Source organism: Donghicola mangrovi, assembly GCF_013377535.1.
GTDB classification, from domain to species: domain Bacteria; phylum Pseudomonadota; class Alphaproteobacteria; order Rhodobacterales; family Rhodobacteraceae; genus Donghicola; species Donghicola mangrovi.
In genome coordinates this window covers 1-56960 of the sequence record NZ_JABCJE010000008.1, presented here as the reverse complement: position 1 = coordinate 56960, position 56960 = coordinate 1, and the positions used below count along the sequence as shown (strand labels likewise).

At 62.5% G+C, this 56960-nt stretch carries 54 protein-coding genes (1 of these 54 running past the window's edge); 29 read left to right on the top strand and 25 right to left on the bottom strand.

All coding sequences use genetic code 11. The features are described 5' to 3' along the window. Both HJ536_RS15055 and HJ536_RS15050 read right to left on the bottom strand, forming a co-directional pair. Nucleotides 1–747, bottom strand: partial view of a calcium-binding protein gene (locus HJ536_RS15055; protein WP_177158331.1) — the 5' end (the start) only. It extends 1239 nt beyond the left edge of the window; the window shows 747 of its 1986 coding nt (coding positions 1–747); its start codon is at nt 745–747; its stop codon lies off the left edge, out of view. A 168-nt stretch (nt 748–915) separates the two neighbouring features. Then, nucleotides 916–1203: an SH3 domain-containing protein gene (locus HJ536_RS15050; protein WP_177158330.1), complete on the bottom strand. Its 288-nt coding sequence runs from the start codon at nt 1201–1203 to the stop codon at nt 916–918. Between the two features lie 190 nt (nt 1204–1393). On the opposite strand from HJ536_RS15050, the gene HJ536_RS15045 reads away from it, so the two are divergent. Continuing rightward, nucleotides 1394–2311, top strand: a complete 918-nt coding sequence (locus HJ536_RS15045; RefSeq protein ID WP_177158329.1) for a DUF6635 family protein — start codon at nt 1394–1396, stop codon at nt 2309–2311. Here the strand turns inward: HJ536_RS15045 and HJ536_RS15040 are convergent. After that, entirely contained in the window at nt 2308–3588 is a 1281-nt protein-coding gene (locus HJ536_RS15040) for a phosphatidylinositol-specific phospholipase C domain-containing protein (protein ID WP_177158328.1), read from the bottom strand. The two genes, HJ536_RS15045 and HJ536_RS15040, sit on opposite strands and share 4 nt — an antisense overlap. Nucleotides 3589–3794: 206 nt before the next feature. Then, nucleotides 3795–5327, bottom strand: a complete 1533-nt coding sequence (locus tag HJ536_RS15035) for an MDR family MFS transporter (protein ID WP_177158327.1) — start codon at nt 5325–5327, stop codon at nt 3795–3797. 305 nt (nt 5328–5632) lie between these two features. On the opposite strand from HJ536_RS15035, the gene HJ536_RS15030 reads away from it, so the two are divergent. Beyond that, nucleotides 5633–7228: a methyl-accepting chemotaxis protein gene (locus tag HJ536_RS15030; protein ID WP_177158326.1), complete on the top strand. Its 1596-nt coding sequence runs from the start codon at nt 5633–5635 to the stop codon at nt 7226–7228. Here HJ536_RS15030 and HJ536_RS15025 read toward each other — a convergent pair. From HJ536_RS15025 to HJ536_RS15010, 4 genes are all read right to left on the bottom strand, one after another. Continuing rightward, on the bottom strand, nt 7225–7473 hold the full coding sequence (locus tag HJ536_RS15025) for a WGR domain-containing protein (protein ID WP_177158325.1): 249 nt from the start codon (nt 7471–7473) through the stop codon (nt 7225–7227). The two genes, HJ536_RS15030 and HJ536_RS15025, sit on opposite strands and share 4 nt — an antisense overlap. Nucleotides 7474–7581: 108 nt before the next feature. After that, a complete protein-coding gene (locus tag HJ536_RS15020; protein WP_177158324.1) occupies nt 7582–8811 on the bottom strand; it encodes an MFS transporter in 1230 nt (409 codons plus the stop codon). Next, the gene (locus HJ536_RS21260; protein ID WP_177158323.1) at nt 8808–9209 is read right to left on the bottom strand and encodes a thiol-disulfide oxidoreductase DCC family protein; all 402 of its coding nucleotides are present in this window, start codon (nt 9207–9209) and stop codon (nt 8808–8810) included. The genes HJ536_RS15020 and HJ536_RS21260 overlap by 4 nt, the downstream gene beginning before the upstream one ends. Before the next feature lie 67 nt (nt 9210–9276). Next, entirely contained in the window at nt 9277–10305 is a 1029-nt protein-coding gene (locus HJ536_RS15010; protein ID WP_177158322.1) for a hypothetical protein, read from the bottom strand. Between the two features lie 231 nt (nt 10306–10536). On the opposite strand from HJ536_RS15010, the gene HJ536_RS15005 reads away from it, so the two are divergent. Both HJ536_RS15005 and eutC read left to right on the top strand, forming a co-directional pair. Continuing rightward, nucleotides 10537–11919, top strand: a complete 1383-nt coding sequence (locus tag HJ536_RS15005; protein WP_177158321.1) for an ethanolamine ammonia-lyase subunit EutB — start codon at nt 10537–10539, stop codon at nt 11917–11919. Continuing rightward, on the top strand, nt 11916–12662 hold the full coding sequence (eutC, locus tag HJ536_RS15000) for an ethanolamine ammonia-lyase subunit EutC (RefSeq protein ID WP_228028737.1): 747 nt from the start codon (nt 11916–11918) through the stop codon (nt 12660–12662). Before HJ536_RS15005 ends, eutC begins: the two co-directional genes overlap by 4 nt. 2 nt (nt 12663–12664) lie before the next feature. Here the strand turns inward: eutC and HJ536_RS14995 are convergent, their stop codons facing one another. Then, complete coding sequence (locus HJ536_RS14995; protein WP_177158320.1) at nt 12665–15037, bottom strand: trimethylamine N-oxide demethylase; 2373 nt, start codon at nt 15035–15037, stop codon at nt 12665–12667. A 44-nt stretch (nt 15038–15081) separates the two neighbouring features. Beyond that, entirely contained in the window at nt 15082–16425 is a 1344-nt protein-coding gene (locus HJ536_RS14990; RefSeq protein ID WP_177158319.1) for an NAD(P)-binding domain-containing protein, read from the bottom strand. A gap of 175 nt (nt 16426–16600) precedes the next feature. Here HJ536_RS14990 and HJ536_RS14985 point away from each other — a divergent pair, with 175 nt between their 5' ends. From HJ536_RS14985 to HJ536_RS14900, 18 genes are all read left to right on the top strand, one after another. Continuing rightward, entirely contained in the window at nt 16601–17893 is a 1293-nt protein-coding gene (locus HJ536_RS14985; RefSeq protein WP_177158318.1) for an ABC transporter substrate-binding protein, read from the top strand. A gap of 25 nt (nt 17894–17918) precedes the next feature. Beyond that, complete coding sequence (locus tag HJ536_RS14980; RefSeq protein ID WP_176855622.1) at nt 17919–18557, top strand: helix-turn-helix domain-containing protein; 639 nt, start codon at nt 17919–17921, stop codon at nt 18555–18557. Between the two features lie 200 nt (nt 18558–18757). Beyond that, nucleotides 18758–19648, top strand: a complete 891-nt coding sequence (locus HJ536_RS14975; protein ID WP_177158317.1) for a class II glutamine amidotransferase — start codon at nt 18758–18760, stop codon at nt 19646–19648. Between the two features lie 4 nt (nt 19649–19652). Then, entirely contained in the window at nt 19653–20336 is a 684-nt protein-coding gene (locus tag HJ536_RS14970; protein ID WP_177158316.1) for a GltB/FmdC/FwdC-like GXGXG domain-containing protein, read from the top strand. Nucleotides 20337–20346: 10 nt separating this feature from the next. Further along, nucleotides 20347–21672 (top strand): FMN-binding glutamate synthase family protein, encoded by a 1326-nt coding sequence (locus HJ536_RS14965; RefSeq protein ID WP_176855619.1) that lies wholly within the window; start codon nt 20347–20349, stop codon nt 21670–21672. A gap of 57 nt (nt 21673–21729) precedes the next feature. Then, entirely contained in the window at nt 21730–23046 is a 1317-nt protein-coding gene (glnT, locus tag HJ536_RS14960; RefSeq protein ID WP_177158315.1) for a type III glutamate--ammonia ligase, read from the top strand. Between the two features lie 103 nt (nt 23047–23149). Further along, complete coding sequence (locus tag HJ536_RS14955; RefSeq protein WP_177158314.1) at nt 23150–24400, top strand: sarcosine oxidase subunit beta family protein; 1251 nt, start codon at nt 23150–23152, stop codon at nt 24398–24400. A gap of 13 nt (nt 24401–24413) precedes the next feature. After that, nucleotides 24414–24695, top strand: coding sequence for a sarcosine oxidase subunit delta (locus tag HJ536_RS14950; protein ID WP_177158313.1), 282 nt, complete (start codon nt 24414–24416; stop codon nt 24693–24695). Beyond that, nucleotides 24692–27637 carry a sarcosine oxidase subunit alpha family protein gene (locus tag HJ536_RS14945; RefSeq protein WP_177158312.1) on the top strand — a complete coding sequence of 982 codons (2946 nt, stop codon included), beginning with the start codon at nt 24692–24694 and terminating at the stop codon, nt 27635–27637. The genes HJ536_RS14950 and HJ536_RS14945 overlap by 4 nt, the downstream gene beginning before the upstream one ends. Further along, on the top strand, nt 27630–28196 hold the full coding sequence (locus tag HJ536_RS14940; protein WP_177158311.1) for a sarcosine oxidase subunit gamma: 567 nt from the start codon (nt 27630–27632) through the stop codon (nt 28194–28196). Before HJ536_RS14945 ends, HJ536_RS14940 begins: the two co-directional genes overlap by 8 nt. 33 nt (nt 28197–28229) lie before the next feature. Beyond that, on the top strand, nt 28230–29114 hold the full coding sequence (gene purU / locus HJ536_RS14935; protein ID WP_177158310.1) for a formyltetrahydrofolate deformylase: 885 nt from the start codon (nt 28230–28232) through the stop codon (nt 29112–29114). A 113-nt stretch (nt 29115–29227) separates the two neighbouring features. Next, on the top strand, nt 29228–29941 hold the full coding sequence (locus HJ536_RS14930; protein WP_177158309.1) for an FCD domain-containing protein: 714 nt from the start codon (nt 29228–29230) through the stop codon (nt 29939–29941). 346 nt (nt 29942–30287) lie between these two features. After that, the gene (locus HJ536_RS14925; protein WP_176855611.1) at nt 30288–31667 is read left to right on the top strand and encodes an ammonium transporter; all 1380 of its coding nucleotides are present in this window, start codon (nt 30288–30290) and stop codon (nt 31665–31667) included. Between the two features lie 26 nt (nt 31668–31693). Then, complete coding sequence (locus HJ536_RS14920) at nt 31694–31867, top strand: hypothetical protein (protein ID WP_176855610.1); 174 nt, start codon at nt 31694–31696, stop codon at nt 31865–31867. A gap of 73 nt (nt 31868–31940) precedes the next feature. Continuing rightward, nucleotides 31941–33074: an aminomethyl transferase family protein gene (locus HJ536_RS14915; protein WP_177158308.1), complete on the top strand. Its 1134-nt coding sequence runs from the start codon at nt 31941–31943 to the stop codon at nt 33072–33074. 70 nt (nt 33075–33144) lie between these two features. After that, nucleotides 33145–33747 carry a dimethylamine monooxygenase subunit DmmA family protein gene (locus tag HJ536_RS14910; RefSeq protein WP_177158307.1) on the top strand — a complete coding sequence of 201 codons (603 nt, stop codon included), beginning with the start codon at nt 33145–33147 and terminating at the stop codon, nt 33745–33747. After that, a complete protein-coding gene (locus HJ536_RS14905; RefSeq protein ID WP_177158306.1) occupies nt 33744–34691 on the top strand; it encodes a PDR/VanB family oxidoreductase in 948 nt (315 codons plus the stop codon). The genes HJ536_RS14910 and HJ536_RS14905 overlap by 4 nt, the downstream gene beginning before the upstream one ends. A gap of 9 nt (nt 34692–34700) precedes the next feature. Further along, nucleotides 34701–35711, top strand: a complete 1011-nt coding sequence (locus HJ536_RS14900) for a heme-dependent oxidative N-demethylase family protein (RefSeq protein ID WP_177158305.1) — start codon at nt 34701–34703, stop codon at nt 35709–35711. 45 nt (nt 35712–35756) lie between these two features. On the opposite strand, the gene HJ536_RS14895 is transcribed toward HJ536_RS14900, so the two are convergent. From HJ536_RS14895 to dctP, 14 genes are all read right to left on the bottom strand, one after another. Then, the gene (locus HJ536_RS14895; protein WP_177158304.1) at nt 35757–36632 is read right to left on the bottom strand and encodes a CheR family methyltransferase; all 876 of its coding nucleotides are present in this window, start codon (nt 36630–36632) and stop codon (nt 35757–35759) included. A 15-nt stretch (nt 36633–36647) separates the two neighbouring features. After that, nucleotides 36648–37109, bottom strand: a complete 462-nt coding sequence (locus HJ536_RS14890) for a chemotaxis protein CheW (protein WP_176855588.1) — start codon at nt 37107–37109, stop codon at nt 36648–36650. Nucleotides 37110–37117: 8 nt separating this feature from the next. Further along, the gene (locus tag HJ536_RS14885) at nt 37118–38860 is read right to left on the bottom strand and encodes a methyl-accepting chemotaxis protein (protein ID WP_177158303.1); all 1743 of its coding nucleotides are present in this window, start codon (nt 38858–38860) and stop codon (nt 37118–37120) included. Nucleotides 38861–38872: 12 nt separating this feature from the next. Beyond that, the gene (locus HJ536_RS14880; RefSeq protein ID WP_176855586.1) at nt 38873–39352 is read right to left on the bottom strand and encodes a chemotaxis protein CheW; all 480 of its coding nucleotides are present in this window, start codon (nt 39350–39352) and stop codon (nt 38873–38875) included. Beyond that, nucleotides 39349–41274, bottom strand: a complete 1926-nt coding sequence (locus HJ536_RS14875) for a chemotaxis protein CheA (RefSeq protein ID WP_177158302.1) — start codon at nt 41272–41274, stop codon at nt 39349–39351. The genes HJ536_RS14880 and HJ536_RS14875 overlap by 4 nt, the downstream gene beginning before the upstream one ends. Further along, a complete protein-coding gene (locus tag HJ536_RS14870; RefSeq protein ID WP_177158301.1) occupies nt 41264–41548 on the bottom strand; it encodes a hypothetical protein in 285 nt (94 codons plus the stop codon). Before HJ536_RS14870 ends, HJ536_RS14875 begins: the two co-directional genes overlap by 11 nt. A gap of 353 nt (nt 41549–41901) precedes the next feature. Further along, nucleotides 41902–42366 carry a response regulator transcription factor gene (locus HJ536_RS14865; protein WP_176855583.1) on the bottom strand — a complete coding sequence of 155 codons (465 nt, stop codon included), beginning with the start codon at nt 42364–42366 and terminating at the stop codon, nt 41902–41904. A 281-nt stretch (nt 42367–42647) separates the two neighbouring features. Further along, nucleotides 42648–44162 carry an aldehyde dehydrogenase (NADP(+)) gene (locus tag HJ536_RS14860; RefSeq protein WP_177158300.1) on the bottom strand — a complete coding sequence of 505 codons (1515 nt, stop codon included), beginning with the start codon at nt 44160–44162 and terminating at the stop codon, nt 42648–42650. 128 nt (nt 44163–44290) lie between these two features. Next, the gene (locus HJ536_RS14855) at nt 44291–45016 is read right to left on the bottom strand and encodes a ribonuclease activity regulator RraA (protein ID WP_177158299.1); all 726 of its coding nucleotides are present in this window, start codon (nt 45014–45016) and stop codon (nt 44291–44293) included. 9 nt (nt 45017–45025) lie between these two features. Continuing rightward, nucleotides 45026–46759, bottom strand: a complete 1734-nt coding sequence (araD, locus tag HJ536_RS14850) for an L-arabinonate dehydratase (RefSeq protein ID WP_177158298.1) — start codon at nt 46757–46759, stop codon at nt 45026–45028. 4 nt (nt 46760–46763) lie between these two features. After that, a complete protein-coding gene (locus HJ536_RS14845) occupies nt 46764–46925 on the bottom strand; it encodes a hypothetical protein (protein WP_176855579.1) in 162 nt (53 codons plus the stop codon). 17 nt (nt 46926–46942) lie between these two features. Beyond that, the gene (locus tag HJ536_RS14840; protein WP_176855578.1) at nt 46943–48259 is read right to left on the bottom strand and encodes a TRAP transporter large permease subunit; all 1317 of its coding nucleotides are present in this window, start codon (nt 48257–48259) and stop codon (nt 46943–46945) included. Then, complete coding sequence (locus HJ536_RS14835) at nt 48249–48770, bottom strand: TRAP transporter small permease subunit (RefSeq protein WP_176855577.1); 522 nt, start codon at nt 48768–48770, stop codon at nt 48249–48251. The genes HJ536_RS14840 and HJ536_RS14835 overlap by 11 nt, the downstream gene beginning before the upstream one ends. Before the next feature lie 81 nt (nt 48771–48851). Next, entirely contained in the window at nt 48852–49874 is a 1023-nt protein-coding gene (gene dctP / locus HJ536_RS14830) for a TRAP transporter substrate-binding protein DctP (protein WP_176855576.1), read from the bottom strand. A 122-nt stretch (nt 49875–49996) separates the two neighbouring features. Here dctP and HJ536_RS14825 point away from each other — a divergent pair, with 122 nt between their 5' ends. After that, entirely contained in the window at nt 49997–50716 is a 720-nt protein-coding gene (locus HJ536_RS14825) for a GntR family transcriptional regulator (protein ID WP_177158297.1), read from the top strand. On the opposite strand, the gene HJ536_RS14820 is transcribed toward HJ536_RS14825, so the two are convergent. Continuing rightward, nucleotides 50713–51567 carry a LysR family transcriptional regulator gene (locus HJ536_RS14820; RefSeq protein WP_177158296.1) on the bottom strand — a complete coding sequence of 285 codons (855 nt, stop codon included), beginning with the start codon at nt 51565–51567 and terminating at the stop codon, nt 50713–50715. The two genes, HJ536_RS14825 and HJ536_RS14820, sit on opposite strands and share 4 nt — an antisense overlap. Before the next feature lie 108 nt (nt 51568–51675). Between HJ536_RS14820 and HJ536_RS14815 the strand changes: the two genes are divergently transcribed. The 6 genes from HJ536_RS14815 to HJ536_RS14790 all read left to right on the top strand — a co-directional run bounded on the left by HJ536_RS14815 (nt 51676) and on the right by HJ536_RS14790 (nt 56865). Further along, entirely contained in the window at nt 51676–52275 is a 600-nt protein-coding gene (locus tag HJ536_RS14815) for an amino acid synthesis family protein (RefSeq protein WP_177158295.1), read from the top strand. Continuing rightward, entirely contained in the window at nt 52247–53026 is a 780-nt protein-coding gene (locus HJ536_RS14810; RefSeq protein ID WP_177158294.1) for an alpha/beta fold hydrolase, read from the top strand. The genes HJ536_RS14815 and HJ536_RS14810 overlap by 29 nt, the downstream gene beginning before the upstream one ends. Continuing rightward, nucleotides 53023–53946: a flavin reductase family protein gene (locus HJ536_RS14805; protein WP_177158293.1), complete on the top strand. Its 924-nt coding sequence runs from the start codon at nt 53023–53025 to the stop codon at nt 53944–53946. The genes HJ536_RS14810 and HJ536_RS14805 overlap by 4 nt, the downstream gene beginning before the upstream one ends. A 4-nt stretch (nt 53947–53950) precedes the next feature. Then, complete coding sequence (locus HJ536_RS14800) at nt 53951–54985, top strand: LLM class flavin-dependent oxidoreductase (RefSeq protein ID WP_177158292.1); 1035 nt, start codon at nt 53951–53953, stop codon at nt 54983–54985. 16 nt (nt 54986–55001) lie between these two features. After that, entirely contained in the window at nt 55002–56471 is a 1470-nt protein-coding gene (locus HJ536_RS14795) for an aldehyde dehydrogenase (protein WP_177158291.1), read from the top strand. Between the two features lie 73 nt (nt 56472–56544). Beyond that, nucleotides 56545–56865, top strand: coding sequence for a hypothetical protein (locus tag HJ536_RS14790; RefSeq protein ID WP_176855568.1), 321 nt, complete (start codon nt 56545–56547; stop codon nt 56863–56865). Nucleotides 56866–56960: the final 95 nt, after the last annotated feature.

The following is a 56960-nucleotide window of genomic DNA, read 5'->3' as shown; positions in this document are numbered from 1 at the left end:
AACTGTGTCATCGCCCGTGCTCAGAAAAGCCTGCTGAACCCCGCCAGCCCCCACATGCAAATCGGTTTCACCCCCGTCATAGACGTTGATCCCGCCAATGCCGCCTTCTCCCACGGTGATCGAGTGCAGCCCTTCGCTAAGCGTCACTTGGTCGATCCCGCCGGTGTCCACGGTGATCGTGTTGATCGAATAATCGTTGGACACCACCGACGACACATAGCCCGACCCCACGTTCACCACGTTCGTGCCGCCGCGCACCTTGATGATGCCAGCGCCACCGGACCCAACGGTCACCGTATCGTCACCCCCCAGATCAATGCTGCCCACATAGCCCGACCCCGTGGTGACGATATTCTCGGCCGCCGTAAGGGTCAGCGCCTGAGTGTTCGCCCGCCCCAGAGTGATGTCATGAAGATCGCCGGAATACCCTTCGATAAAGCGGATCTGGGTGGTGGTCAGGGAAATCTCGGAATTCTGGCCCAGCTTCAGGTAGTTGATCAGGCGGCCTGAGCCGTTGTCCTCGTCCGTGATGATGGCGGTGTTGTTTGTCGCGGCCCCGAAGCGCAGCGCGGCAATGGTCCAGTCATCGCCCGACAGCAATGCGGTCGTTTGCAGATGGTTGCCCTTGGTTTGATCGTAAATGCTCAGGTAGCCGCGCCAGCCATCCTCGTCCCAGCTGTCCGGCCCCCACAGGGTGTCAAAGTCGCTGTAGCCGTCCAGCTGAATTTCAAGCGTCTTGATCGCCATGTCCGCAGGACCCCTTGCTGATGCAGTTCAGCCTAGCGCGCAGGGGGACCACATCAATTCAAGGACTTAGGGGCATTCGTCGGCACCGCCCTATCTTCCGAAGAGGGCGCTGTCATGGGGAGGGGCGCGCGGCCAACCAACGGTGGCCGCCGCGCCGTTTCCCGTGCCTCAGGGCACGTAGATATAGTCCGCCGAGACGTAACCCGTGATCTGCGGTGCCTTGGCCAAGGACACTTTGCACCACAGTTGGCCGATCTCGCTGACGCAGTCGTGGCGGATCAACTCGGTGCCGTCGGGCAGGCCCATCACGATCCGGAACCCGAGGCCCGGACCCGCCCGCAGTTTCAACAGCTCGTCCGGGCCTGCGCCCTGCACGACGGTGCGCCCGTACATTGGGCTGCCGCAACAGGCCAACGCCATGAGCGACATAAGAATGAAAACGGCGTTTCGAAGCATGCTCTGACCTCGCTTTTGCCCTAGAGAATACGCCAATCGGGCCGGTGTTCCAAACCCTTAAGGCCTCGGGCGGCGCGATCTGGCTGACTTTTTGGTCAGCGCGGCCCGCATGTACCCCGCTGGCCAAGATCGCCATAGCCCTGCGGCGGGGCAGGGGGTATTCTGCACCCGCCCTGTAAAGAGTTCCGCCATGGATGCGCCCCTCAGCCCCGTTTCCCGCAGCCGCATCGACGCCTTTGTGCGGCGTCATTTCGGTGTGCTTGGCAGTGTGCGTTTGCACCGTTTGGCGGTGGGGCTGGATTTACTGCGGGCTCCGGCGAATGTGTTTCTGTCGCCGTTATTGGTGATATGTCGGCTACTGGCGTGGGTGTTGGGCAAGCTGGGTCTGCGCAAGGCCGCCCGCTGGCTAGGAACCCGCCGCTTGCTGCTGCGCACCACCGTCGCCGCACGGATCGAGGCGGATATCCTGCGCGATCTGCTCGACATCCCGCTGCCGGAACACGCCGGTGGCCCCAGCCGCGAGGCGCTGAAACAGGCCATTCTGTCTGCCCCGCATCTGCGCATCTCTATCGGACAACGCGCCACTCCCGCCGCGGCCGAGGCGATGGCCGACCGCATTCTGAGGGCATTGGCCGAATATTCCGGCACCCGATCTGCGATTGCCGAATTCACTACGGCGCTGGTCATGCTGGCGGTCGGCGCGCTGGTGTTCCACTCTCTGACCCCCGGAGCAATCTCTATGGCCCCCGGGTTGGCCGAGCAGGTGGCGCGGAACTCTGCAATCGCCGATTTCCCCTTGGGCGCATGGGCTGGCGGTATGTGGTACGGTCTGTTCCCCAGTGGGCCGTCGCGCCGCCTAGTGACCCTGACCGTGATCGCGCTCATGCTGGCGGGAACAGTTGTCACCACTTTTGCAGGGCTGATCGCCGACCCGATCCAGAGCGCGCTCGGGATGCACCAAAGGCGGCTGACGCGGCTGATCGACACCATCGAAGCCGAAATCGCCGAACTGCCAGAGCGCCCCTTCGTCGCCCGAGAGCATTTTCTGGCCCGCGTGTTCGACCTGTGGGATGCGGCGATGTCGCTGCTGAAAGTGTTCCGCGGTTAGCGAACGTAGGTGTCCATATCCGAGGACCACAGGATATTTTCGCCGGCATAGATCACCAGACAGCCATCGTCCTGCATGACCAAGCGGTCCGCATTCAGCCCATTGGTCCCCGTGGATGCCAGCGGCGTGTCCCCGCTGTAGATCACGAAATTCCCGTCACTCTGGAAGATCGCACGGGTCGCGCCCTGGTTATAGGTCTCGGATGCGTGCATCGCGAAATGATCCACATTCCGGTAAACCACGACGTTTCCGTCGGCCTGAAACTCTGCCCGCCACGAACCGTTGGGGGAAAACAGCGCCTTGCCCTGCGGGATCTCGTGGTCAATCGGCAAGGTGCCGGTGCCCCCAGAAAGACGCTCCCAATGCTTGTTCATCGCGATCGCACTGGCCACGGGCTCGTTGTTGCCCGCACCGAATTGGCCGACGTAATCCATCATGGTGATCCAGCCCGCGCCCTCTTTGTTCTGGCGCATCAGTTCGGGCAGAACGGGGTTGATCGCCTCGGCAAAGGTGCCGGGGGTGGTGCCCACAACCGCGCCAAGGTCATTGAGCGATTTCGGCATCGCTGGCGGGATGTTCGCCGATGCAAAGTTCAACCGCATATCGAACGCCCCACCACTAAAGCTGGCATAGGCGTCGAAAATATCAGCCTTCTTGATCGAAATCGCATCGGCGGGCGGCTGGTAATGGTCCTGCACGACCACGTCCAAGGACCGCGCGCCGTTCTGCTCGATCTCGGCGGTAAAGGTCTGGTTGTCGGCGAAGTTCAGGTAGATGCCGCACTTGTCCTCGGCCCCAGGGATCGAGGCCCCAAGGGTGATGCGGTTCACGAACACGATCCGGCCGCGCACCTCTCCTAGATCGGGGATGCGGCCTTGGGCGAACATCATCGGCTCGAACGGTTTGAGATAGGCCAAGAGATCCCGCAGCACGTCCAGCGCATCATCGGTATTCTCGCGTTTGAAACAGACCATCACCGTTTCCGACGGATTGTCCGCCAGAAAGCCCGCCACATCACTCAGGACTTCGGACAGTTCGGTGAACAGGGGCATCGGCCCGTGGTGCATCACAAAACCCGAGCTCGACCGGTTGATCCGCAGATCAAGGAAGCGGACGCCGAAATCCAGCTGCTCTCGGATATTCAGGGTTTGCGCCTGAAAAATCTTGCGCACGCGGGCAAAACCCAGCCCCGCCACGGGGGCCATCACCGTGCTGGCCGCCAACACCGCCAGAAACGCCGCCGCGTTCGCTGCAATCCACGCGGCATTTCCCAGCACGTGCGTTGCGGAATCGTGCGTACCCGGTATCGAAATATCCCTGAGCGAGGTGTCGCTTGAAATATCCCGCATCCAGTTATTTCTAGGCATGGTGACCCCTGCTACGCAAAAACACAGTCTCGTATTTGCGATATGCCTTAGTGCAAAGGGCGATCAACTCCAAGGAGAGTTTCGCTCATCAACGAATTGTCGCTGCGTTTGATCAATTATTCTGCCGGATTGCTATGCGCCGCGCTGTGGTGCCAGTCGGGGCCGCGCAAGACCAGCGCCACCAGAAAGGCCAGAGCCATCACACCGCCGCCGATCTCGAACGAGCCGGTGATCGCACTGCGAAAGGCCTCTTCGATTGCAGGGCGCAGGGTGGCCGGCAGGGCCTCGACCGCGTCCATGCCGCCATTCACGATGGCCGTAACGTCGATGCTGGTGTTCAGGTGCGACAGGCCGGATTTCAGGCCCATCGCCATGACGCCCCCCGAAACTGCGACACCCAATGCGCCCCCCAGTGACCGCAGAAACGACATGGAGGCCGTTGCCGTGCCAACGCTTTCCCGCGGGACCGAGCTTTGGACGATGGCGACGGCGTTCGGCATGGCGATCCCCATCCCGAAGCCCAAAATCAGCAGCGATCCCCAGAAATAGGGAATGCTCGCCTCGAATTTGGACAAGAGGGCAAGGCTGATCAGGCCCAACGCCTCGAACGCGATGCCGGTCGCCATAAAGACCTTGGGCCGCCCAACCTTCGACGACAGGCGCCCACCAAAGACCGAAGTCAGCACCATCGCGACCACCTGCGGCAGCATCATCGCCCCGGCTTCGGCGGGGTTCAGCCCCAGCACCAGCTGGAAATAAAGCGGCAGAAAGACCATCGCGCTCATCATCGCAAAGCTCATGCAGGACATGGTCAACACACCCGTGGTAAAGGGCGCGATGGTAAACAGGGGCAGGGACACGATCGGCTCGGCCGCCCGCCGTTCCACCTGAACGAACACCACAAAGGACAGCATGGCAAGCGCCGCCAGCCCGTAGCTGACCGGCGATCCCCAAGCGAACAGCGACCCGCCAAGGCTGAACAGCAGCATCAGCGAAGAGGCCGCAATGACTAGCAGCCCTGCGCCGGCATAGTCGATCTTGTGAGCCTGTTTTGTGGGCGCCGGGGGCAGAGCCTTCCACAGCAGCCCCAGCGCGATCAGCCCGACCGGCAGGTTGATATAGAATACCCAACGCCACGACAGCGCCGTGGTCAGCCCGCCCCCCAAAAGCGGCCCCGCGAGACTGGAAAACGCGAACGCCCCCGCGAACAGGCCCTGATACCGGACCCTTTCGCGCGGCGAGACGACATCGCTGATCACCGTCTGGGTCAGGGTCATGATCCCGCCCGCGCCAATCCCTTGCAGCAGGCGGAACGCGATCAGTTGCGGCATGGATTGCGCCAGACCGCACAGCATCGACATCACCAGAAACAGGATCACCGCCCCCATCAGGAACGGCCGCCGCCCGTACATATCCGACATCTTGCCCCAGATCGGCGTGGCCGAGGTGGACGCCAGCATAAACGCCGTGACGACCCAGCTCAGGTGCGCCAGCCCCCCTAAGTCGCTGGCCATCCGCGGCAGAGCGGTGTTGACGATGCTTTGATCCAGCGCGGCCAGGATCATCGACAGGATCAGACCTGCAAAGATGCGCCGCAGTTCAGGGGGAATGCCGCGTCCGGTGTCGGCAGGGGTTTGGGCGGAAGTCATAACAAGGGGCCTTCGAGGGGGAGGGTACTGGTTTTACGCTTGGGCAGTGTGCCTCCGTCGGTCGCATCGCCCTGATATATTTCGAAAATAGGGTCAACTGGCACGGTTTTACCCGCCGCAGAATGCACAACCGCCCTTTCGGAAATCGCGGGCCACCCTACCCGAACGGGCATTCCATCGGCCCATCCGGACGGGATGTCAGGGGAAACGCGCGCCCTAGCTAAGGTCGGTTATGCCTGCGCCGTTTACCCCCCAAAGGGCCATTTCGCGCGGCGCGACGCGGTCAAAGGCCCCAAGGAGGACACATGCGGTTTACGATCAAGGCGAAGCTCACCCTGAGCTTTCTTCTGGGCTTTTCATTGCTTTGCGGTGCGTTGCTGTTCCAGCTTCGGGAATTCAAAGGGGTCATCGTCCGCTTTGGTGATCTGGTCTCGGTCGAGGCGCAGGACCTGTCCAAGGTGAACGGCATCTACGAGGCCGAGTCCCAGATCCGCCTGCTGGTTGCCTCGGCGCTAATCGTACCGACCGACGATGCCCCCGCGCGCATCCCCGACCTGCGGGTTCAGATCGACAAGATGACCTCGGAATTCTACGCGGTGGTCGAGGGGCTGATGCCCCGCGCGGACGACGAAACCAAGAAGATGCTGAACAAGCTGACCCTGTATCACGACATGCTGTCGGCGGTGAACGGCCGCGTCATCAACATGAGCGTGTCGGGCCGCACCCAGCAGGCCAACGACCTGTTCCACAAAGAGGCCGTCAAAGCCACCGCCAAGGTTCTGGATCAGGCCGACCTGATCCGCGCCCGCATGAGCGAGGCAATGGTAACATCGGTCGCCAGCGCCAATGCCAAGTTCGAGGCGACCACCGTTCTGGTTCTGGCGGTGATGGCGGCGATCCTGCTGGTGTCCGGCACGTCCGCAGGGGTGGTGATCCGCTCGATCAACCGCGGAATGATCCGCGCCCGCGCCTTGGCCTTGTCCGTCTCGACGGGCGAGCTGCGCGAAACCCTGACCGTGCGCCGCAACGATGAGCTTGGCGATCTGCAAACGGCCCTGAACACCATGGTCCTGCACCTGCGCGAAACCGTCGGCAACGTCCTGAGCGCCACCGGAAACGTAGCCGCAGGGGCGGACCAGATGCAGGGCACCTCGGAAAATCTGGCGGCGGGGGCCAGCAACCAGTCCCAGCTGACCGAGCGCGCCTCGGTCGCGATTGACCGGATGCTGGGGAACATCCGCCAGACCTCTGAAAACGCCAGCCTGACCGAAGAGATCGCCGTGCAGTCCGCACGGGACGCCGCAACCTCGGGCAAGGCCGTGGCTGCAGCGGTCAGCGACATGAAGTCCATCGCCAGCCGCGTGATGGTGGTGCAAGAGATCGCCCGACAGACCGACCTGTTGGCCCTGAACGCCGCGGTCGAGGCTGCCCGCGCTGGCGAGCATGGCCGCGGGTTCGCCGTGGTCGCTCAAGAGGTCCGCAAACTGGCCGAAAACAGCCAGAAAGCGGCTGCCGAAATCTCGGTCCTGTCGTCGAACACCGTCCAGTCGGCCGAAGCGGCGGGCAAAATGCTCAAGGCTCTGGTGCCCAACATCGAACGCACCGCAGGGCTGGTGGCCGAGATCAGCCACAACGCCCGCGACCTACGCGAAGGGTCCGATGCGGTCAGCCACTCGATTCAGGTTCTGGACGGGATCACCCAGACCAACAGCGCGGCCTCGGATCAGATGTCGTCGGCCTCGACCCAGTTGGCGGCGCAGGCCAAGGCCTTGGCCGAGGCGATGACATTCTTCCGGATGAACGAGGAAGTCGAAGTGTTCGACATCGCCAGTCTGGTCGTGGATGACGCAGAGTTTGTTCAGCCCGAGGAACGCCCCGCCGCGATGCTGGAAGCCGTCTAACGGGGCGGCTTCGCGCCGCCCTCGTACCCTTTGCGGCGCTTGCGCTGCTCCAAATCGCGTAGGGCGCTAAGCGCCTCCTCCAGCGTCGCAAAGGTTTCGGTTCGCAGCCGTCCGCCCGTCCCGATGCGCCCCCAATTGCGGATCAGGGAAACCTCTCCGAACAGGGTAGGGCGCACCGAAACCTCGTAAAAACGCGCCATGTTTCGCTGCGGGTTGCAGCGCGTCAGGCGAAGGGGATCGGGCATAGGGTGTGTCATGACCCAAGCGTGCCACACCGCCCCGATTTGGGTCCAATTCATTTGTGGAATCAAACAGGGGCGTCCGATTCCGGTCCGTGATGGGTGGCGCCGATTTCAGCCGAAAACCCGCCGCGGCAGGCAAATCACCAGCCCGATCGCACATAGCTTCAGCGCGCAAGGCACCAGCGCGTAACTGATGTTCAGCGCCTGCAGCGCCGCGGGATCATTCGCCCCCGCAGGCGTGTAGCCCAAGTGCTGGAGCAGCGGCAACATCACCCCCGCCGCAATCGCAAGCGTCGCCTTGGCACTGAAATTCCAGATGCCAAAGGCCTGCCCCGCTTGCATCCCCGCCCGCGCCAGCGCCGCGCTAAAAAGGGCCGCCAAGATCACCATATCCGCCCCGAGCGCCGCACCAGAAGCGACGCAGATCACTCCGAACGCCAGCGCCGCCCCCGAGGGCAGGGCAAACGCCCCAACAAAACTGATGATCGACAGGCTCATGGACAGAACCAGCACAAGCCTCGGGCTGATCGCCTGAGCTAGGCGCGACCAGAGCGGGGCGCTTAACCCCGCCGCCAGAAAGAACAGGATCAGGAACGGCCCCGCCAGATCGGGCAGGGCCAGCCGATCCTCGACAAAGAACAGAAACAGCGTCGAGGTGACCGCAACAGGCAGGCTGTTCACAAACGCCAAAAGCAGCAGCCAGCCGCCGCCGACCCGGATCAAGCTGCGCCAATCCAAGAGCTCGGCCGGCGCGCGGGGCAAACGCCAGAGCGGCCGCGCTGCGACGCCGGCCACCAGCGCCAGAACCGCAATCAGCCAGCCAAAACCGGCATAGGGATCGCGCCCGTCGGTCAGAACGCCGAACGCCGTGGGCGCCATCGCTCCGATCAGGACGCCGACCAGAATACCGCTCTCTCGCCACACAGCGAGGCGGAGTTGCGCGTCCGTCTGCCCCGATCCGGCAAAGGCCGCGCTCTGGCCATAGAGCAGGATCATCCCGAGGCTATAGCCGGTGAACGCGATCACCAATCCGGCGGTTAGCAACAGCGCTGTGTGCCCATTCTCGGGCACCGAAAACACGATCACGCAACCCAACGACAGCAGCCCCAGCGCCAGCGCCCCGAATTTGCCCGTGTGACCAGCCCAACGGTCCGCCATCCACCCAAGGACAGGGTCCTGCACGAAATCAACAATTCGGATGAGCAGCAGAATCGCCCCGATCTGGGTCAGCGAAAGCCCAAGCTGGGTCGCTGCAAAGGTCGGCACATGCAGATAGATAGGGATGCTTGCCGCCGCGAGCGCAAGGGACAGCAGGCTCACCCGCCAGTTCTGGGGCCTCATGGCCTCGATCCCATGAACCAGACAAAGAGCCTGACAAGCACCGGTCGGAATTTCAGAAAAACGCCGTAGCCCCATTCCATCAGCGGCAAGACCAGAGGTATGCGCGCCACCCGCGCCAAATGGCGCCATCGGCCCAAGCGGGCCCAAACTTCGACAAAAGCCTTCGCGCCGGACACAACCTGTCCATCCGGAGTGGCTACGTGGAAACGGGCCATGGCCTCCGATCGCCCGAGCCCTACGGGCAGAGCGGAAGAATTGTCAGAAACATCCACGAAACGCAGCGCCTCGGCCCCCTGCGTTTGCCTGTATACGTTGCACTCCGCCCGGCAGAGCGGGCAAGAGCCATCGTAGAACACGGTTAACTTCTGGTCTTCCGCGGCAGAGGGGGACAGGGGCATGGGCGTATCCGGTTGCTTTTCCAGTGATACGCCCGAAGGGACCCGCTGGATGACCGCTTGGCCAGCCTCAGGCGAATTTCTTGCGGCCGATGATTTTGGCCCGCCGCATTTTCAGGTCCTCGATCGACATGATCTTCTCGATGAATTCGACCATGTTTTCCGTGGGTTCGACCGGCCCTTCGGTGATCTCGGGAGGGGCCACCTCGGGCAGATTGATCCGGATGGGAAAGCGGTCTTCGAAAAACTGTTTGTCGGTTTCCGCGGCCTGCCTGATCCGCGCGGCCAAACCCGCATCGATATCGAAAAGCGGCGATTTGAATTCCTGATCAATGATCATCCCGTTAATCAGGAACTTCCTTTTCGCTTTGACCTTGGCAAAGCCGAAACGCCGACGGGCATGAAGCAAGCAGAACAGCTGGTGTTGGGTCAGGCTCTCATTTCTGCGCGTTTCGGGCGCAGCAGAGGACACGCCGAACAGGTTGCAAACGCGCTCGATAACACTCCCGCCGCCGGGTTCGTTGATGTTCAGGACATTGAAGCGCGCCCCGTTCGCGACGGCCTCGAACCGCTGGAAGAATTCGTGGAAATCAAAGAAATCAAAACCGTTCTGCGCCCGAAAGCACTCCGCATAGGCGTTGATCGAGGGCTCGGGGTGCCGGAATAACAAGTTCTCGGATACGCGAAACAACCCCGCCTTGATAAACTGCGCAAAGCTGGACGCGACAAAGGACGTATGGTTTCGGATCAGGAACAGAACCTCGACATTCGAGGCGCCGAATTGCGCTTGCAGAGCCTTGACCAGATCCGCAGTTTCGCTGTTTTTGACGACCGCATTCCCCAGCTCCTCGGAGGAGAGCAGGATATTTTCGCAGTTCTTGGACCGCGCTTCGGCGGCGATTTGATCGATGATCACCGGAAATTCAGCGATGCTGGCGCGGTGCAAGGGGCGGTGACTGCGGTAGCCCGTCGTCTCGCGCCCCGCCGCCGGATAGAGAAGCCCCAAGCTGGCGTAGGCGTCGTAATGGTCCGCGAAATGCGCCTGGATAGAGCTTGATGCGCATTTGGGCATACCCACGTGCAAAATCACTTTGGTCATCGGGCCCTCTGCAAATACGGGTCTGGTTCGTGCAACGGTTTCTGCTGCTATATCGGTGTGCATTAGGACGCGCCAGAAAATCCGCGCGAAGGGCGCTCATCCCGTTGGCAAGCTGCGCAAACCTGTCAGTTCATGGGCAGACGAAGGTGGCAACGGCCTTGCCTTCGCGGTCAGCCCGCCTCAGGCTGCGGAGGAAAACCGCGATAAATTCGGATCGGACCCATAGCCCCAATGAGCTACAGTCACACCTTCGGCCAAACCCGCTGGCAGTTCGACAATTTACGGACGCTGCTGGCCCGCGCCACGCCGCACCGGTCGGGGGATGTCTTGGCGGGACTGGCCGCAACATCCGCCGAGGAAAGGATCGCCGCCCAGAATTGTTTGGCCGATCTGCCGCTCAGCACGTTCTTGGCCGAGGCTCTGTTTGACGCGCCCGACGATGTCACCGATCTGATTGCGGCGCAGCATGATCCGGCGGCCTTTGCCCCGATTGCCAGCCTGACCGTCGGGGAATTTCGCGAATGGCTTCTGGGGGCGACGGGCGCGCAGATCGGCGCCATCAAATGGGGGATCACGCCGGAAATGGCGGCGGCGGTCAGCAAAGTGATGCGCAACGCTGACCTGATTTCGGTCGCGCGCAAAATCCGCGTGGTCAGAGCGTTCCGCACCACCGTCGGCCTGCCTGGCACGATTGCGGGGCGCAACCAGCCCAACAGTCCGACGGACGATCCCTTGGGGATCGCGATCAGCGCCGTGGACGGGCTGGTTTACGGGTCAGGCGATGCGGTGATCGGGGTTAATCCCGCGACCGATGGGGTGTCGGAATACATCCGCACAGCGCGGCTGCTGGATGATCTGCGCATGTCCTTTGACCTTCCCGTCCAGTCCTGCGTGCTTGGCCATGTGACCACCGCGATCGAGGCGATGAACATGGGCGCCCCCGTCGATCTGGTCTTTCAATCCATCGCCGGATCGCAAGCCGCCAATGCGGGGTTCGGCGTGTCCCTGTCCATATTGACCGAGGCGCAAGAGGCCGCCAAAGCCCTGAACCGCGGGACGGTCGGGCAGGACGTGATGTATTTCGAAACGGGGCAGGGGGCGGCGCTGTCCTCGAACGGGCATCACGGGGTGGATCAGCAAACGATGGAGACGCGCGCCTATGCGGTGGCGCGGGCCTATGACTGTTTGCTCGTGAACACGGTTGTCGGCTTTATTGGCCCCGAGTACCTCTATGACGGCAAGCAGATCATCCGCGCGGGGCTAGAGGATCACTTCTGCGGCAAGCTCCTTGGCGTGCCGATGGGGGTCGATGTGTGCTACACCAACCACGCCGAGGCCGACCAGAACGACATGGATGTGCTGCTGCACGCTTTGGCGAATGCGGGGGTGAATTTCGTGATTACGGTGCCGGGGGCGGACGACATCATGCTGAATTACCAGAGCCTGTCGCACCATGATCTGGCGCAGTTGCGGGAAACCACCGGCCTGCGCCCTGCGCCGGAATTCGAGGCTTGGCTGAAGGGGCGGGGGATCACCTCGCCCGATGGCCTGCTGACCGGAGCCGCTGATTGGTTAACGGCCCAAGGGGTTTCCCTGCCGGAGATTGCCGGATGACCGATACACCCATGCTCCCCCGTCGCCATTTGTCGCCCGAGGCGCTGAGCCAACTGAAACGCTTTACCGATGCGCGGATCGCGCTGGGGCAGGCTGGTGCAGGTTTACCGACCGAGGCGGTTCTGGGCTTTGCACTGGACCACGCGCGGGCCCGCGATGCGATCGGGTCAGAGTTGAACGCTGACGCCTTGACCGAGGCCCTGCGCGATGGCGATTGGCCTCTGTTGGCCCACAGCGCGGTCACGTCCCGACAGGAATACCTGACCCGCCCCAATCTGGGGCGAAGGCTGTCGGACGACACCGCCGCGCACCTCAGCGCCACCAATCTGACCTGCGATCTGTGCATCGTGGTCGCCGATGGCCTGTCGGCGCTGGCGGTTAACGAAAACGCTGTCGGCGTTATTCAGGCGCTGTGTCCCTTGCTGCCCCCCGAGATGACCGTTGGCACAGTCTTGCTACGTAACGGGCGGGTGGCTGCGGGGGATCGGATCGCCTTGGCCTTGGGGGCCAAAGCTGTGCTGATCCTGATCGGTGAACGGCCTGGCCTCTCTGCTGCGGACTCGCTGGGTGCCTATCTGACTTGGGCCCCGCGGGAGGATACGCGGGATGCCGAACGGTTCTGTGTGTCGAACATCCGCAAAGGTGGCCTGACCTTGGATGCCGCCGCCCGGCAGATCGCTGCCCTCCTCGACCGCAGCCGGATTGCGGGACGCAGCGGAGTCGCGATCGCGGATGGGCGGTAATGTTACCCTCTGGGTCGGGTCTTCTGCGGATCGTAGTGCGGGAACCCTGTGACCCGCGCGAGGTATCGCTTTAGGTGGCCGTCCAGTTGGCCGATCTGAACCTCAGTCCCGACCGCGCTGTGCGCCACATCGATCCGCGCCAAGGCGATCCACTGACCCGTTCGGGGCGACCGCGTGGCCGAGCAGACCTCGCCGATCTGCGCCCGACCGATCCGGATGCAATCGCCGTGCGCGACCGGATTTTGGCCGTCAATCTCTAGCCCGACAAAGACCTTTTGCGGATGCTCCTTGCGACGCAGCAGCGCCTCGCGGCCCGAGAAATCCACGGATTTGGATTTCAGCGGCACGGTAAAGCCGATCCCCGCCTCGAACGGATCAGTCTGATCCGAGAAGTCATAGCCCGCGAACACCAACCCCGCCTCGATCCGCACCATGTCTAGCGCGGCCAGTCCCATGGGCTTGATCCCCAAGGGCTGGCCCGCGCTCCAGATCGCGTCAAACACTGCGGGGCCGTCTTTGGGGTGGCAGAACACCTCGTACCCCAGTTCGCCCGTGTAACCGGTGCGGGAGATCACCACCGGCGGGCCTTCGGGGCCACCAAGGCGTGCGGGCGTGAACCGGAACCAGCCCATCTGGTCCAGCGCGACCTGATGCGGCGCGGTCCAGAAAACCGAAGCGATCAGGTCGCGGGACAGGGGCCCTTGGACCGCCAAGTTGTGCATCTGATCGGTCGAGCTGCGGATCATCACATCTAGGCCCAGCCGCTGCGCCTCTTCCCGCATCCACGCGCCACCCGTATCCGAGCCCCCGATCCAGCGGAAGTTCTGCGGCCCCAGCCGGAACAGAGTCCCGTCATCCACCATCCCGCCGTGGGGGTAGCACATCGCGGAGTAAACCACTTGGCCCACCGCCAATTTCCCCACATCGCGGGTCAGCACCCAGTTCATCAGCGCCTCGGCGTCAGGGCCGGTGACCTCATATTTGCGCAGGGCGGACAGGTCCATGACAACGACGCCCTCGCGGCAGGCCCAATAGCTTTCGATGACATCGGTGGCCGGAAAGGTATTGGGCAGCCAGAACCCGTTATAGTCGGTGAAATCGGCGGTCAGGGCCGCGAATTGGTCGTGAAAGGCGGTCTGGCGGGTCAAGATCGGGTCCTCGTCAGGGGTGGGGCGCCACGCGGTGGCGCGGCTGAACCGCTGGGTGGCGTCATAGGTGCGCACGTGGATGTCGCTGGGGTGCCAGCCATTCGCCGCCGAGGTGTCATCGGGGCAGGCCGAGGACACGCAGACCAGATCAGTCAGCGCCCGCAGCAACACATAGTCCCCGGGGCGGGACCAAGGTTCATCCGCGACCATCACCCCGTGGGCATCAATCGCTGTGTTGAAAAAAAAGTTCGCTGCCATCCAGCCGGGCCGCGCCGGAATGCCGTGGGGCCCCAGCGCGCCGTTGAAATTGTCCGAGCAATTCACATGCCCCGGATAGCCGATGTCGTCGTAATATTTGGCGTTGCAGGCCAGTGCAAAGGCATCGTGGCGCCCGCAGGTGTCTTGGACAACCTCGACCAGCGGGGTCAGGTCTTGGTCAAAGTATTTCCCGTGCAGGCCGGGCATCGGATAGGCGCGGCCCTGGATCGTACGGGTGGTGGTGACATCGAGGGGATGGAAAATCCCCCGATCCACTTTGCGCGCGTCAAAGCACTGGAAGTCGGTACATTGGCGGCCGTCCACGTCCATGATCTGGATATATTCGCCTTTGGCCACGCGATATGCGCGGGCGGTGGCGGAGGTGACACGCAGGTCCTGTAGAGGGTCGGCCAAGGGGTCGGGCAGGGCATAGCTGCCCACCTTGCGCGGGGTCTGGCGGGTGATCAGGACCAGCAGCGGGGTCGCCGTGTTTTGTGCCTGAAAATCCGGCGCGGGGCATGGGGCAGTGATTAGAACCCACCCGTCTGCCTGCGCGGTGAAGGTTTCGCTGGTGCCCGCTGGGGTCTGACCATCGAACAACCGAATGCCCCGCGCGTGGCTCGAGTCGATCCCCCGCCGCGCCAGCCCGACATTCACCCGATCCATCCCGGAGGCACCGCTGGCCAAAACCCCGCGCAACTCGTCCAGCGCAGAATTGGCGGGCACCCCCAGCACGGCTGCATCCACCGCGCCGCCATCAAGGGCGGACAGGATTTCACATGGTTGCCCCCCTTCGAGGTTCCGGATGGTCAGCACATCGCCGGTCTTCACTTGGATCAGCGCAGCGCCGCCGCCCTGCACCGTATGCCTTTCCTCGGCCACGTCAACGGCATAGGCCGCCGCCCGCAAGGGGGCCGATCCCCGCGGCGGGCCGGGCCGAAAGGGGCGCCCGATCTGGTCTAGAACCATACTCGCTCTCCAATAGGGGACGCCCCGCCGAACGGGGCGTGCACTCAGTTCTGCAGGTAGACTTCCAGACTGTCGTCCAGCGCATCCTTCCACGGGGTGTGGTGCACGGGCGCCATCGTGCCCGTCATGACCGACACATAGGAATTGTTGCGGAAACCCATGATGTCTTGGGCCTTGTGCTTCTTCCATTCGAAGAAGGCTTTGGACGCGCCGTCCACGTCAAAGGACGGATAGTCGGTCTCGGCGATCAGTTCCTTGATGTAATCGGCCTGATAATTGATCGCGTATTTCGTGTCGTCCGAGGCTTCTTCGCGTGCCTCGCGCTCGGCCACATCGGCCATCAGAACCTGTTTGTCCTCGGGGATCGCAATCCGGCCCAAGATCACATCACGCACCCACCATGCCTGCGCGTCGAACATGTTGAAAGTGAACCACTGGTCCTGCATCCCCAGATAGAACAGCGCAGGGTTATGGACGTAGGCGACCCCCTTATACAGGTCCGCCGTGGCCAGCCGGTTCGCGGTTTTCAGGCGCAGATCGTCAGGCAAGAACGGGAAGTAGTGCCGGTAGCCGGTGCACAGGATGATCGCGTCGATGTCCTTGGTCGTGCCATCGCTGAAATAGGCGGTCTTGCCCTCGACCCGTTCGAACCCGCCTTTTTCCTCCCAATTATGGGGCCAATCGAACCCCATCGGGGCCGAGCGGTAGCAGGTGGTGATCGACTTGGCCCCGTATTTCCAGCACTGGGAGCCGATATCCTCGGCCGAATAGGACGAGCCCATCAGCAGCACATCCTTGCCCTGAAATTCGCGGGCATCGCGGAAATCGTGGGCATGAACGATGCGCCCGTTAAAGCGGTCAAAGCCGGGGTATTCCGGCACATTCGGCGATGAAAAATGCCCCGAGGCGACGATCACATTGTCGAAGCACTCGGTATAAACGCGGTCGGTGGCCATGTCGTGAACGGTGACCTCGAAATCGCCCGCCTCGGCGTCGTAATCCACCCAACGCACCACGGTCGAGAACCGGATCCAGTCGCGCACATTTGCCTTCAGCACGCGCCCCTCGATGTAATCGAACAGCACCGCGCGCGGCGGATAGGATGCGATCTGTTTGCCGAAATGCTCCTCAAAGGAATAGTCGGCGAACTCCAGCCCCTCTTTGGGGCCATTGGACCACAGATAGCGGTACATGGACCCGTGCACCGGTTCGCCGTTCTCGTCCACACCCGTGCGCCACGTGTAATTCCACAGCCCACCCCAGTTCGACTGCTTTTCAAAGCAGACCACTTCGGGGATATCGGCCCCCTTTTGGGCTGCCGACTGGAAGGCCCGCAGTTGCGCCAGCCCCGATGGCCCCGCTCCGATGACAGCAATTCTCTTGGTCATAACGTCTCTCCATGTTGGCTTGATTCTGGTGTGGACCAAATTTCAATATTGGTTCTTTTGGTTTTTTCTGGTTTGGTCCAAAAATTTTCTATTGGTCAATAAATTTTCTTTCAGGGATACTGGTCGGCAGCAAAACATGCGCGGCGACGCATCTTTTTCAGGCGAGAGGTGAGCAATGAGCGCGGTTTCCCTAGCGCAGCGGCTGGCAGTTTGGGGGTCTTTGCCCCGGCTGAGCGTGCAGATGCGCGCGCCGGTGCGGATTGGTGCCTTGGTCCCCCTCAGCGGGCCAGAGCAGTCGTGGGGCGCTCCCGGTCTGGACGGTTGCCGCATCTGGGTGGACTGGATCAACGAACGCGGCGGGATGATGATCGGCGGGCGGCGCCACAAGGTCGAACTGGTGATCCACGACAGCGCCTTGGGCGAAGAGGCCACGCTGGAGGCGGCGCGCCAGTTGGTCGAAACGCAGAACGTGCGGTTGGTGCTGACCCTTGGCGGGCCCAACATGGGGCTGGCCTTTGCCTATCTGATGGAGCGGCGCGTTCTGACGGCGACGCTGCTGCCCTCGGACCTGTCGCCGGACCATCCCACGCTGATCGCCCCCGCCGAGGTGCATCCCTTTTTCGTCGTAACCGGCGTGGACTGGCTGGCCCGCACCCACCCCGAGGCCAAGCGATACGCCCTGTGTTCCCAGAAAGACCCGCTGGGGTTGCCGTCGCTGGCCACCTATCGGGCCGCTTGCCGCGTGGCGGGACGCGAGGTGGTTGCCGAGGTCCAATACGACGACGCCACCGCTGATGTGGACGCCATCGTCGCGCAGATGATGGCCGAAAGCCCCGACGTGCTGTGCTGGTGCAGCTCGCCCCCGCCGACGATCGACGCGCTAACCCGCGCCGCCCATCGCGCGGGGTTCACGGGGCAGATCATCGCCTGCACCTGCGACACCTATCCCGAACTGATCCGAGCCACGTCGCCGGAATTCATGGAGCACTTCACCTTTCAGTTCCCCGATTTCGACGACCCCGCGCTGGTGGATGCCGAATTCTTTTTCCGCCGGCCAAAGGCGTTCTTTGACACCTATACCGCCCGCTTTCCGGGCCATTGGTCGGCGGTCAGCTGGGAATACGCGGCGATCCTTGATCTGTGGCACGAGGCGGTGGAAACTGCGGGGAGCCTGTCCACGACCTCGGTACTGGCGGCCCTGAAACGGGGGCGCCACATGCCGCACACCTTTGGCATGGCGAAATGGTGGGGTGACGAGGTGTACGGTATCGACAACGCGCTGGTCGGCGACTGGCCCGTGGTCTCGATCAAGGACGGCAAGGCCGTGATCCAAGAATTCGGGTCCGTGCTGAACTGGCTGGAAACCCACAAGGATATCCTGATCGAGGAACTGGGACACGCGGGCCAGCTCTGGCATCAACGGGTCAAACCCGATCTTCCGGCCGCGCTTGCGCAGACTAACGACTAACGACTAACGACGAAAAGGCACCGATTTGAGCAAGAAACCCACGACAGCGCCCCTGCGGCAGAACCCCCACGCGATCAAGGAACAGCGGGAAAAGAACCTGGAGGTCGCAATCGGCCGTCAGGTCCGTGACCTGCGCAAACGCCAGCGGATGACCGGCGCGGATCTGGCGGGCAAAACGGGCCTGTCCGTGGGGATGCTGTCCAAGATCGAAAACGGGGTGATCTCGCCTTCACTGAACACGATCTCGGCTTTGGCGGATGCGCTGTGTGTGCCCCTGATCCAGCTCTTTGCGGGTTACGAGGAAACACGCGGCTGTATGCACGTCAAGGCAGGCGAAGGAGCCGAGATCGAGCGCGAAGGCACCCGCGCAGGTCATCAGTACAATTTGCTGGGGCATATCGGGTCGAACAATTCCGGCGTCGTGGTCGAGCCCTATCTGATCACGCTGGACGAGCATTCCCATTTTCAGGTCTTCCAGCACGAGGGGATCGAGTTCCTCTATATCCTCGAGGGCAAGGTGAATTACCGCCACGGGGACCAGAAATACCTGCTGGAGGAGGGGGACTCGCTGTTCTTCGATTCGGACGCCCCCCACGGACCCGAGGAAATCGTCAGCCTGCCCCTGCGCTATCTGTCGATCATCACCTACCCGCAGACCCGCTGAACTACCGCAAATCTGGCCTATCGCACGGGCGTCCCATCCAGGGGGCGCCCGTTTTGCTTGGTAATTAGGCAAACTTCGCCGCAGGAAATAAATTTTCCAGTCAGGCGATAAACTTTCTTTTCAGGAAACCACCTTTCCCGCTAAGCAGAAGGGGAAGGACGCGCCCCGCGTTCAAACCTCGTCACGAAGGAGACCCCCCGATGTGCGGCATTGTTGGCCTATTCCTGAAAAAGGACGACCTGCGCCCAAAGCTGGGTGACATGCTGACCGATATGCTCATCACCATGACCGACCGCGGCCCCGACAGCGCGGGCATCGCGATTTACGGCGAAGAGGCGGTGGGCCAGATCAAGATCACCATCCAGTCCGACACGCCGGACACCGATTTCGCGGATCTAGAGCAGGCCCTGAGCGCCGCCATCGACGCCCCCGCCAGCGTCAAACCCGTGGACACCCACGCGGTGCTGGTCCTGCCCGTCGAGAAAGAAGCCGCAGCGGTCGAGTTTCTTGAGGGGAAAGGTCTGCGCATAATGGGCGTCGGAACCTCGATGGAGATTTACAAAGAGGTCGGCCTGCCGCGCGAGGTTGCGGCCCGTTTCGGCCTGCGCGCCATGGGCGGTAGCCACGGCATCGGCCACACCCGCATGGCCACGGAATCCGCGGTGACCACCATGGGTGCGCACCCGTTCTCGACCGCCGATGACCAGTGCTTGGTCCACAACGGCAGCCTGTCGAACCACAACCAGATGCGCCGCAAGCTGGCGAAAAAGGGCGTGTTCACCAAGTCAGAGAACGACACCGAAGTGGGCGCGGCCTATATCAGCTCGCGCATCGCGGACGGGGCGACCTTGGGTCAGGCGCTGGAAGGGACCATCGACGACCTGGATGGCTTCTTCACCTTTGTGACCGGCACCAAGAACGGCTTTGGCGTGGTCCGTGACCCCATCGCCTGCAAGCCCGCCGTTATGGCCGAGACCGACGATTACGTCGCCTTTGCCAGCGAATACCGCGCCTTTGCGGACCTGCCCGGCATCGACGCCGCCAAGGTCTGGGAACCCGAACCCGCCACCGTCTACTTCTGGGAGCGTTGATCCGATGCCCACTCTGGATATGTCCACCACACCCCTGCGCGAGGTCAACGTGACCCTGCAACAGGCCGCGAAATCGCAGGCGAACGCGGTGTACGAAATCACCAACCCCCGTGGCAGCCACGCCGTTGCGGTCGGTCTGGATGGCCCGCTGTCGGTCACCGTCAAAGGCTCCACCGGCTATTACTGCGCGGGCATGAACAAAACCGCGACCATCCGCGTCGAAGGCTCGGCCGGTCCGGGCGTTGCCGAAAACATGATGTCCGGCGAGGTCGTGATCGAGGGCGATGCATCGCAATACGCGGGTGCCACGGGCCGCGGGGGCCTGCTGAACATCAAGGGCAATGCATCGTCCCGCTGCGGGATCTCGATGAAGGGGATCGACATCGTGGTGCATGGCAACATCGGCCACATGTCCGCCTTTATGGCGCAAAAGGGCAATCTGGTTGTGCTGGGGGATGCGGGCGATGCGCTGGGGGACAGCCTCTATGAGGCGCGCCTGTTCGTGCGCGGCACCGTCAAATCCCTCGGTGCCGACTGCGTCGAGAAAGAGATGCGCCCCGAGCATATCGAAATCCTGCAAGACCTTCTGGACCGCGCCGGTGCCGACGCCAAACCCGAAGAGTTCAAGCGCTATGGGTCTGCCCGCCGTCTCTACAACTTCAACATCGACCACGCCGACGAATACTAAGGAACGCGCAATGGACAAGACCCCCCAAACAGATCCGCGCCAGAGCTGGACGTTCTCGAACTCGGTGAACTCGGAAATCCGTCGGGCTGCGGCGACCGGCATCTACGACATCCGTGGTGGCGGCGCGAAACGCCGTGTGCCGCACTTTGATGACCTACTGTTCCTTGGCGCGTCCATGTCCCGCTACCCGCTGGAAGGCTACCGCGAGAAATGCGAGACCTCGGTCACCCTTGGCACCCGTTTCGCCAAGAAACCCATTGAACTGAAAATCCCGATCACCATTGCGGGCATGTCCTTTGGCTCGCTTTCTGGCCCCGCGAAAGAGGCTTTGGGCCGCGGCGCGACGCTGGCGGGCACCTCGACCACCACCGGCGACGGCGGCATGACCGAAGAGGAACGCGGCCACTCGCAAAAGCTGGTCTACCAGTACCTACCCAGCCGCTACGGCATGAACCCTGACGACCTGCGCCGCGCCGATGCGATCGAGGTGGTCGTGGGGCAGGGCGCGAAACCGGGCGGCGGCGGGATGCTGCTGGGTCAGAAGATCACCGAACGGGTCGCCGGAATGCGCGATCTGCCAGTCGGGATCGACCAGCGCTCGGCCTGCCGTCACCCCGACTGGACCGGCCCCGACGATCTGGAGATCAAAATTCTGGAACTTCGGGAAATCACCAACTGGGAAAAGCCCATCTACATCAAGGTCGGCGGCGCGCGCCCCTACTATGACACCGCGCTGGCGGTAAAGGCAGGCGCCGACGTTGTGGTGCTGGACGGGATGCAGGGCGGCACCGCCGCCACACAGGACGTGTTTATCGAACACGTGGGTCAGCCCACTTTGGCCTGTATCCGCCCCGCCGTTCAGGCGCTGCAGGATCTGGGAATGCACCGCGAGGTGCAGCTGGTCGTCTCGGGTGGCATCCGCAACGGCGCGGATGTCGCCAAGGCGCTGGCCTTGGGCGCGGACGCTGTGTCCATCGGCACCGCCGCGCTGATCGCTCTGGGGGACAACGACCCCAAGTGGGAGGCCGAGTACAACGCTCTTGGGACCACCGCCGGTGCCTATGACGACTGGCACGAAGGGCGCGACCCCGCAGGCATCACCACCCAGGACCCCGAACTGATGAAGCGTCTGGACCCGATCGCCGCCGGTCGCCGTCTGCGCAACTATCTGAACGTGATGACCTTGGAATGCCAGACCATCGCGCGGGCTTGCGGGCACAACCACGTCCACAATCTGGAACCCGAGGACCTGTGCGCCCTGACCATGGAAGCCGCCGCCATGGCGCAAATCCCGCTGGCAGGCACCAACTGGTATCCGGGCAAACCCGGCTTCTGATGCCCCGTCATGGGGGCCTCGGCCCCTTTGGCTCCAACAGGGATAAAGGGAATAAGAATGAGCAAATTGTCCAAGTTCGCCGAAGATAACGGCGTCAAATATTTCATGATTTCGTACACTGACCTATTCGGTGGCCAGCGCGCCAAACTGGTTCCCGCCAGCGCCATCGCCGGAATGGAGGAGGACGGCGCAGGCTTTGCGGGCTTTGCCACATGGCTGGATTTGACCCCCGCCCACCCCGATATGCTGGCCGTGCCCGACCCGGACGCGGTGATCCAGCTGCCGTGGAAAAAAGACGTGGCATGGGTCCCCGCCGACTGCATCATGGAGGGTCAGCCCGTTGGCCAAGCCCCCCGTAACGTCCTGAAGAAACTGATTGCCGAAGCCGCCGAGGAGGGCCTGCGCGTCAAAACCGGCATCGAGGCCGAATTCTTTCTGCTGACGCCCGAGGGCGACAAAATCTCAGACCCGCTCGATACGGCGGACAAGCCTTGCTATGACCAGCAGTCCTTGATGCGCCGCTATGACGTGATCGCTGAAATCTGCGACTACATGCTGGAACTGGGGTGGGGCCCCTATCAGAACGACCACGAGGATGCGAACGGCCAGTTTGAAATGAACTGGGATTTCGACGACGCCCTGATCACCGCCGACCGCCATTCGTTCTTTAAGTTCATGGTGAAATCGGTCGCGGAAAAGCACGGGCTGCGCGCGACCTTTATGCCCAAACCGATCCCCGGTCTGACCGGCAATGGCTGCCACGCGCACATTTCGGTCTGGGATCTGGAGGGCAAGACCAACGCCTTTGCCGGCGATGCGGGCGGCCAGATCGGAGAGGTCGGCCTGTCAGAGCAGGGCGGGTATTTCCTTGGCGGGATCATGAAGCACGCCGAGGCTTTGGCCGCGATCACCAACCCCACTGTGAACAGCTACAAGCGGATCAACGCGCCGCGCACCATGTCGGGGGCCACTTGGGCACCCAATACCGTGACGTGGACCGGCAACAACCGCACCCACATGGTCCGCGTTCCGGGCCCCGGCCGGTTCGAACTGCGCCTACCTGACGGGGCGGTGAACCCCTATCTCTTGCAAGCCGTGATCATTGCGGCGGGCCTGTCGGGCATCCGCGCCAAGGCCGATCCGGGCAAACGCTGGGACATCGACATGTACGCCGAGGGGCACACCGTCACCGGCGCCCCCAAGCTGCCCTTGAACATGCTGGATGCGATCCGGTCATTTGACGCCGATGCGGGCCTAAAAACGATGCTGGGGGACGATTTCTCGGCCTCTTACATCAAGATGAAGCATCAGGAATGGAACAGCTTCGTCTCGCATTTCACTGCATGGGAAAAGGACAACACGCTGGACATCTGATCCGACGCTTTCACCGAGCGGGGCTTCTCCTTCCGGCCCCGGTCCCAACTGGCCCGGCATCCCAGCCGGGCCTTTTCAGACAACAGTCATCCCGAGACCCCCCATGAAATTCTCTGGCATCCGAGTGCTGAAAGAGGCCCTGACCGGCCACAAGGGCTGGAAGCCCCTTTGGCGCGATCCCGATCCGAAACCGGCCTATGACATCATCATCGTGGGCGGCGGCGGGCATGGTCTGGCCACGGCCTATCATCTGGCGGCGACCTACGGGATCACCAACGTGGCCGTGCTGGAAAAGGGGTGGCTGGGGTCCGGCAATATCGGGCGCAACACCACGATCATCCGGTCGAACTATCTTCTTCCCGGCAACCAGCCCTTCTACGAATTCTCGATGAAACTGTGGGAGTCGCAGGAACAGGACCTGAACTTTAACTCGATGGTCAGCCAGCGGTCGATCATCAACTTGGCCCACACGGATGCCCAGCGCGATGCCTACCGTCGGCGCGGGAATGCGATGCACTTGTCCGGGGCAGGGGGCGAGCTGCTGTCGCGCGATCAGCTGCGCGAGATGCTGCCTTTCCTGAATTTCGACAACGCCCGCTTCCCGATCAAGGCCGGCCTGATGCAGAAACGCGCCGGCACCGCGCGGCATGACGGCGTGGCCTGGGGCTATGCCCGTGCGGCCGATATGCGCGGCGTGGACCTGATCCAGAATTGCGAAGTAACCGGTTTCGACATCACCGATGGCCGCGTCACCGGCGTCCAGACCACTCGCGGCCCGATCAAGGCAGGCAAGGTCGGCGTGGCCGTTGCGGGCAGTTCCAGCCGCGTAATGGCGATGGCCGGAATGCGTCTGCCGATCGAAAGTCACGTTTTGCAGGCCTTTGTCTCCGAAGGGCTGAAGCCTGTGATTCTCGGTGTCATCACCTTTGGCGCGGGGCATTTCTATGTCAGCCAGTCGGACAAGGGCGGGCTGGTCTTTGGCGGCGACATCGACGGCTACAACTCCTATGCCCAACGCGGCAACCTGCCCGTGGTCGAGGATGTGGCCGAAGGCGGCATGGCCCTGATGCCCATGATTGGCCGCGCGCGCCTGCTGCGCAGTTGGGGCGGGATTATGGACATGTCGATGGACGGCTCTCCGATCATCGACCGCACGCCGCTGGATGGTCTCTATCTGAATGCGGGCTGGTGCTATGGCGGGTTCAAGGCGACGCCTGCGTCCGGCTACTGCTTTGCCCATCTGCTGGCCACGGACACCCCCCACACCACTGCCACCGCATACCGGCTGGACCGGTTCAACCGCGGCTATGTGATCGACGAAAAGGGCGTAGGCGCCCAACCCAACCTGCATTGAAAGGGGCCAAGCGATGCTGATCCCTCATCCCCTTCTTGGCCTGCGCGACAGCCAGGAATTCACCTATTTGGGCGACGCCAGCCTGATGAACCGCCCCGATCCCAGCGCCGTGACCGCCGAGGCGGACTTCTGCGATTACGTCTTTCTGCGGGACAACCCTGCGGGCGTTCACCGCGAATTGTGGTTTCACGAACAGGGCGACCGGTCGTGGCTGATCGTCACCCGCAACACCCTGACCCACGAGATTTTGGGCGCGGAACTGGCCCGTGACCTGCCCGCAAGAGGTGCGAAATGACCCGTCTGTCCGGTGGTCTGATCGACCGCAAAGCGCCGCTTGGCTTTACCTTCAACGGCAAGACCTATCAGGGGTTCCAAGGGGATACGCTAGCCTCGGCCCTGCTGGCCAATGGCGTGCAACTGGTGGGGCGCAGCTTCAAATACCACCGCCCGCGCGGGATTTTCACCGCCGGGTCCGAGGAACCCAACGCGCTGGTCACCCTGCGCAGCGGTGCCCGAGCCGAGCCCAACACCCGCGCCACTGTGGCCGAGTTGTTCGCGGGCCTCGAGGCCCGATCCCAGAACCACATCGGCCCGCTGGAACACGACCTGATGGCGGTGAACGATCTGCTGTCGCCATTCTTTGCGGCGGGATTTTACTACAAGACCTTCATGTGGCCCCGCGCGTTCTGGGAGCGTCTCTATGAGCCCGCCATCCGCCGCGCCGCGGGCCTTGGGGCGCTGTCCACGCTGCCCGACCCCGACACCTATGACAAAGGCTTCCTGCACTGCGATCTGCTGGTCATCGGCGGCGGCGCGACCGGTCTGAGTGCCGCCCTGACCGCCGCCCGCGCTGGGGCCGAGGTCATTCTGGCGGACGAAGATTTCCGTTTCGGGGGTCGCCTACTGGCCGAAAGCGATCTGCTGGACGGGGCCCCCGCAACCGACTGGGTGGACCGGACATGCGCGGAACTGGCCGCGATGCCCAACGTCCGCCTGATGCCCCGCACGACTGTTTTCGGCACCTACGATCACGGGATTTTCGGCGCGGTCCAGCGTGTGGCCGACCATTTGCCCGACCCAACCGGTCAGGTGCGCCAGACCCTGTGGCGCATCACCGCGAAACGCAGCGTCTTGGCGGCGGGCGCGATCGAACGGCACATCCCCTTTGCCGACAATGACCGCCCCGGCATCATGCTGGCCGGAGCCATGCGCGCCTATGCCAACCGTTGGGCCGCCGCGCCGGTCCGCAAATCCGGCGATCCGGTCGCGATTTTCACCAACGGCGATGATGGCCACCGCACCGCGCTGGACCTGCTGGCCAAGGGCGTTCCCGTCCTCGGGGTCATCGACACGCGCCCTGCTGTGGCCGCGTTCGGCGCCTATCAAGTCTTCTCGGGCGGCACCGTCACGGGCACCAAAGGCCGCCACGGCCTGACTGCCATCGAGATCACCCGAAATGGCCAGTCGAGCTGGCACAATGTCGGCGCCCTTGGCGTGGCGGGGGGCTGGAACCCCAACGTGCATCTGGCCTCTCATCATCGGGGGCGGCCGGTATGGGATAACGACCTGCTCGCCTTTGTCCCCGGCGCTGACGGGCCAAAGGGGATGTTCCCCGCAGGTGCGGCACGGGGCAAGGGCGGGACCCACGCAGCCCTAACCGACGGCATGGAAATGGCGATCGCCGCGCTGTCGGACATTGGGGTCAGCGCCAGCCCCATCGCACTGCCCGACACGCCCGACACCCCCGCCAAGCAGTCCGCCTACTGGTACGTTCCCGCGAAGAAACGCGCTTGGGTCGATTTCCAGAACGACGTCACGGTCAAGGACATCACCCTGTCCCACACCGAAAACATGCGCTCGGTCGAGCATCTGAAACGCTGGACCACGCTCGGGATGGCGACCGATCAGGGCAAGACCTCGAACATCTCGGCGCTGGCGGTGATGGCGGATTTGACCGGAGCGACGATCCCCGAAACCGGCACCACGATCTTTCGCCCGCCCTATACCGGCGTGTCCCTGTCGGTGCTGGGGGGGGGCGATACGGGCCATCATTTCCGGCCCCGCCGCCTGACCCCGACCCACCACTGGGCCACCGCCCAAGGGGCCGAGTTCACCGAGGTCGGCCAATGGATGCGCGCGTCCTACTTCCCTCGCGCGGGCGAAACCCATTGGCGGCAGTCGGTGGACCGAGAGGTTCTGACCGTCCGCCACGACGTGGGCCTGTGCGATGTCACGACCTTGGGCAAGATCGATGTCCAAGGGGCCGATGCCGCCGAATTCCTGAACCGCATCTACTCCAACATGATGGGCACGCTGAAGGTTGGCATGGTTCGCTATGGCCTGATGCTGCGCGAAGACGGGCATCTCTACGATGACGGCACCTGCGCGCGTTTGGGGGTGGATCACTTCGTCGTCACGACCACTACCGCCAACGCGGGCGCTGTCTATCGTAACATGGAATTCGCGCACCAATGTCTGTGGCCCGAACTGGATGTGCAGTTGATCTCGACCACCGATGCGTGGGCGCAGATCGCCGTGGCGGGCCCGAAATCCCGCGCTTTGCTTCAGCGGATCGTGGACGGGTTCGACCTCTCGAACGAGGCGTTCCCCTTTATGGCCTGCGCGGAGCTGACCATCTGCGGCGGACTTCGGGCGCGGCTGTTCCGCATCTCTTTCTCGGGGGAATTGGCCTATGAAATTGCCGTGCCTGCCCGCTATGGCCATGCCCTGATGGAGCGGTTGATGCATGTCGGCGCGGACCTTGGCGCGACCCCCTACGGCACCGAGGCGCTGGCCGTCTTGCGCATCGAAAAGGGCCACGCTGCGGGGGCTGAACTGAACGGGCAGACCACGGCGCTGATGCTGGGACTGGGGAAAATGGTGTCCCCCAAGAAGGACTCGATCGGCGCGGTCATGTCGCGGCGCGAAGGGTTGGCGCAAGAGCGGCGGCGGTTGGTCGGGCTGATGCCCGTTGAACCCCAGTCGCAGATCCCCGCCGGTTCGCACCTGTTTACCAAAGGAACCACTCAGAACATGGAGACCGATCAGGGCTGGGTGACCTCGTCCTGCTACTCCCCGTATCTGAACAGCTACATCGCGCTTGGCTTTCTGGAAGACGGCGACACCCGCATGGGCGAGGTGATCACCGCCGCTAACCCCTTGGAAGGGCAGAGTTTCGAGGCCAAAGTCGTTCCCACCCATTTCGTTGACCCCGAAGGAGGGCGCCTGCGTGACTGACCTGATCCCCTTGACCGCCCTTGGCGCGGTGGACGCCCGCACCGCCCGTTTCGGTGCGCTGACCTTGACTGAGGATGACAGCCTCGGGCTGGCCTCATTAACCCTGCGCAAGGGGCAGGCGGCGCCGACACCGTTTGGCCTAACCCTGCCAGAGGTCGGTGCGATGACCACCAGCGGCCCCTATGGGGCCTTCTGGACCGGCGCAAACCAGTGGATGATCATCGGCGCGGGGCAGGGGACCGGCGACTTCGCCGCCCTCGTCCATGCCGAAGCTCCAAACGCCAGCATCACCGAGCAAACCGACGGTTTCGCGGCGTTCCACATCACTTCGGCCGCAGGGCCTGACCTGATCCCCGCCCTGATGGCCAAACTGGTGAACCTGCCCCCAGCGGCCTATGCCCCCGGTCACGCGACCCGCACGGGGCTGGAGCATATGACCGTCTTCGTCCTGCGCCCCAGCGACACCCAGATCTCCGTGATCGGAATGCGCAGCTATGCCGCATCCCTGTGGCACGCGATCAGCGTTGCCGCCGCGCGGCTGGAACACGTGCCCGTCTGACCCATTCCAACTGGCCCCCGACAGGAGACCGCCATGACCCAATATTGCCTGACCGTGACCTGTCCGTCAGCGCGCGGCATCATCGCCGCCATCTCGACCTTTCTGGCCGATCACGGGTGCAACATCACCGACAGCAGCCAATTCGACGATCTGGACACAGGCCAGTTCTTTATGCGCGTGGCCTTTGTCTCCGAACAGGGCGCGGGTCTGACCGATCTGGAGGCCGCCTTTGCCCCTCTGATCCAGCAGTTCGCCATGCAGGCGGCCTTTCATGACGAGGCGCAAAAGATGAAGGTCGTGGTGATGGTCAGCCGCTTTGGCCACTGCCTGAACGATCTGCTCTATCGCGTCAGGATCGGGGCGCTGCCCGTTGAAATCGTTGCGGTTATTTCCAATCACATGGATTACCAGAAGGCCGTGGTGAACGCCGACATCCCCTTTCACTGCATCAAAGTGACCAAGGAAAACAAACCCGACGCCGAAGCCGCCATCATGAAAGTGGTCGAGGACTCCGGCGCCGATCTGATCGTTCTGGCCCGCTATATGCAGATCCTGTCGGACGAGATGTGCCAGAAAATGTCGGGGCGGATCATCAACATCCACCACTCTTTCCTGCCGTCCTTCAAGGGGGCGAACCCCTATAAACAGGCCTATGCGCGGGGGGTGAAGTTGATTGGCGCGACCTCTCATTACGTGACCGCCGATCTGGACGAAGGCCCGATCATCGAGCAGGACATCGTGCGTGTCACCCACGCCCAATCGCCCACCGACTATGTATCCCTTGGCCGAGACGTGGAGGCGCAGGTGCTGGCCCGCGCGATCCATGCGCACGCCCATCACCGGGTCTTTCTGAACGGGAACAAAACGGTGGTGGTTCCGGCCTCGCCCAACGCCTACGGCTCGGAAAAGATGGGCTGAGATTGCGGTTTTGCAGGGCACTGTAGACCCAAAAGTGGTCTGCCGCCTCTGGACCAATTGTGATCCACTGCGTAAAATCGCCTTCGCTTTCACGCTATTGCGAAGGACCGCCCGTGCAAAATCCAGCCTCGTCTCCTGATGGAGCCTACCTTCCCGGCGCGACCGTCAAATACGTGATCGAAACCCTGTCCACCCGCATCGCGACGCAGGAATACGCGACCGAGGAACGCCTGCCCTCCGAACGCCAACTGGCGCAGGAACTGGGGGTCGCCCGCAACACCGTGCGAGAGGCGCTGGACCATCTGGAAAGCCGCGGTATGATCCGGCGGCGGCCCGGATCGGGTTCCTTTGTTACCTATGATCCCAATATCGATGGACAGACCCTGTCGCCTGTGGCCGCGGATACCGGCCCCCTTCAGCTGCAAGTCATGCGCGGCATCATCGAGCCCGAGATGGTCCGGCTGGCCGTTGTGAACATGTCCCCCCGCCAGATCGAAGCCCTGTCCGTTGTCCTGTCCAAGATGGAGCGGGTGCAAACTGACGCCACAGCCTTTGTCCGGTTGGAAGAGGAATTCCACCGTTTGCTGGCTGAGGGCACCGGAAACCCCTTGCTGATCGCCTGCTATAATTTGGTGCTGGACGCGCGTCGGCAGTCGTTCCGCGCGGCCATGTATCGCCGCTATCTGACGCCCGTGCGGCTGGCCACCTATCAGCGCGGCTACAACGGTCTGTTCAACGCCATCGCCGCCCGCGACATAGAAGAGGCGTCCGAGTTCATGAAGCTGGCTCTGATCGAAGACCAACGGATGCTTTTGCAAGAGGACTGATTGGTCCAACCGGTTTCCCGCACTGAACCAGTCGCAGTTTGATCCCTTGATCGGCGGGTTGGCGCTAGACTCACCTCTGGCCCGCGCTCTGCGTTCCATCGAAAATGCCTGAACCAATGCGTTCCGGCCATTTCCCCCACGCTTAATTCTTCATCAAAGATGCGGACCAAGGTCCGCTTTTCGCGCCTGTGCATGGAAATATTTTTTCCTAAGGCGAAAAAAGTTTGTCTGAAAGTGATTTCAGGAGCCCAATCAAACCCGTCGAGGGACCACAAATTAGAATTGGTATAATCCAGTCGGGTCCTCTCGCAGACTCTCACAAGTCTCACAGGACGAGGATAACGCATTGGAACAAGATCTTGCTTCCCTGGCCGCCGCAGTGGCGGAGCTGACGGAGAAGTCGGCCGCGACCAACGGTACTTTCTCCGAAACTTTCTACTTTCTGACGATCCCTCTCATGGTGCTGATCCACGCCGGATTTCTGGCCTATGAAATGGGCGCGTCACGTTCGAAAAACGCTCTGGCCTCGGGGATCAAGAACATCCTCGCCTTCGCGATGATCGTGCCATTCTTCTACTTTATCGGTTGGTGGATTTACTGGGCCTTCCCGACCGGCCTGACCTTGAGCGAAGGTGCAATGGGCATCTCGGGCCTCGCTTATGCCAACGACATCGCCCTGCCGTGGAGCCAGTATATGGGCCCCAATCTGGATGACCGGTCCTCCGGCGTGTTCTGGGGCGCGTTCGTCCTGTTCGCGGCGACCACCGCGTCGATCCTGTCGGGCGGCGTGATCGAGCGGATCAAGCTGACCGGCTTTGTGGTTCTGGCCATCATCCTCGGGGCGTTCGTGTGGATTTTGGCCGCTGCTTGGGGCTGGCACGCGGACGGTTGGCTGGTGACCAAATTCGGCTACCACGATTTCGGCGCAGCGGGCGTTGTGCACATGATCGCGGGCTTCTTCAGCCTTGGTGTTCTGATCAACGTCGGCCCCCGCATCGGCAAGTTCAACGCCGACGGCACCGCAAACCACATCGCGGGCCACTCGATGCCCATGACCCTGATCGGCCTGATGCTGATTATCGCGGGCTTCTGGGGCTTTCTCATGGGCTGCGTCATCGTCCCCGGCGAGGCATGGAGCTGGAGCAACACAATCGAGGGCACCATCTATGGCACGCCCATGACCCTGTCGGGCATGACCTTTAACACCCTGATGGGCTTTGCCGGTGGCATCATTGGCGCGTGGATGATCACCCGCGATCCGTTCTGGATGATGTCGGGCGCCCTAGGCGGGATCATCTCTTGTGCGGCCGGTCTGGACCTGTGGTACCCGCCGATGGCCTTTGTGATCGGCTTTGTCGGCGCCTGCGCGATGCCCTTTGTATCGTCGTTCATCGAACGCCGCGGGATCGACGATGCGGTAGGGGCCTTTGCTGTGCACGGGTTCCTGGGGATGTGGGGTCTGCTGTCTGTGGGCATCGCCGCCCAAGGCTACCCCGCGCTCTTCGGCGAGAACGTGATCACCACCTCGTTCACCGGTCAGCTGGTTGGCGCGATCGTCATGGGCCTGTTGGGGTTCATCCCCGGCTATGTCGCCTCGTACCTGCTGAAGGTCACCGGCCAACTGCGCGTCCCCGCCGAGGCTGAAATTCTGGGTCTCGACAAGGTCAAGGTACCTGCATCGGCCTATCCCGAAGCCCTGCACCCCTCTGTCACTCCTGCTGAATAACCCCTTACCCCTGAAAGGAATGCACTATGGAAGCTCCCTTTGATGCAACCACCTGGGACGGCGTAACCGGCGCAGTCTATGCCGGCTACGGATCGGTCGAGGGCCTCTGGCTGGCCGTCTGTCTGGCCTTGGTCGTGGCGGCCGTGGCCTTTGGCTGGCGACACGAAGAGCACGCCTACAAAGCCACCAAAAAGGGCTGAGCCCTCGGGCGCTGGCAGGCCCCAACCCTGCCAGCGCACCCAACACCCAAGCAATTTCCCAAGGACCGATAGAATGATCGCATCATGGAGATTTTCCGCACTGGCAGACCGGCACCGCGCCATGGGCTCGGCGCTGGAGGACTGGAGCGGGATGGGCACCGCATGGAGCTATGACAAGGACCAGACCGAAGAATATCTGGCGATCCGCACCAAGGCGGGGGTCATGGATGTCTCGGGCCTGAAAAAAGTCCACGTGATCGGCCCCCACGCCCAATACGTGATCGACAAAGCCACCACCCGCAATATCGAGGCCCTGAAGCCGGGCCGTTCGACCTATGCCACGATGCTGGACGATCGAGGCAAGTTCATCGACGACTGCGTGATTTACCGGATGGGGCCGCACAGCTTCATGGTGGTGCATGGCTCGGGCGGGGGGCACGAACAGCTGACCCGCTATGCGGCGGGGCGCAACGTGGTGCTGACCTTTGACGACGATCTGCACGACATTTCCCTGCAAGGGCCGCTGGCCGTGGACTATCTGGAACAGCACGTGCCAGGCATTCGCGATGTGGTCTATTTCAGCCACATCCAGACAACCCTGTTCGGCAAACCCGTAATGATTTCCCGCACCGGATACACCGGCGAACGCGGCTACGAGATTTTCTGCCGCCGTCAGGACGCCCCTCTGATCTGGGACACCATCGTGGCCGAAGGGGCAGGGATGGGCATCATCCCCACGCGCTTTACCACGCTGGATTTGCTGCGGGCCGAAAGCTACCTGCTGTTCTTTCCCTATGATAACTCGGAAAAATACCCGTTCGAGGACGAGCCCGCCGGTGACACCCTTTGGGAGCTTGGGCTGGAGTTCACCGTTTCCCCCGGCAAAACCGGCTTTCGCGGCGCCGAGGAACATTACCGCCTGAAGGGCAAGGAACGGTTCAAGATATTCGGCGTCAAGCTGGAGGGCACCACCCCCGCCCCCGAGGGCGCGCCCCTGCTACAGGATGGCCAGCCTGTCGGCGTTGTGACCATGTGCATGTATTCCGAGCTGAACGGCCACAACGTCGGCATCGCCCGTATGCCCGTAGACTGCGCGGTTCAGGGCACGCCGCTAGCCGTGTTGATCGACGGGCAGGCGGTGCCCTGCATCGCCCACACCATGCCCTTCTACGATCCCGAGAAAAAGCGCCGCACAGCCAAGGGCTAACCCCCTTTGGCCGCCATCGGGGCGCGACCAAGGCGCCCCCTGATTGCCTTGTCTGACAGGAAGATCGCCTATGCCAACCGTCGAATTCTCGCCTTCGATTGACAGCCGTCCCACCTATGCCCCCCTGAAATCCCACGGCTCTGCCCCCGCGATTATGGTGGCCGATACCGCCGGGGCCGATGCCCTGCTGGACCTGATGGCCAGCGATAGCGCCGTCACCGACAAGGCCCAAATTGTGCTGATCGCCCCCGCCTCGGACAAGTTGGCGCGGATGGACCTGATGGTGAAAACCCCCGTTCATACCACCCCCGATCTGGACACCGCTGGCCCGCTGGTGCGGCAGCTTTTGTCGACCGCGCGGATGGGGACGCAGATGTATCTGGCCGGGTCCGAAGGGATGATGGGTGCGCTCTGCGCCCTTGCCACCGCGTGTGGATTGCCGATGGATGCGATCCAGACCGAACATCGCGGCACCGCCGCCCGCCGGATGCAATGCGTCCACTGCAAAGGCATCACCGAAGACGTCACCACCGATCCCTTTGAATGCAGCCATTGCGGGCTGACCCTGTTTGTGCGCGACCACTTTTCCCGCCGCATCGGCGCGTTCCAAGGGGTCTGCGTGGACGCCGAAACCCCCGGCCTGATCCCCACCACGCAGGAGATCCGCCCATGAAGAAGCTGACCCTGAGGGTGGCCGAAATCACCGCCCTGTCGCCTTTGGTCAAACGTTTCCGGCTGATCCATCCGGACGGCGCGCCCTTGCCCCTGTTTTCCGGCGGGGCCCATATCACAGTCGACATGCCCGAGGGCGATCTGATCCGGCGCAACTCTTATTCTCTGGTGTCGAACCCCTATGACGGGGCGGGCTACGAGATTGCCGTCAGGCGAGAGGATAGGGGGCGGGGCGGTTCCCTCTATATGCACACACGCGTGTCCGAGGGTGACTTGCTGACCGTTTCTGCCCCCAAGAACCTGTTCCAACTGGACCTGCGCGCGCGCAAGCATGTGCTGATCGCGGGCGGCATCGGCATCACGCCGTTCCTGTCGCAACTGCACCAGCTGGACATCTTGCAACAACCCTATGAGCTGCACTACGCCGCCCATTCCCGATCCGAAGCCGCCGGTCTGACCCTGCTGCCCGATGCGCCCCACATCCACCTGCACATCTCGGAAGAGGGCAGCCGCATGGACTTGGGGGCCATTCTGGACGGCCAACCCTTGGGCAGCCACGTCTACACCTGCGGTCCCGATGGCCTGATCCGTGCCGTCGCCGATCAGGCGGCGCGCCTCAATTGGCCAACCTCTGCCATCCATTCCGAAGCCTTCACCGCGCCGCCCCCCGGCGAGCCCTTTGAAGTGACTATCGCCTCGACCGGCCAGCACCTGAGGGTAGGGGCCGACCAAAGCCTGCTCGAGGCCCTAGAGGCCGCCCATGTTCCTGTCGATTATTCCTGCCGTGGCGGGGCCTGCGGGCGCTGCGAAACCGGCGTCTCGGCCTGCAATGGCCAGATTCTGCACCACGACCACTGGCTCAGCCCCGACGAACAGGCCAGCCAGACCAAAATCATGCCCTGCATGTCGCGTTTCAAAGGCGCGCGGCTGGAACTCGATCTCTGAGGTTTTCCGATGACACGCCATTTTAACACCGAAACCTTCCGCGGCGATTACACCTATCACAACTCGCCCGAGGCGATCCGCCGCTTTCCGTTTCCCTTTGATCAGGACACCTACACCTATTCGGTGAACATCGCGCCGCACCCCGGTGGGCCTACGGGATCGACCTTTGAATTCGCGTTCGATGTGGACGAACACTACGTCTCGGAAATGCAGGACCGCGCGATCACCTTGGCCGAGGACCCCAACCGCTGCCAATCGCTGCCCCATATGGAGCTGGCGGGCTGGGACCTGCTGGAACTGATCATGGTGTCCAAGGCCCGCGACTATCCCGACCTGTTCACCCTGAACCGCGACGGCGACCAGTGGCACTGGATCAACCGCCCCTTGGGGATCGAGCAACGGTTTACCTTTCTTGATCCGGCCACGCTGCCCTATGGCCCGCTGGAATACATCACCCGCCAGACCCAAGGCGATTTTGCCTTGCTGCATGAACGGGACCGCAACCTATGGCTGGACGCGGGCATGATCACGTCCCAAGCGGACTGGTCGCTGGATTTCGACGTTGGGATGAACTTCTTCGAATGGCACGCACCGGTGCCCAAAGCCCGCCAGATGGGTGTCTTCGACAAAGCTTTGAAATTCCTGTTGGCCGTGGAACAACAACAAGCCTACCGGCGCCTGAACTGGACAATGACGGTCAACCCGCGCCTTGATACCAGCCCCGAGAACTACCACAAATGGGGGCCTGAAAAGCGCAGCATAACGCCCCAGAATGTCGGTCAAAAACAGTTCCTGCGGGTCGAATTGCAAACCTTCTGGCGGCTGCCTCGGTCGAATGCCCTAGCATTCCCGATCCGGTGCTACCTGTGCTGCCTAGAGGACCTGTGCACCAACCCCGAATGGGCCCGCCGTCTGCATCTGGTCCTGCGCGACATTGATCCGGTGCTGGCCGACTACAAAGGCTTCGCGGTGAACCAGAAGACGATCGTGGAGTATCTGGCCGGATTTTCGTGCGTCTGAGTGGACGCCCTAGACTACCCCTAATATCGCGTAATCCATCTTATGTTAAATCTTCCGAAAGATGCTCGGGGCGATCTGTTCCATGCCCGGATGGTCTACGATCATCGATTCAGAATGGCCGACGAACAGATGGCCGCCTTTGCGAATGCGGGAAACGACGCGGGCGATGACCAGTTGTTGGTCGTCAGGCTCAAAGTAGATCAGCACATTGCGCAGGAAGGCGACGTCGACGTTGGGGCTGATCGGATAGCGATCTTGCTTGAGGTTCATGCAGGCGAACTTGGTGCGGCGGCGCAGTTCGGGACAGAACCGGACCTTGCCGCGCATGTCGCCGTGCACGCCCGTCATCAGGTACTTGCGGCGTAGGAAACCCGGAATACGGTCGGTCTGGTTGAACTTGTAGATGCCGTTGCGGGCCAGCTTGACCATGCGCGGGGAAATATCCGTGCCGATGATCGCATAGTCCATGCCCGTGTGCAGGGTCTGCAGCTCTGACAGCACCATGGCGGTGGTATAGGCCTCGGCCCCTTCGGAGGAAGCCGCGCTCCAGATGTTCAGGCGGAAATGGCGGCCGGGTCCGTGATCCTCGGCCATGTCGGGGACGATGGTGCCAGCCAGAAAGTCGAAATGCGCTTGTTCGCGAAAGAAATAGGTGGTGTTGGTCGTCATCAGATCGACGGCCGCCGCCAATTCGCGATGCAGGCCCGGATTGGTCAGCATCGCCCGCAGGTATTGCTCGACCGTCGAGAAGTCGGTCTGGGACAGCGGCTTGCCCAGCCGCTGCCTGATCATGCTTTCTTTGGCCGGACCGATCGAGATCCCCGTGACCGCCTGCACATGGGCGCGAAACGCGCTCATGGGGTCCGCGATAAAGGCAGTCATGTCCTCTTCGACAAGAATTTCCGGAACGATAGCGTTCATACAGGGACCCCGGTTTTATTCTGCGGCTTCGAAGAAGCCACCTCCGCCAAAGCCCCCGAACAGCTCGGATATATCCAGCAGCGTCAGAGGACGTTTGTTGTAACGGGCGGTTCCCAGCACCGCCCGCTCTCGCCAGTTCAGCAGACGGTCCAGTTCGATCGTCTCGAAGCTGCCCTCGTCGATGCGGATCACTTCGCGGACCTTGTCGCAGCGCAGGCCGATCAGACGATCCGCGACCTCGACCACCACAAAGCGGGTGTTTGCGTCGTCATAGGTGCTCATGAACCCCATGAGCGAGCGCATGTCCGCAATCGGAATAGAGCTGCCCCGCAGATCGATCAGTCCCATCAGGTGCATGGGCGCATTCGGAAGGCGGGTGATTTCCCGCACATCCAGAATTTCGCGCACATGATCAATCGAGATGGCATAGAGCCCGTCGTCGATTTCCAGCGTCAGGAAAGGAGCCGTCAGATCCATTTACGCCCTCACTCTGCCGCGTAACGCGAGAATTTCTCGTCGTTCTCGTCCATCGCGTCGTCACCGAAGTCGAAATCCAGCTCTTCTTCCATGTCCTCGTCGTACTGCTTGGCCTTCTTGGGGCTGGCCTTGGACTTGGAGGGGCTCAGACTATAGGAGAAGCCGCCACCCGAGGATTTCGCCGCCTTTTTCGCGGGTTTACGCGACTTGGACGGTGCGGCTGCAGGGGCCGAGGACCGGCGGCGCTTGGTGCTGCGGGCGCGCGGCAGTTCGAAGAATGTGATCGCATCCTTCAGGTTCTCGGCTTGCGAGGACAGCTCCACCGCCGAAGAGGACAGCTCTTCGGAAGAGGCGGTGTTCTCTTGGGTGACCTGATCCAGCTGGCGGACTGCCGTGGTGATCTGGTCCGTACCCAGCGCCAGTTCACGCATCGCCCCCGAGATTTGCGAGACCAGCATCGAGGTCTGCTCGATTTCGGGAACCAGAGTGTTCAGCATCTCGCCCGCTTTGGTCGCGGTTTTCACGGTCGCGCTGGACAGGGTCGAGATTTCGTTGGCGGCTTCCTGGCTGCGTTCGGCCAGCTTGCGCACCTCCGAGGCGACCACGGCGAACCCGCGACCATGCTCCCCTGCCCGTGCGGCCTCGACCGCGGCGTTCAGGGCCAGAAGGTCGGTCTGACGGGCGATTTCCTGCACGATCATGATGCGCTCGGCGATGGTGGTCATCGCTTCGACAGCCTCGGCCACCACACGGCCGCTTTCACGGGCGGAAATGGCCGACGAGTTCGCCATTTGCTCGGTTTCGGCGGCGTTCTCGGCGGATTGCTTGGTGTTTGCGGCCATCTGCGCCAACGAGGCGCTGGTTTCCTCGGTCGAGGCGGCCTGTTCGGTCGCACCCTGGCTCAGCTGCTCCGAGGTCGCGGCCACTTGGGAACTGCCCAGCGTCATGTTGTCGGCCGCAGCATTCACATCGGCCACGATCATCCGCAGACGTTCGACCATCTCGTTGCTGGTGTGCAGCAGATCGCCAAGCTCGTCATTGGTGGTCACATCAACGGTTTTGGTCAGGTCACCCTCGGCCACGCTGCGGGCCAGTTCGTTGGCACGGCCCAGACCCTTGGAGATGGACATGACCATATACAGCGCAACACCGATCCCCAGAACCGCCGCAACCCCGATCAAGGTCAGCGCAAAAGAGCGCGCCTCTTCGTAGAGCCGGTTCGAGTCAACGGCCTGCTGGTTCATGATGGCCTGAATCTGATCTGACAGAACGTTTGCAGCATCGCGCGCTTCTTGAAAGGTGCGACGACCTTCGTTCAGCAGCAGATCGACGGCGGCGGAATCGTTCCCCCCACGCAGCATGGCAATTGTGGTATTGTGGTTGTTCATTGCGGCGGACAGACGCGGCTCGAAAACGCCGATATACTGGGCCAGATCACCCGCATCCAGTTCACGCAGTTCCGTCATAAAGTCGGAAATGGAGGCGTCGGCCTCGGTGGCTTCTTCCAGAAAGCGGATACGCTCGGTCCGCTCTTCGGCAAGGGTTGCATCGCGCAGGGATTCTTCGGCCAGCAGAAGCTGCGCCTTGGCACGTTCAGAGGCCTTGAGCTGTTCAGACCGCACCTCGACAAGTTGATCGAGACGCTCTGAGAGCGCATGGAAAGACGTCATGGTCGTCTGCATCGCGTAGCCAGCGAGGCCCAGCACACCCACAAAAGCGAGGATAAGTTTGAGTTTGATGGTAAAGCGCATGATCTGCTCCTTTCAGGATGCTGGGTCGCGTTTGACCGCGATGTTGCGCATGATGATCTGTTCAAGGTCGGGCACGATGACAAAGGCATCGTTGTCCCGGTAAAGGCCCACCAGCAGGTCCGACGGCCAGTTGTGGCTGACGCGGGACAGGGGCTCGATGGTGCCTGCGGGGATGCTCGACACACTCAGCACCGCATCCGCCAGCAAGGCAATTTGCACAGGCCCTCTGGCGGTTGTGACGGTGACCACCACGATACGGCTTTTGTCTGTGCGCTCGCTCGTGGGCAGGTTCAGGATATCGTTGATGGTGACTTGGGGCACAACGGTGCCACGAATGTTCACCACCTTGGGCGCGAAGGGCCGCGCCGAAGGCACCCGCGTTTCCGGAAGCGGGTCCAGAATTTCGCGGATCATGATGGTGTTGATTGCCAGACGCTGCCCGCCGATCACGATGATCAGAAAAGTGGCTTCGGCGCCCGAATGCATGGTCATGCGGAAACCTCCTCTGGGGACATGATGGCGTGACGGACTTCGCGACCGGCCTCGATCAGGTGGATCGGATCAAGGATCAGCGCGACCGTCCCGTCCCCAAGGATCGTGGCGCCCGAAATCTGGGTGATGTCCTCATGCAGGGGGGACATCTGTTTGATCACGGTCTGGCTCTTGCCGATGATGCGGTCCACGACGATGCCCACATGTTCGCCGCTGGCCGAGATAACGATCAGCACCTGCGGGCCGGTGAACAGGGGCGGACAGCCCAAGACCTTGCGCAGGCGAACAAACGGCACGAAATCCCCGCGCACGTTCAGGAAATCGCTGGAGGTGGTGCCTGCGTATTTGTCGGCGGGCAGGTCCACGATCTCGTTCACGATGGAAACGGGGATGGTGTATTTCTCGTGGTCGACCTCGATCAGCAGACCTTCGACGATGGCTAAGGTCAGGGGCAGACGCAGAGTGATCTCGGTGCCTTTGCCTGCGGTGCTCTGGACATCGACCTTGCCGCGCAAGCCGTCGATGGTTTTCTTGACCACGTCCATGCCGACGCCCCTGCCCGACAGTTCAGACACTTGGGACTGGGTGGAGAAGGCCGGCTCGAAAATCAGATTGAACAGGCGATCCTGACTGACGGCCTCGTCGGGGGACAGGATGCCCTTTTCGATGGCCTTGGCGTGGATGCGGTCCGCGTCCAGCCCTTTGCCGTCGTCCTTGACCGTAACGATCACTTCGGAGCCGATGTGTTCAGCCGAAATCTGGATGCTGCCGGTGGCCTTTTTGCCGTTCGCGGTGCGGATTTCGGCCGGTTCGATCCCGTGGTCCATCGAGTTGCGGATGATGTGCACCAGCGGATCGGCCAGCTTCTCGATCATGGTTTTGTCCAGTTCGGTCTCGCGGCCGATGACCTCGAAGGTCACATCCTTGGACAGGGTCATACACAAGTCCGCCACCAACCGCTCAAAGCGCGAGGCCAGCGTGCCAAAGGGCACCATGCGGATCGACATGGCCGTATCGCGCAGCCCCAGCGACAGACGGTTGATCTGCTCGGCCAAAGCCAAAAGGTTCGGGTCCTTGGACAGACGGGCCAGCTCGCTCAGGCGGGCTTCGGCGATGACCAACTCGCCCACCTGATCGACCAGACTGTCCAGCTTGGATGTGCCCACACGGATCGACGCCTCGGCCTGCGCGGCGGGGGCCTTGGGGTGGGAGCTGGCAGAAGCCCCCGCCGGCGGCCTCGCAGGCTGTGCCGGTGTGCCGGACGCAGCGGGCGCGGAGCCATAGTCCTTGTCGACGTCGAAAAACAGGAAGACGGTGTTCAGCGCGGCCTCGTCCACATCGGCGGGCAGCTTCATGTGCCAACCGATATAGCAGGTCTCGGGGTCCAGATCGTCGAGCCCTGGCACCGCGGAAGTGTCGGCCTCGATCTCGGTCGCGCCAAGTTCGCGCAGCTCTTGCAGGATGAGCGCGGGGTTTGCCCCCAACTCCAGAACCTTGCCCTTGAGCCGGAATGAGAATGTCTTGGTCAGGTTGGTCCCTGCCCCGGCACCCTCGTCCGCGTGAACAGAATTGGCCAGACCGCTCAGGATCGCGGCACTGCGCGCGGCGGTGATATCGCTGGGGTTCACCAGATCGGGCAGCAGGTCGCTGGCCTCGAAAGACAGGCGGATGACCTCTTGGTTGACGGGGGCGTTCCCTTTGCGGAACTCGTCAAACAGGGTCTCGAAGGCGTGGGCGAATTCCGACAGCTGGGTCAGCCCGCACATGGCGCCGCTGCCCTTGATCGTGTGCAGCGCGCGGAAGGCGCCGTCGATGCTGGACTGGTCGGTAAAGTCCTTGCGCAAGGACAAGAGGCTGGTGTCGAACTGCTCTTTCAGTTCGCGCAACTCCTCTAGGAAGATTAGCAGAACCTCATTGGACATGGTCACCTCCGGTCAGCGGGGCCAGCACACCGGACAGGCCGCACTCTTGGGCAACCTTGTGAACCTCGGGGTCCGGGCATGTGATGGTGACTGCCCTGCCCTGCGCTTCGGCGCTGGCACGAATGGACAAAGCGAACTGCAACAAGCCAATAGGCGAGGGAAATCCGGTTGGCAGTTCAACCGAGTCCACAGTTCCCGATTTGAGCGAGGCAGACAGTGTCTGTGCCTCCGGGACAATGTCCTGAAAGCCCTCGCAGTGTAGCGAAAGTGTCATGATGTAGTCCGTTCCCGTTCCGGCAGGCTGGCTGCCAAAACCCAAATTTCTCCCACATCAATGATGCGCCCGTTGGCGCTAACCGCCTATGCCGTAAGACAGGCGGAATCGGGGGATTAGGAACGTGAAAACGTCCGAACGCGTGTATCGTCGGTCATCTGACGTAGGGTCACTTGACTGGTTGAGAGGTCGGCAATTATCGCTTTGGACAAAGCTAGCTTTGCAAAAAGAATTAGTTACTTCGACCAATGGTCTGTGTCAGCAGGCCCGCCACGAATCGCTAGAATCGGCCTCTAAATATCTGAAAACTCTAATATGAGGGGGTTTTGCGCGCCATTTTCAGGCGCGCGGGGTCATTCGGCGGCTGCCGCTGGCGCATCTTCTGTAAACTTGCAGCACAGGTTTGGCATGCTGTGGACCGCACATTTGTGGTTCAATCGCCAGCGGGCGCTGCGCAGTGCTGCCGTGATCGCCAGATACAATTGCGCCGGCGACACCCAATCCTTGGACACAAAGCTGTCGAAGTCGTGGGCCTCGAACGCTTGCAGCAGGTCGGTCTCGGTCTTGGCCGAGCACAGGGCGATCCCCGCGTGTTGGCCCCGCTTGGTCAGGCGCAGACGGTGCAGCACCTCCAGTTGGTCCGGCCCCATATCGTCCAGCCCCAGAACGTAGACATCCACGGCCGCAGTATCCTCAAGCATCCGCTCGGCGTTCTGGAAATACAGAACCTCCAGCTGGGGAAAGCCCCGCAACATAGAGACCAGAGCATCGGCATGATCCGGATTACGTTCGAAAATGGCTACAATAGTACGGGACAAACGGCACCTTTGATTTGATAGATCGATAAGGCTTATTTTCCGCCAATCTTTGCTGTCGCAGCAATATGGCCGTCGGTTTGTTCTGTGCCGCCTTAGGATACTCGGCTACCTCCCTACGAGGCGGCGCTACCCCGATCTGCGGTCTAATCTGCAAATTTCGCAATGCGTTCATCGGGATTGGCGCAAACACAGGCTGCCTATCTTATGGATGCGCCACACAAAAAACCCTGCGGATTGCGCCGCAGGGTTTTGATTCATCAGACCTGAGTCGGTGTCAGGTGTCAGATCAGATCGGTCGGCAGCACGGACGCCGGAATGTTCTGATAGCACACCGGACGCAGGAAGCGGCGGATCGACAGGGTGCCAACGCTGGTCGCGCCAAAGTTCGTCGACGCCGGATAGGGTCCGCCATGAACCATGGTGTCGCTGACCTCGACCCCGGTGGGGAAGCCGTTGGCCAGAACGCGGCCTGCCTTGCGCTCTAGCACAGGCAACAGGGCGCGGGCGGCGTCGGCGTCGCTGTCGTCCATGTGGATGGTGCAGGTCAGCTGGCCCTTCAGGCTGCGGGCAACCTGCATCATCTCGTCCATGTCAGTGGCCACAACGATCAGACCCAGCGGACCAAACACCTCTTCGGCCAGATGCTCGTCCGCCAGCCACTGGGCCGCAGAGGTGCGATACAGATAAGGAGTCGCGTTGCGCAGATCACAAACCGAAGTCAGCAGCTCTTGCACGCCGGTACCCGCCGCCACGCGGTCACGACCACTGCGATAGGCCGCCGCGATCCCGTCCGTCAACATGACCTGAGCGCCAACCGCCGACAGAGCGTCCCGCGCAGCCTCGGCAAAGGCTTCGCCCTCGGCCCCTTCCAATACAACCGCGATACTGGGGTTGGTGCAGAACTGCCCTGCCCCCATGGTCAGCGAACCGGCCCAACCCTGCCCCAACGCAGCGCCGCGATTGGCCACAGCGTTCGGCAGCATGAACATCGGGTTCACGGACCCCAGCTCGCCAAAGAACGGAATGGGCTCGTCCCGCTGCGCGCACAGATCAAACAGCGCACGGCCACCGGCCAGCGATCCGGTAAAGCCAACAGCCTTGATCAGCGGATGCTGGACCAACGCAGTTCCCACATCACGCTTGCCGCCCTGGATCAGGCTGAACACACCCTTGTGGACGCCGCATTTCTCGATCGCGGCATGAATGGCTTCGGCAATGATCTCGCCGGTGCCGGGATGCGCGGAATGGCCCTTGACCACAACGGGGCAACCCGCTGCCAACGCCGCCGCCGTATCCCCACCCGCAGTCGAAAACGCCAAGGGAAAGTTCGACGCCCCAAACACAGCCACCGGACCAATCGGGCGCTGCATCATCCGCAGATCCGGACGGGGCAAAGGCGCTCGATCCGGCAGCGCCTCGTCATGGCGGCGGTCCAGATAGTCACCGGCCAGAATGTGGCTCGCGAACAGACGCAACTGGCCAACGGTGCGGCCCCGCTCGCCGATCAGGCGGCCCTCGGGCAGACCGGTCTCGGAGGTGCCAATCGCCGTCACAGCCTCGCCGCGCGCATCAATCTCGTCGGCGATGGCGTTCAGAAACGCCGCCCGCTCCTCGCGCGAGGAATAGCCATAGGACCAGAACGCCTCCTCTGCGGCCTGACACGCCGCATCAACCAGCGCAGGGGTCCCGACCGAGAACGCAAAAGCCTCGCCATGGGCAGGCTCCGACTGGAACGTCGCTTCGGTGCCGATCCATTCGCCGGCCACCAGATGCTTGCCGTGGGGGGTAAAAGTCATATCCAAACTCCTCTGCCCGCGCGCCGCTGCCACGTCAGGCGATCCTTGCTTCTTCTTGCTAAAATACTCCCGCCGGAGGCAAACGCCACCGGCCACAAGGCCCAAGGTTTCCCTTGGGCCCCGCCAGATTACAAGCCTTTGGCTGCGCGCCAGGCTTCGTATTTCTTCATGTTCTCGTCTTTGGTGCAGGGATAAAGGCCGATGATCTCGGCGCCCGCATTCACCTGCTCCAGCACAAAGGCCTCATAGCTTTCCATGCCCAGACATTCATCGGCCAGTTCCTCGGCCAGATGCGCGGGGATCACCATGACGCCGTCGCGGTCACCCAGCAGGACGTCACCGGGGAACACAGCTGCATCGCCGCACGAAATCGGAACGTTGATGTCCATAGCTTCGTGCAGGGTCAGGTTGGTGGGGGCCGACGCCTTGGCGCAATAGGCGGGCATGTCCAGCGCACCGATGCCCTCGACATCGCGGAAACCCGCGTCCGACACCACGCCTGCGCAACCGCGCACGGCCAGACGGGTCACAAGGATCGAACCGGCGGTCGCGGCGCGGGCGTCCTTGCGGCCGTCCATGACGAGAACCCAACCTGCGGGGCAGGTTTCAACGGCCACACGCTGGGGATGGTCGGCATTGCGGAACACGGTGATCGGGTTGCGATCCTCGCGCGCAGGGATGTAGCGCAGGGTAAACGCCTGCCCGACCATGTTCTCGGTCATGGGGCCACACGGCGCGGCACCCTGAATGAACTGGTTGCGCAGGCCACGCTTGAACAGCGCCGTTGCGATCGACGCGGTCGAGATTTTCTTGAACTTGGCGCGGGTCTCTTCCGAGAGGATATAATCGGTCATGTCGAACCTTTAAAAAATGTCGGGCTCGCCCGCGGGCTTGCCGAAGTCGGATTGCAGGAAGTCGAAGTCACAGCCCTGATCGGCCTGCGTCACGTGTTTCGAGAACATATAGCCATAGCCCCGCTCAAAGCGCGGTTCCGGCGGGGTCAACGCGGCGCGGCGGGCCTCTAGCTCTGCCTCGTCCACCAGCATGTCGAGCGAGCGGTTGGGCAGATCCAGACGCACGACGTCGCCGGTTTTCAGCAGGGCCAGCGGGCCGCCGACATAGCTTTCGGGGCTGACGTGCAGCACACAGGCCCCATAGGACGTCCCCGACATCCGCGCGTCCGAGATGCGCAGCATATCGCGGTGGCCTTGCTTGATCAGCGCCTTGGGGATCGGCAACATCCCCCATTCAGGGAAGCCGGGACCACCCTGCGGACCCGCGTTGCGCAGCACCAGAACGTGGTCGGGCGACACATCGAGGGTTTCGTCGTCGATGGCGGCCTTCATCTCTGGGTAGCTGTCGAACACCAGCGCGGGCCCTTCGTGGACGTGGTACTTGGGATCACACGCCGCCGGTTTGATCACCGCACCGCTGGGGCACAGGTTCCCCTTCAGCACCGCCAGAGAGCCCTCGTGGTAGACGGGGTTCGACAGGGGGCGGATGACGTCGTCATTATAGACGACAGCGCCCTCAAGGTTCTCGCCCATGGACTTGCCGGTGACGGTCAGCGCCGAACAATCCATGCGGTCCTCGAGCTGCTTCATCAGCGCGCGCAGGCCACCCGCATAATAGAAGTCCTCCATCAGGTAGTCTTTGCCCGAAGGACGAACGTTCGCGATCAGCGGCGTGGTGCGGCCCAATGCGTCCAGATCATCCAGCGTCAGGTTGACGCCCGCACGGCGGGCCATCGCGATCAAGTGGACGACCGCGTTGGTCGAGCAGCCGGTGGCCATCGCGACAATCGCAGCGTTGCGGCAAGCGGCATCGGTGACGATCTGGTCGGGGGTCAGATCCTCCCACACCATCTCGACAATGCGGCGACCGCAGGCGGCGGACATGCGCTGGTGGTTGCTGTCCACCGCGGGGATCGAGGACGCCCCCGGCAAGGTCAGCCCCATCGCATCGGCAATCGCCGTCATGGTGCTGGCGGTGCCCATAGTCATACAGGTGCCAGCCGAGCGGGCGATCCCGCCCTGAACACCCAGCCATTCCGCATCGCTGATATTACCGGCGCGGCGCTCGTCCCAATATTTCCACGCGTCCGAGCCAGAGCCCAGAATTTTGCCCGCGTAGTTGCCGCGCAGCATCGGACCTGCGGGCAGATAGATCATCGGAACGCCCGCGCTGATCGCGCCCATGACCAGACCGGGGGTGGTCTTGTCACAGCCGCCCATCAGCACCACACCATCCAAGGGATGCGAGCGGATCATTTCCTCGGTCTCCATGGCCAGCATGTTGCGATAGAGCATCGAGGTCGGCTTGGTGAAGCTTTCGTCCACAGACAGGGACGGCATCTCGACCGCAAAGCCGCCCGCTTGGGCGACCCCGCGCTTCACGTCCTGCACGCGCTCTTTGAAGTGCGAGTGGCAGGTGTTCAGCTCGGACCAGGTGTTCAGCACACCGATCAGTGGCTTGCCGATGTAGTCTTCGTCGGCATAGCCAAGCTGCATCATACGGCTGCGATGGCCAAAGCTGCGCAGATCATCGGGGGCAAACCAACGCGCCGAGCGCAGGTCCATCGGGTCTTTTTTGGTCATATTCTTATCCCCTGAAAGCAAAGGTCAGCCAGCAGACAAACACGGTGAAGATCAGGCCGATGACTTCGGGCCAGTTACCAAAGCTGTGGCCGTCGCGGATTTCCTCGAGGTCGAATTCGGGGGCCACAACGTCTTCTTCCTGACGGGTGAGTTCTTGATCGGACATGTTCATTTCCTTTCCCCTCAATCCAGCATCGCAGGCAGCCACAGGGCCAGATCAGGGAAGACCAGCACAAGGAACAGTCCCACAGCCTGAAGTGCGATAAAGGGCAGAACAGCGGCAAAGATTTCCTGAAGCTCGATGTCTTTGGGCGCGACGGATTTCAGGAAGAAACACGCAGGGCCAAAGGGCGGCGACAGGTAGTAAATCTGGATGTTCATGGCGAACAGCACACCGAACCACACCGGATCAAAGCCAAGGTCGATCACCACAGGGGCAAAGATCGGCACGGTGATAAAGATGATCGCGATCCACTCAAGGAAGGTCCCCAGAACCATCACGATCAGCATCATCACGACGATCACCCAGATCGGCCCGATATCAAGCGAGGTCAGAACGCCGCGCAGGAACTCGCCCCCGCCGATGCGGTTGTAGATCCCGATCAGCGACACCGCACCAATCACCAGCCAGATGATCGAGCCAACGGTCAGAACGGTCTGGCGCATGGCGTCGCGGGTCATGGTCCAGGTCAGTTCCTTGCGGATGGCGGCCACGACCATCGCTCCGACGGCACCGATTGCGGCGGCTTCGGTCACGGTGGCAACGCCGGAATAGATCACACCCAGAACAGACCCGATCAGGATGCCGGGCAGGATCACGCCCTTGAGGAACTTCAGACGCTTGTGGAACGGCAGGCCCGTTTCGGGGATGTCATAGATCGGCGCCAGATCGGGGTTCGCCCGAACGCGGACCAGAATGTAGCCAATATACAGGATCGCCAGGATCAAACCGGGCACAGCCGAGGCCGCAAACAGCTTGGTGATCGAGACCTGAGCCGCCAGACCGTACACGATCAGCACGACCGACGGGGGGATCAGGGTCGCCAGCGCACCAGCGGCACAGATGATGCCGATCGACAGCTTGCGGTCATAACCAAGGCGCAGCATCTGCGGCAGGGCGATCAGGCCCAGCATCACGATCTCACCGCCCATGATGCCCGACATCGCAGCCAGAACCACGGCAACCACACAGGTCTGCACCGCAACCGAGCCGCGGAAACGTCCGCCCATGATGGCCATTGAATCGAACAGAGTGTTGGCGATGCCGGATCGTTCCAAGACGTTCGCCATGAAAACAAAGAACGGAACCGCGATCAGCTCGTATTTATGCAGCACTTCGCTGACGTTCGCGGCCACGATGAAAAAGCCCGCGCGCTCGCCAAAGTACAGAACCGCCGTCGCCAGCGAGACCGTCAGTGTCGTGATCCCCAGCGGGATCCCCAAGGCCATCAGGCCCAGAAGCGATACGACGATCAGAAGGGTGATAATCTCAATGCCCACCGGTCACGTCTCCTTCGGTGCGCTGCGCCCAACGGATGATGTTGGCCAGAAGTTGCAGAATATAGAAAATGCAGCCCACAAAGATCAGGACCTTCAGATAGGTCGGCTGGATCGAGTTGAGCGCGGTGCCCGAGTATTCGGTGCGGCTCAGAACCTTGGCTGCTGGGTGGTACAGGGCCATCGACAGAGTGATCACCGCGCCGGTGGCGACAATCATCTGGATCAGGCGGAACACCCGCCAGACGCGCTCGCCCACCAGTATTTCCAGCATGGTGATCGAGATATGGCGATGGCGTTCGGTGACATAGCCCACCGACAGCACCCAGGCGCTTGCACACAGGGTCATAGCCAGTTCGGTGGACCAAAGCGTCGGTGCATCAAAGCCGTATCGCGCGACCACCTCATAGGCAGACACACCGATACACGCGAAAAAGAGCACAGAGCAGGCCTGACCGACGAATACACTCACGCCGTCCATAATGTCGGCGTAGAGGGCAAGAATGCGTTTCATCGCAACTCCCCGGAAATCAGGTTGAAAGATAAAGAGGTGCCACCCTGTCGGGACAGGGCAGCACCAGAGGGGGACCGTGGATTACTTGAACAGGCCGATCTGGGTCATGTACGCGATGTGCGCATCCAGAGCTTCTTTGGCCAGTTCGGATTTCTTGGCGTACTCTTCCCACTGGACGCGGGCGACATCACGCAGCTGATCGCGGTCTTCTTGGGCCCAGTTGATGACTTCGATCTTGTCGCTTGCGTCATCGCGGGCAGCCAGAGCGGCGTCCTGCTTGGCGACTTCGGCCGCCATTGCGTACATGGCGTCATACCACCACTGGTGCAGCGCGGCCTGATCTTCGGCCGAGATGCCGTCCCATTTCTCTTTGTTGATAGTGAACTGCATCGAGGGCATCGAGTGGATGCCGGGGTACAGCGGATAGGGCGCCACATCGTGCAGGCCGGTCGCGTCATTGTTCACATAGGCCGAGGCATCCGCCGCATCGACGATGCCCTTTTCAAGAGCGCCGAACACTTCGGAGAAGGGGATCGACACGGGGCTTGCGCCCGCCGCCGAGAAGACAGCCGCTGCCAGACCTTCGGGCGAACGGATTTTCTTGCCTGCCAGGTCTTCGAAGGTGCGGATCGGGGTGCGTGCGGGCAGCGCCTCGCGCGAGTAGGGGCCACATGCCACAACGTGCACTTCGCCGCCGGTGACCGAGTCCGCTGCTTTCTGCATCATGGCTTCGCCGCCGCCGTCCTTGCAGAAGCCCAGCATCTGCTCGGGGGTGTCGTAGCCGGAAATCAGGTCGCCCATGATGGCGTATGCGGGCTCGAGGCCTGCGAAATAGTTCACCGAGGTGAAGTCGCCGTCCAGAACGCCAGCGGCAACCGCGTCGGGGGTTTCCTTGGCAGGCACAACCGAGCCGTTCGGGGTCAGCACGATGCTGATGCGGCCTTCGGTCATTTCCTCGATCTTGGGCAGCCAGTTTTCAGTGATGTACTGGGTCGAGAAGTCGCCTGCGTTGAACGACGTCTGGATGTTCAGGGTTTCGGCGCTTGCGGCGGTGCAGGCCAGCGCGGTGGTGGTCGCCAGAACTGCGAAAGTGGTTTTTGTCATCGGTGTCCTCCCGTTTTGCCGCGGGCCCTCCCTGCGGCAATTGATGTACTAATATATTAGTGCATCTCCCGCAAGAGGGTTGTATAGAATTCCCGTTACAGACGAGCAAACGCAGGACAGGTATGGGAATTCTTCCAGAGACAGCATCGGGCGGCCAAACGGCCAAGGCCCCCTCTCGGCAGCGGATCAAGCGCGGATCTGCAAGCGTGCAGTTGCACGATTCCCTGCGGGAACGGATCGTCTCTTTGGAATTGAAGCCCGGCCAGTATTTGTCGCGCAACGAAATCGCCATGGAATACGGGGTCAGCCAGACCCCTGTGCGCGATGCCTTGATCAAGCTCGAGGAAGAAGGGCTGATCGTCACCTACCCCCAATCCAAGACCGAAGTGACCCGCATCGACGTGGATCACGCGTTGGAAACCCATTTCCTGCGCCTGTCGGTTGAGTTGGAAGTCACCCGCCGTCTGGCCAAAGCGCAGGACAAATCCCTGATCGCCAAGGCCCGCGCGATTCTCGCCATGCAAGAGGCTGCTCGGGATGCGGGCGATCTGGAGGCCTTTTCCAAGCTCGACCGCGACTTCCACATGTCGCTCTACGAGGCCGCGGGCGTCGGGAACCTGCATCTTGTGATCTCGGACCGGTCGGGGCATATCGACCGACTGCGCAAACTGCACCTGCCCGATCCGGGCAAGCGGATGCAGATTTTGCAGCTTCATGCGCAGATCCTTGACGGAATTCAGGCCAGCGATCTGGCCGCCACCGAGGCCGCCGTGCGCGAGCACCTGACGGGCACCTTGGCCAAGGTCGCCGATATCCGCGCCCGCCACGCGGATTTCTTCTAGGCTATCCGGGTTTCCGTCAGGCCAATCAGCCAGTCCGCAAACCGGTGCGCGGCGGGGGTGTCGGTCTGGATGGTCAGAAAATACCCCTCTTTCGCGGGAATGCTGCGGGGGTCGGCCATCACCAGCCGCCCCGAGGCCAAGGCATGCCCCGCCAACACCGCACTGACCAGCGCGACCCCGTTCCCTTGGGCCGCCAGCCCCAATGCCGCGCCATAGGTGTCCACGAACAGGCTAGGGCGCAGCCCCTGAACCCCCATCGCCTGCCCCCAACCGGACCATCCGTCCGACGTCCCCACGGATTCAATCAGCGGCAGGGCTGCAACCCCACCGTCTAGCTGGGGTGACTTCAGCGCAATCAGGCGGTTCGGTGTCAGCGCCCGCGCGCGTGGGCCCGCTTGCTTGCGCGTGCCAAAGAATATCTGCAAGTCCGCCTGCGCGGCCGTGAAATCATCGGGCCAGATCGTACTGAGCAGCCGCAAGGACACCTCGGGCCGGTCTGCCAGAAATTCCGGCAGCGCGGGCCCGATCACCCAATCGATCATGCTGACGGAGGAGGCGATGGTCAGGTGATCCCCTTCGGCCACCAACCCGAACTGAGCTGTTGCGGCGGACAGGGTTTCCAGCGCGGCCTCGACCTTGGGCAGCAGTTTGCGCCCGTCATCGGTCAGGGCCAGCCCCCGCGCCTGCCGGATGAACAGAACCGCCCCCAGCCGCGTCTCCAGCGCCCGAATTTGCTGACTGACCGCCGATTGAGTCATCGCCAACTCCTCGGCCGCAGCGGTGAAACTCAGCCTGCGGGCAGAGGCCTCGAACGCGCGGAACCAGTTCAGGGGCGGTAGGGATTTCTTCATGGTGCAACCCAGCCATTAGTCATGCTTATGCCTGAGGGTGAGTTTCCTTCGTTTGTCCAAAATGTCCATGCCGATCATAGCTTTTCCCAACAGAAACGAGGGAAGCGCATGGAACCTGAAATCCGTAAAATCGTGACCTATGACGAAGAGGTCCTGATCGAGGGCTTTCGCAAAGCCGAAACCCCGTGGCGCATGTTCGCCGTGGCAGCCGTGGTCAAGAATCCTTGGGCTGGCCGGTACGTCGAGGATCTTAAACCCGAAATCCACGCCTATGGTCCGGTGCTGGGGCAGTTGCTGACCGAACGCATGGTCGCGCTGGCCGGAGGCGGGGACAAGATCGAAGCCTATGGCAAAGCTGCCGTCGTCGGTCTGGACGGAGAGGTCGAGCACGCCTCGGGGCTGATCCACACCCTGCGCTTTGGCAACCACTATCGTCAGGCGGTCGAGGCCAAATCCTATCTGTCGTTCACCAACACCCGTGGCCCCGCGAACGCGGCGATCATGGTGCCTCTGATGGACAAGAACGATGCGGGCCGTCGCTCGCATTACCTGACCATCCAGTTCGCGATCCCCGATGCCCCCCGTGCCGATGAGATCGTCGTTGTGCTGGGAGCGGCGACCTCGGGGCGGCCTCATCACCGCATCGGCGACCGGTATCAGGACCTCAAGGAACTGGGAAATGATCTGGACAACCCGGCCTCGGTCTAGGGTTGGGGATCTGGCAGCGATCACTTGCGGGGACGGCCCGCTGGTGGTCCTGCTGCACGGCGTTGGCCTGCGGGCCGAGGCTTGGGGCGCGCAGATCGACGCGCTGTCGGGGCGCTACGGGATCATGGCGCCGGATATGGCGGGACACGGGGACAGCCCCTTGTTCGAGACCCCGCCCGCGCTGGCCGATTACACCGATCGGGTGGCGGCCGCACTGGACCGACCGGCGATTGTGGTGGGCCATTCGATGGGCTCGATGATCGCGCTGGATCTGGCTGCGCGCTATCCGGATCGGGTCTTGGGGGTGGCGGCGCTGAACGCCATCTTCCGCCGGTCCGAGGCCGCCAAGGCCGCCGTTCTGGCCCGTGCCGCCTCGCTGGATGGGGAAACGGTTGCCGACCCGGAGCCGCCCTTGGTTCGCTGGTTCGGCAACAGCCCCAGCCCCGAACGCGCGGCCTGCGGCGACTGGCTGCGCAGCGCCGATCCGCGCGGGTACCGCGATGCCTATAGGGTCTTTGCGTCCTGCGACGGCCCCGATGATGACGCCCTGACGGGCCTGCCCTGCCCCGCCCTGTTCATGACAGGGGCAGAGGAACCGAATTCCACCCCCGAGATGTCGCAGCAAATGGCGGCGTTGGTGCCTGACGGCGCCACGCTGGTCCTGCCCGATGCTACGCACATGATGCCCATGACCCACGCCGCGCAGGTGAATGCGGCGCTAGAGCAGTTCATAGAAAGGTGCCTGAAATGACCGCGTTCGACCCGCGCGCCCTGCGCAGCGCCTTTGGGCGGTTCATGACCGGCGTGACCGTAGTGACGGCGCGCACGGCCGATGGCACGCCTGTGGGGTTCACGGCGAACTCCTTTACTTCGGTGTCGATGGACCCGCCTTTGCTGCTGGTCTGTCCGGGCAAGTTCCTGTCCACCTACGACACCTTCGCCACCTGCACCGCCTTCGCGATCAGCATTCTGGCCGAAGGGCAAGAGAACACCGCCACCACCTTTGCCAGCTTCAAAGGCGACCGGTTCGCTGCAGTCCCCCACACGCTGGATGCGCGCGGCATTCCCCTGATCGACGGGGCCATCGCGACATTCTCTTGCACCACCCATTCGGCGACGGCGGCGGGGGACCACACCATTCTGATCGGTGAGGTCACCGATTTCACCAGCCCCGGCGGGCGGGGATTGGGTTATGCGAACGGGCAGTTCTTTAGCCTCGGGCTAGAGAGGTCGGCGCGCGACCCCTCAGCCAAGGTCAACCTGTGCGGCGCGGTGCTGCGCTACATGGATCGGGTGCTGCTGGAGCAAACCGATCAGGGCTACCGCCTGCCCCTGTTCCGGACGCCGGACCGGATGGGCCTGCGCGATACGCTGGCCGCAGGGCTAGCCGCGCGTCACGTGGCTGCCGATCTGGGGCCGGTCTATTCCGTCTACGAGGACGCCGCCACAGGTGAACACTTTGCTTGGCTTCTGGCCAAGGTCAGCGCGGTCGAACCGACCTCGGGATTGGTCGCCGTGCCGATCGACGACCTGCCGGGCCTGCGCTTTGCCTCGGCCCCCGTGGGCCGGATGATGGCCCGTTTCGCGGCGGAATCCCGCACGCGCGATTTCACACTCTACCTCGGGGATGCGGACCGGGGTGAAATCCACGCATTACAGGAAAGGGGCTGAACCCATGGAATTCTCTCTCTTTGCGCATATGGAGCGCCTGACCCCCGACCAGTCCCACGCGACCCTGTATTCGGAATTTGTGGACCTATGCAAAATGGCCGATGACGGCGGGATGCGCGCGATCTGGACCGGCGAACACCACGGGATGGAGTTCACGATTGCCCCGAACCCGCTGATGTCCTTGGTCGATCTGGCGCACCACACCAAGAACGTCCGCCTTGGCACCGGCACCGTGATTGCCCCCTTCTGGCACCCGATCAAACTGGCCGGAGAGGCCGCCGCCGCCGACCTGATGACCGGAGGCCGCTTGGAACTGGGGATCGCCCGCGGGGCCTATTCCTATGAGTACGAGCGCGTGATGCCCGGTTTGGACGCGTGGGAGGCTGGCCAGCGGATGCGCGAAACCGCCCCCATTCTGCGCAAGCTTTGGCAGGGGGATTATGCCCACGAAGGGCAGTACTATACCTTCCCGTGCAGCACGTCCTCGCCCAAGCCGGTGCAGCAAGACGGCCCGCCGATCTGGATCGCCGCCCGCGATCCCAACAGCCACGAATTCGGGGTCCACAACGGGTTCAACATTCAGGTGACCCCCCTGTGGCAAGGCATGGAGGAGATCAACTCCCTGATGGACCGGTTCAACGCTGCCTGCGCCACCCACGAAGGGCCCCGCCCCAAGATCATGCTGCTGCACCACACCTATGTGGGCAGCGATGACGAGGATGTCGGTCAAGCCACCCGCGATCTGTCTCGCTATTACGCGTATTTCAGCGCGTGGTTCCAGAACAAGCGACCCATCTCCCAAGGCCTGATCGCCACCCTGTCGGACGACGAAGTCAACGCCAACGCCATGATGGCCCCCGACAATCTGGCCCGCGATCTGACCGTCGGCACCAAGCAGCAGGTGATCGACAAACTCAAACGCTACGAGGATCTGGGCTATGACGAGTTCTCGTTCTGGATCGACAGCGGCATGAGCGCCGAGCGCAAGCGGGCGTCCCTGTCCCGCTTTATCGACGACGTGATGCCCGCCTTCCACTAAGCCCGAGGAGAGACCCATGCAGCATTTCCAGCTGTTCATCGACGGAGCCTTCTGCGAGGGCGCGACCAGCCAGACCATGACCACCCAGAACCCCGCCACGGGGCAGGATTGGGCGACCTTCGCCTGCGCTTCGGCTCAGGATGTGGACCGCGCCGTCGGCGCCGCCAAACGGGCGCTGGACGATCCAGCGTGGCGGGGCCTCAGCCAGACGGCGCGGGGCAAGCTCTTGTACAAACTGGCGGACTTGATCGAAGCAAACGCAGAACATCTGGGCCGGATCGAAACCACCGACAGCGGCAAGCTGCTGGCCGAAACCGCGACCCAGACCCGCTATGTGGGCGACTACTATCGCTATTACGCGGGCCTCGCGGACAAGATCGAAGGCGCGGTTCTGCCCATCGACAAACCCGACATGCATGTGTTTACCCGCCGCGAACCCATCGGCGTGGTCGCCGCCGTCGTGCCGTGGAACGCGCAGATGTTCCTGACGGCGACGAAACTGGGGCCCGCCTTGGCCGCTGGCTGCACGGTTGTGCTCAAGGCCTCAGAAGTGGCCCCCGCCCCGATGCTGGAATTCGCCCGCCTGATCGCCGAGGCTGGGTTCCCCGCAGGCGTGGTCTCAGTCATCACCGGCGATGCCGAGGGCTGCGCCATCCCTCTGACCCGCCACCCCGACGTGGACCGCATCGCCTTTACCGGCGGGCCGGAAACCGCGCGCCATGTGATCCGCAACTCGGCCGAGAATTTCGCCGTCACCTCACTGGAACTGGGGGGGAAATCCCCGATCATCGTGTTCGAGGACGCCGATCTGGACGGCGCTGCGAACGGGCTGATCGCCGGGAATTTCGGTGCCTCGGGCCAAAGCTGCGTGGCCGGATCACGCGGGCTCATTCACCGCCCGATCCTGAAGGCCCTGATCGAACGCATCGCCGAAAAGGCCGCTGGCATCGTGGTCGGCGACCCGCTGGACGGTACCACCCACATCGGCCCCCTCTGCACCAAGGCGCAGGTCGCGAAAATCGGCGACACATTGGCCAAAGCCCGATCCCAAGGGGCTACCATCCACTTCGGCGGCGCCCCGCTGGAGCGGGACGGCAACTACATGGCCCCGACGCTGGTGGAATGCGCTGACCCCGACACCGAAACCCTGAAGGTCGAGATGTTCGGCCCCGTCATGTCCCTACTGCCCTTCGACACCGAAGAAGAGGCCATCGCGCTGGCCAATCATTCGGACTTCGGCCTTGGGTCGGGCGTTTTCACCCGCGATCTGGCACGGGCCCATCGGGTGTCCAGCCGCCTGCGATCAGGTATTTGCTGGGTGAACACCTACCGCGCCATCTCGCCGATCGCACCGTTTGGGGGCTTCAACCAGTCGGGCTATGGCCGCGAGGCTGGCGCCGAGGCGGTGCTGGACTATACCCGCACAAAAACCGTGTGGATCAATACATCCGAGCAGCCAATGGCGAACCCGTTCGTCATGCGCTAGGCCAAAGCGGTTGCGCAGGGCCCCCGTCCTGCGCATCTTGCGTCTCGAACTGCCTTTGAACCCCGAGGACCCAATGCCCCACGCCGACCTGTATTATTCTGCCGACCAGACCCTGCCCGTCAAAGAGGTGCTGCAGCAGATCGAAAAGACGATCCACGACTTCGACCCCTCCTCAGGGGCCTGCAAAGGGCGCGCGCATCCGATTGCCGAATTCAATCACAGCCACATCTATCTGCGTCTGGCCATGCTGCCCAAAGAGCACCGGGATTCAGCCTTTGCCAAGGAACTTGCCACACGCCTGTCGCAGGTGCTGGTGCCTCACGCGACAGCCCCTTGCGGCGTGAACGTGAATATCCTGTTTGAATTGGTGAACTACACCTCTGTCACCGTTTGAAACTAAAGGGATCGGGGGGCGCGCTTTCCCCGCGGACCAGAATTCGAAAGGACGCGGCTGCACATGCGCTCGCGTCTTTTTAATTTGCAATGAAT

What these genes read in the sequence shown, in the direction of transcription:
- HJ536_RS15050 (WP_177158330.1), bottom strand. Translation starts at nt 1,203, where the DNA reads ATGCTTCGAAACGCCGTTTTCATTCTTATGTCGCTCATGGCGTTGGCC.
- HJ536_RS15045 (WP_177158329.1), top strand. Translation starts at nt 1,394, where the DNA reads ATGGATGCGCCCCTCAGCCCCGTTTCCCGCAGCCGCATCGACGCCTTT.
- HJ536_RS15035 (WP_177158327.1), bottom strand. Translation starts at nt 5,327, where the DNA reads ATGACTTCCGCCCAAACCCCTGCCGACACCGGACGCGGCATTCCCCCT.
- HJ536_RS15030 (WP_177158326.1), top strand. Translation starts at nt 5,633, where the DNA reads ATGCGGTTTACGATCAAGGCGAAGCTCACCCTGAGCTTTCTTCTGGGC.
- HJ536_RS15025 (WP_177158325.1), bottom strand. Translation starts at nt 7,473, where the DNA reads ATGCCCGATCCCCTTCGCCTGACGCGCTGCAACCCGCAGCGAAACATG.
- HJ536_RS15020 (WP_177158324.1), bottom strand. Translation starts at nt 8,811, where the DNA reads ATGAGGCCCCAGAACTGGCGGGTGAGCCTGCTGTCCCTTGCGCTCGCG.
- HJ536_RS21260 (WP_177158323.1), bottom strand. Translation starts at nt 9,209, where the DNA reads ATGCCCCTGTCCCCCTCTGCCGCGGAAGACCAGAAGTTAACCGTGTTC.
- HJ536_RS15010 (WP_177158322.1), bottom strand. Translation starts at nt 10,305, where the DNA reads ATGACCAAAGTGATTTTGCACGTGGGTATGCCCAAATGCGCATCAAGC.
- HJ536_RS15005 (WP_177158321.1), top strand. Translation starts at nt 10,537, where the DNA reads ATGAGCTACAGTCACACCTTCGGCCAAACCCGCTGGCAGTTCGACAAT.
- eutC (WP_228028737.1), top strand. Translation starts at nt 11,916, where the DNA reads ATGACCGATACACCCATGCTCCCCCGTCGCCATTTGTCGCCCGAGGCG.
- HJ536_RS14995 (WP_177158320.1), bottom strand. Translation starts at nt 15,037, where the DNA reads ATGGTTCTAGACCAGATCGGGCGCCCCTTTCGGCCCGGCCCGCCGCGG.
- HJ536_RS14990 (WP_177158319.1), bottom strand. Translation starts at nt 16,425, where the DNA reads ATGACCAAGAGAATTGCTGTCATCGGAGCGGGGCCATCGGGGCTGGCG.
- HJ536_RS14985 (WP_177158318.1), top strand. Translation starts at nt 16,601, where the DNA reads ATGAGCGCGGTTTCCCTAGCGCAGCGGCTGGCAGTTTGGGGGTCTTTG.
- HJ536_RS14975 (WP_177158317.1), top strand. Translation starts at nt 18,758, where the DNA reads ATGTGCGGCATTGTTGGCCTATTCCTGAAAAAGGACGACCTGCGCCCA.
- HJ536_RS14970 (WP_177158316.1), top strand. Translation starts at nt 19,653, where the DNA reads ATGCCCACTCTGGATATGTCCACCACACCCCTGCGCGAGGTCAACGTG.
- HJ536_RS14965 (WP_176855619.1), top strand. Translation starts at nt 20,347, where the DNA reads ATGGACAAGACCCCCCAAACAGATCCGCGCCAGAGCTGGACGTTCTCG.
- glnT (WP_177158315.1), top strand. Translation starts at nt 21,730, where the DNA reads ATGAGCAAATTGTCCAAGTTCGCCGAAGATAACGGCGTCAAATATTTC.
- HJ536_RS14955 (WP_177158314.1), top strand. Translation starts at nt 23,150, where the DNA reads ATGAAATTCTCTGGCATCCGAGTGCTGAAAGAGGCCCTGACCGGCCAC.
- HJ536_RS14950 (WP_177158313.1), top strand. Translation starts at nt 24,414, where the DNA reads ATGCTGATCCCTCATCCCCTTCTTGGCCTGCGCGACAGCCAGGAATTC.
- HJ536_RS14945 (WP_177158312.1), top strand. Translation starts at nt 24,692, where the DNA reads ATGACCCGTCTGTCCGGTGGTCTGATCGACCGCAAAGCGCCGCTTGGC.
- purU (WP_177158310.1), top strand. Translation starts at nt 28,230, where the DNA reads ATGACCCAATATTGCCTGACCGTGACCTGTCCGTCAGCGCGCGGCATC.
- HJ536_RS14920 (WP_176855610.1), top strand. Translation starts at nt 31,694, where the DNA reads ATGGAAGCTCCCTTTGATGCAACCACCTGGGACGGCGTAACCGGCGCA.
- HJ536_RS14915 (WP_177158308.1), top strand. Translation starts at nt 31,941, where the DNA reads ATGATCGCATCATGGAGATTTTCCGCACTGGCAGACCGGCACCGCGCC.
- HJ536_RS14910 (WP_177158307.1), top strand. Translation starts at nt 33,145, where the DNA reads ATGCCAACCGTCGAATTCTCGCCTTCGATTGACAGCCGTCCCACCTAT.
- HJ536_RS14905 (WP_177158306.1), top strand. Translation starts at nt 33,744, where the DNA reads ATGAAGAAGCTGACCCTGAGGGTGGCCGAAATCACCGCCCTGTCGCCT.
- HJ536_RS14900 (WP_177158305.1), top strand. Translation starts at nt 34,701, where the DNA reads ATGACACGCCATTTTAACACCGAAACCTTCCGCGGCGATTACACCTAT.
- HJ536_RS14895 (WP_177158304.1), bottom strand. Translation starts at nt 36,632, where the DNA reads ATGAACGCTATCGTTCCGGAAATTCTTGTCGAAGAGGACATGACTGCC.
- HJ536_RS14890 (WP_176855588.1), bottom strand. Translation starts at nt 37,109, where the DNA reads ATGGATCTGACGGCTCCTTTCCTGACGCTGGAAATCGACGACGGGCTC.
- HJ536_RS14885 (WP_177158303.1), bottom strand. Translation starts at nt 38,860, where the DNA reads ATGCGCTTTACCATCAAACTCAAACTTATCCTCGCTTTTGTGGGTGTG.
- HJ536_RS14880 (WP_176855586.1), bottom strand. Translation starts at nt 39,352, where the DNA reads ATGACCATGCATTCGGGCGCCGAAGCCACTTTTCTGATCATCGTGATC.
- HJ536_RS14875 (WP_177158302.1), bottom strand. Translation starts at nt 41,274, where the DNA reads ATGTCCAATGAGGTTCTGCTAATCTTCCTAGAGGAGTTGCGCGAACTG.
- HJ536_RS14870 (WP_177158301.1), bottom strand. Translation starts at nt 41,548, where the DNA reads ATGACACTTTCGCTACACTGCGAGGGCTTTCAGGACATTGTCCCGGAG.
- HJ536_RS14860 (WP_177158300.1), bottom strand. Translation starts at nt 44,162, where the DNA reads ATGACTTTTACCCCCCACGGCAAGCATCTGGTGGCCGGCGAATGGATC.
- HJ536_RS14855 (WP_177158299.1), bottom strand. Translation starts at nt 45,016, where the DNA reads ATGACCGATTATATCCTCTCGGAAGAGACCCGCGCCAAGTTCAAGAAA.
- araD (WP_177158298.1), bottom strand. Translation starts at nt 46,759, where the DNA reads ATGACCAAAAAAGACCCGATGGACCTGCGCTCGGCGCGTTGGTTTGCC.
- HJ536_RS14845 (WP_176855579.1), bottom strand. Translation starts at nt 46,925, where the DNA reads ATGTCCGATCAAGAACTCACCCGTCAGGAAGAAGACGTTGTGGCCCCC.
- HJ536_RS14835 (WP_176855577.1), bottom strand. Translation starts at nt 48,770, where the DNA reads ATGAAACGCATTCTTGCCCTCTACGCCGACATTATGGACGGCGTGAGT.
- dctP (WP_176855576.1), bottom strand. Translation starts at nt 49,874, where the DNA reads ATGACAAAAACCACTTTCGCAGTTCTGGCGACCACCACCGCGCTGGCC.
- HJ536_RS14825 (WP_177158297.1), top strand. Translation starts at nt 49,997, where the DNA reads ATGGGAATTCTTCCAGAGACAGCATCGGGCGGCCAAACGGCCAAGGCC.
- HJ536_RS14820 (WP_177158296.1), bottom strand. Translation starts at nt 51,567, where the DNA reads ATGAAGAAATCCCTACCGCCCCTGAACTGGTTCCGCGCGTTCGAGGCC.
- HJ536_RS14815 (WP_177158295.1), top strand. Translation starts at nt 51,676, where the DNA reads ATGGAACCTGAAATCCGTAAAATCGTGACCTATGACGAAGAGGTCCTG.
- HJ536_RS14810 (WP_177158294.1), top strand. Translation starts at nt 52,247, where the DNA reads ATGATCTGGACAACCCGGCCTCGGTCTAGGGTTGGGGATCTGGCAGCG.
- HJ536_RS14805 (WP_177158293.1), top strand. Translation starts at nt 53,023, where the DNA reads ATGACCGCGTTCGACCCGCGCGCCCTGCGCAGCGCCTTTGGGCGGTTC.
- HJ536_RS14800 (WP_177158292.1), top strand. Translation starts at nt 53,951, where the DNA reads ATGGAATTCTCTCTCTTTGCGCATATGGAGCGCCTGACCCCCGACCAG.
- HJ536_RS14795 (WP_177158291.1), top strand. Translation starts at nt 55,002, where the DNA reads ATGCAGCATTTCCAGCTGTTCATCGACGGAGCCTTCTGCGAGGGCGCG.
- HJ536_RS14790 (WP_176855568.1), top strand. Translation starts at nt 56,545, where the DNA reads ATGCCCCACGCCGACCTGTATTATTCTGCCGACCAGACCCTGCCCGTC.